This window comes from Lactobacillus helveticus (genome assembly GCF_046109915.1).
GTDB lineage: Bacteria > Bacillota > Bacilli > Lactobacillales > Lactobacillaceae > Lactobacillus > Lactobacillus helveticus.
In genome coordinates this window covers 690,968-748,638 of sequence record NZ_CP151471.1, presented here as the reverse complement: position 1 = coordinate 748,638, position 57,671 = coordinate 690,968, and the positions used below count along the sequence as shown (strand labels likewise).

At 36.3% G+C, this 57,671-nt stretch carries 56 protein-coding genes, 4 pseudogenes and 2 riboswitches (2 of these 62 running past the window's edge); of the genes and pseudogenes, 51 read left to right on the top strand and 9 right to left on the bottom strand.

The annotated features are described in order from the left end of the window. Nucleotides 1-915: the 5' portion of an aminotransferase class I/II-fold pyridoxal phosphate-dependent enzyme gene (locus AADV52_RS03855; protein ID WP_014918919.1), read on the bottom strand. The gene continues 297 nt to the left of window position 1, outside the view; the window shows 915 of its 1,212 coding nt (coding positions 1-915); its start codon is at nucleotides 913-915; its stop codon lies beyond the left edge, outside the window. Nucleotides 916-1,361: 446 nt separating this feature from the next. On the opposite strand from AADV52_RS03855, the gene coaBC reads away from it, so the two are divergent. Beyond that, a complete protein-coding gene (coaBC, locus tag AADV52_RS03850) occupies nucleotides 1,362-2,555 on the top strand; it encodes a bifunctional phosphopantothenoylcysteine decarboxylase/phosphopantothenate--cysteine ligase CoaBC (protein WP_014918917.1) in 1,194 nt (397 codons plus the stop codon). A 140-nt stretch (nucleotides 2,556-2,695) separates the two neighbouring features. Here the strand turns inward: coaBC and AADV52_RS03845 are convergent, their stop codons facing one another. Further along, entirely contained in the window at nucleotides 2,696-3,874 is a 1,179-nt protein-coding gene (locus AADV52_RS03845) for an IS256 family transposase (RefSeq protein ID WP_014919601.1), read from the bottom strand. 526 nt (nucleotides 3,875-4,400) lie between these two features. On the opposite strand from AADV52_RS03845, the gene AADV52_RS03840 reads away from it, so the two are divergent. From AADV52_RS03840 to AADV52_RS03830, 3 genes and pseudogenes are all read left to right on the top strand, one after another. Next, entirely contained in the window at nucleotides 4,401-5,237 is an 837-nt protein-coding gene (locus AADV52_RS03840) for an aldo/keto reductase family protein (protein WP_014918915.1), read from the top strand. Nucleotides 5,238-5,283: 46 nt separating this feature from the next. Further along, entirely contained in the window at nucleotides 5,284-6,096 is an 813-nt protein-coding gene (gene yidA / locus AADV52_RS03835; protein WP_014918914.1) for a sugar-phosphatase, read from the top strand. 63 nt (nucleotides 6,097-6,159) lie between these two features. Beyond that, a pseudogene (locus AADV52_RS03830) lies at nucleotides 6,160-7,112 on the top strand (NAD(P)-dependent oxidoreductase). Between the two features lie 60 nt (nucleotides 7,113-7,172). Here AADV52_RS03830 and AADV52_RS03825 read toward each other — a convergent pair. Next, entirely contained in the window at nucleotides 7,173-8,558 is a 1,386-nt protein-coding gene (locus AADV52_RS03825) for an APC family permease (RefSeq protein WP_014918913.1), read from the bottom strand. Between the two features lie 99 nt (nucleotides 8,559-8,657). Further along, a pseudogene (locus AADV52_RS03820) lies at nucleotides 8,658-9,269 on the bottom strand (DedA family protein). Between the two features lie 145 nt (nucleotides 9,270-9,414). On the opposite strand from AADV52_RS03820, the gene uvrC reads away from it, so the two are divergent. The 8 genes from uvrC (at nucleotide 9,415) to AADV52_RS03780 (ending at nucleotide 18,452) form a co-directional block, all read left to right on the top strand. Further along, nucleotides 9,415-11,217 carry an excinuclease ABC subunit UvrC gene (gene uvrC / locus AADV52_RS03815; protein WP_014918912.1) on the top strand — a complete coding sequence of 601 codons (1,803 nt, stop codon included), beginning with the start codon at nucleotides 9,415-9,417 and terminating at the stop codon, nucleotides 11,215-11,217. A gap of 78 nt (nucleotides 11,218-11,295) precedes the next feature. Continuing rightward, the gene (gene obgE, locus AADV52_RS03810) at nucleotides 11,296-12,600 is read left to right on the top strand and encodes a GTPase ObgE (RefSeq protein ID WP_014918911.1); all 1,305 of its coding nucleotides are present in this window, start codon (nucleotides 11,296-11,298) and stop codon (nucleotides 12,598-12,600) included. A gap of 20 nt (nucleotides 12,601-12,620) precedes the next feature. Continuing rightward, nucleotides 12,621-14,540, top strand: coding sequence for an acyltransferase family protein (locus AADV52_RS03805; RefSeq protein WP_164539732.1), 1,920 nt, complete (start codon nucleotides 12,621-12,623; stop codon nucleotides 14,538-14,540). Between the two features lie 18 nt (nucleotides 14,541-14,558). After that, entirely contained in the window at nucleotides 14,559-15,497 is a 939-nt protein-coding gene (gene rnz, locus AADV52_RS03800; protein ID WP_014918909.1) for a ribonuclease Z, read from the top strand. Then, on the top strand, nucleotides 15,494-16,288 hold the full coding sequence (locus tag AADV52_RS03795) for an SDR family NAD(P)-dependent oxidoreductase (RefSeq protein ID WP_014918908.1): 795 nt from the start codon (nucleotides 15,494-15,496) through the stop codon (nucleotides 16,286-16,288). Before rnz ends, AADV52_RS03795 begins: the two co-directional genes overlap by 4 nt. A gap of 6 nt (nucleotides 16,289-16,294) precedes the next feature. Beyond that, a complete protein-coding gene (locus tag AADV52_RS03790; protein ID WP_014918907.1) occupies nucleotides 16,295-16,546 on the top strand; it encodes a lipopolysaccharide assembly protein LapA domain-containing protein in 252 nt (83 codons plus the stop codon). A gap of 101 nt (nucleotides 16,547-16,647) precedes the next feature. Continuing rightward, complete coding sequence (gene rpmF / locus AADV52_RS03785; protein ID WP_003547064.1) at nucleotides 16,648-16,836, top strand: 50S ribosomal protein L32; 189 nt, start codon at nucleotides 16,648-16,650, stop codon at nucleotides 16,834-16,836. A 59-nt stretch (nucleotides 16,837-16,895) separates the two neighbouring features. After that, entirely contained in the window at nucleotides 16,896-18,452 is a 1,557-nt protein-coding gene (locus AADV52_RS03780; RefSeq protein WP_014918906.1) for a bifunctional metallophosphatase/5'-nucleotidase, read from the top strand. 56 nt (nucleotides 18,453-18,508) lie between these two features. Here AADV52_RS03780 and AADV52_RS03775 read toward each other — a convergent pair whose 3' ends face one another. Beyond that, complete coding sequence (locus AADV52_RS03775; protein ID WP_041808741.1) at nucleotides 18,509-18,727, bottom strand: YjzD family protein; 219 nt, start codon at nucleotides 18,725-18,727, stop codon at nucleotides 18,509-18,511. A 116-nt stretch (nucleotides 18,728-18,843) separates the two neighbouring features. Between AADV52_RS03775 and AADV52_RS03770 the strand changes: the two genes are divergently transcribed. From AADV52_RS03770 to AADV52_RS03695, 16 genes are all read left to right on the top strand, one after another. Next, a complete protein-coding gene (locus AADV52_RS03770) occupies nucleotides 18,844-21,951 on the top strand; it encodes a DNA polymerase III subunit alpha (RefSeq protein ID WP_014918905.1) in 3,108 nt (1,035 codons plus the stop codon). A gap of 165 nt (nucleotides 21,952-22,116) precedes the next feature. Next, entirely contained in the window at nucleotides 22,117-23,079 is a 963-nt protein-coding gene (gene pfkA / locus AADV52_RS03765) for a 6-phosphofructokinase (protein ID WP_012211810.1), read from the top strand. 33 nt (nucleotides 23,080-23,112) lie between these two features. Then, on the top strand, nucleotides 23,113-24,882 hold the full coding sequence (gene pyk / locus AADV52_RS03760) for a pyruvate kinase (protein ID WP_014918904.1): 1,770 nt from the start codon (nucleotides 23,113-23,115) through the stop codon (nucleotides 24,880-24,882). Nucleotides 24,883-25,012: 130 nt separating this feature from the next. Beyond that, complete coding sequence (locus AADV52_RS03755) at nucleotides 25,013-25,906, top strand: CvfB family protein (RefSeq protein WP_014918903.1); 894 nt, start codon at nucleotides 25,013-25,015, stop codon at nucleotides 25,904-25,906. Further along, a complete protein-coding gene (gene xerD, locus AADV52_RS03750) occupies nucleotides 25,893-26,798 on the top strand; it encodes a site-specific tyrosine recombinase XerD (protein WP_003626532.1) in 906 nt (301 codons plus the stop codon). The genes AADV52_RS03755 and xerD overlap by 14 nt, the downstream gene beginning before the upstream one ends. A gap of 10 nt (nucleotides 26,799-26,808) precedes the next feature. Further along, complete coding sequence (locus tag AADV52_RS03745) at nucleotides 26,809-27,165, top strand: hypothetical protein (protein ID WP_014918902.1); 357 nt, start codon at nucleotides 26,809-26,811, stop codon at nucleotides 27,163-27,165. Then, a complete protein-coding gene (locus AADV52_RS03740; protein ID WP_012211813.1) occupies nucleotides 27,158-27,898 on the top strand; it encodes a segregation and condensation protein A in 741 nt (246 codons plus the stop codon). Before AADV52_RS03745 ends, AADV52_RS03740 begins: the two co-directional genes overlap by 8 nt. Continuing rightward, nucleotides 27,888-28,481, top strand: a complete 594-nt coding sequence (scpB, locus tag AADV52_RS03735) for an SMC-Scp complex subunit ScpB (RefSeq protein ID WP_014918901.1) — start codon at nucleotides 27,888-27,890, stop codon at nucleotides 28,479-28,481. Before AADV52_RS03740 ends, scpB begins: the two co-directional genes overlap by 11 nt. Continuing rightward, the gene (locus AADV52_RS03730; protein WP_014918900.1) at nucleotides 28,482-29,198 is read left to right on the top strand and encodes a pseudouridine synthase; all 717 of its coding nucleotides are present in this window, start codon (nucleotides 28,482-28,484) and stop codon (nucleotides 29,196-29,198) included. It abuts the gene before it with no gap. 28 nt (nucleotides 29,199-29,226) lie between these two features. Next, nucleotides 29,227-29,339, top strand: a riboswitch (FMN riboswitch). A gap of 81 nt (nucleotides 29,340-29,420) precedes the next feature. Further along, nucleotides 29,421-30,110, top strand: coding sequence for an ECF transporter S component (locus AADV52_RS03725; protein WP_014918899.1), 690 nt, complete (start codon nucleotides 29,421-29,423; stop codon nucleotides 30,108-30,110). Between the two features lie 105 nt (nucleotides 30,111-30,215). Further along, nucleotides 30,216-30,683 (top strand): SAG1386/EF1546 family surface-associated protein, encoded by a 468-nt coding sequence (locus AADV52_RS03720; protein WP_014918898.1) that lies wholly within the window; start codon nucleotides 30,216-30,218, stop codon nucleotides 30,681-30,683. 52 nt (nucleotides 30,684-30,735) lie between these two features. After that, entirely contained in the window at nucleotides 30,736-31,410 is a 675-nt protein-coding gene (gene cmk, locus AADV52_RS03715) for a (d)CMP kinase (RefSeq protein WP_003626524.1), read from the top strand. 71 nt (nucleotides 31,411-31,481) lie between these two features. Continuing rightward, complete coding sequence (gene rpsA / locus AADV52_RS03710) at nucleotides 31,482-32,693, top strand: 30S ribosomal protein S1 (protein WP_014918897.1); 1,212 nt, start codon at nucleotides 31,482-31,484, stop codon at nucleotides 32,691-32,693. 68 nt (nucleotides 32,694-32,761) lie between these two features. Next, entirely contained in the window at nucleotides 32,762-34,069 is a 1,308-nt protein-coding gene (gene der / locus AADV52_RS03705; RefSeq protein ID WP_014918896.1) for a ribosome biogenesis GTPase Der, read from the top strand. A 169-nt stretch (nucleotides 34,070-34,238) separates the two neighbouring features. Further along, nucleotides 34,239-34,514 (top strand): HU family DNA-binding protein, encoded by a 276-nt coding sequence (locus AADV52_RS03700; protein ID WP_003547110.1) that lies wholly within the window; start codon nucleotides 34,239-34,241, stop codon nucleotides 34,512-34,514. A gap of 83 nt (nucleotides 34,515-34,597) precedes the next feature. Then, the gene (locus AADV52_RS03695) at nucleotides 34,598-35,842 is read left to right on the top strand and encodes a tetratricopeptide repeat protein (protein WP_014918895.1); all 1,245 of its coding nucleotides are present in this window, start codon (nucleotides 34,598-34,600) and stop codon (nucleotides 35,840-35,842) included. A gap of 33 nt (nucleotides 35,843-35,875) precedes the next feature. On the opposite strand, the gene AADV52_RS03690 is transcribed toward AADV52_RS03695, so the two are convergent. After that, on the bottom strand, nucleotides 35,876-36,763 hold the full coding sequence (locus AADV52_RS03690; RefSeq protein WP_014918894.1) for a YitT family protein: 888 nt from the start codon (nucleotides 36,761-36,763) through the stop codon (nucleotides 35,876-35,878). Between the two features lie 91 nt (nucleotides 36,764-36,854). Here AADV52_RS03690 and AADV52_RS03685 point away from each other — a divergent pair, with 91 nt between their 5' ends. Beyond that, nucleotides 36,855-38,054, top strand: coding sequence for a CCA tRNA nucleotidyltransferase (locus tag AADV52_RS03685; RefSeq protein ID WP_014918893.1), 1,200 nt, complete (start codon nucleotides 36,855-36,857; stop codon nucleotides 38,052-38,054). Nucleotides 38,055-38,090: 36 nt separating this feature from the next. Here the strand turns inward: AADV52_RS03685 and trhA are convergent, their stop codons facing one another. Next, on the bottom strand, nucleotides 38,091-38,783 hold the full coding sequence (trhA, locus tag AADV52_RS03680; RefSeq protein WP_014918892.1) for a PAQR family membrane homeostasis protein TrhA: 693 nt from the start codon (nucleotides 38,781-38,783) through the stop codon (nucleotides 38,091-38,093). Nucleotides 38,784-38,899: 116 nt separating this feature from the next. On the opposite strand from trhA, the gene AADV52_RS03675 reads away from it, so the two are divergent. The 19 genes and pseudogenes from AADV52_RS03675 to AADV52_RS03585 all read left to right on the top strand — a co-directional run bounded on the left by AADV52_RS03675 (nucleotide 38,900) and on the right by AADV52_RS03585 (nucleotide 54,569). Beyond that, complete coding sequence (locus AADV52_RS03675) at nucleotides 38,900-39,730, top strand: DegV family protein (RefSeq protein ID WP_041809035.1); 831 nt, start codon at nucleotides 38,900-38,902, stop codon at nucleotides 39,728-39,730. Nucleotides 39,731-39,732: 2 nt separating this feature from the next. Continuing rightward, a complete protein-coding gene (locus tag AADV52_RS03670; RefSeq protein WP_003626511.1) occupies nucleotides 39,733-39,963 on the top strand; it encodes a YozE family protein in 231 nt (76 codons plus the stop codon). A gap of 47 nt (nucleotides 39,964-40,010) precedes the next feature. Further along, the gene (locus tag AADV52_RS03665) at nucleotides 40,011-41,603 is read left to right on the top strand and encodes a cation:proton antiporter (RefSeq protein ID WP_107775325.1); all 1,593 of its coding nucleotides are present in this window, start codon (nucleotides 40,011-40,013) and stop codon (nucleotides 41,601-41,603) included. A gap of 23 nt (nucleotides 41,604-41,626) precedes the next feature. Next, on the top strand, nucleotides 41,627-42,478 hold the full coding sequence (gene ylqF / locus AADV52_RS03660) for a ribosome biogenesis GTPase YlqF (RefSeq protein ID WP_014918890.1): 852 nt from the start codon (nucleotides 41,627-41,629) through the stop codon (nucleotides 42,476-42,478). Next, nucleotides 42,468-43,220, top strand: coding sequence for a ribonuclease HII (locus tag AADV52_RS03655; protein ID WP_014918889.1), 753 nt, complete (start codon nucleotides 42,468-42,470; stop codon nucleotides 43,218-43,220). Before ylqF ends, AADV52_RS03655 begins: the two co-directional genes overlap by 11 nt. 61 nt (nucleotides 43,221-43,281) lie before the next feature. Further along, nucleotides 43,282-44,130 carry a DNA-processing protein DprA gene (gene dprA / locus AADV52_RS03650; protein WP_014918888.1) on the top strand — a complete coding sequence of 283 codons (849 nt, stop codon included), beginning with the start codon at nucleotides 43,282-43,284 and terminating at the stop codon, nucleotides 44,128-44,130. A gap of 71 nt (nucleotides 44,131-44,201) precedes the next feature. After that, nucleotides 44,202-46,316, top strand: a complete 2,115-nt coding sequence (topA, locus tag AADV52_RS03645) for a type I DNA topoisomerase (RefSeq protein ID WP_014918887.1) — start codon at nucleotides 44,202-44,204, stop codon at nucleotides 46,314-46,316. Between the two features lie 22 nt (nucleotides 46,317-46,338). Further along, complete coding sequence (trmFO, locus tag AADV52_RS03640; RefSeq protein WP_014918886.1) at nucleotides 46,339-47,655, top strand: methylenetetrahydrofolate--tRNA-(uracil(54)-C(5))-methyltransferase (FADH(2)-oxidizing) TrmFO; 1,317 nt, start codon at nucleotides 46,339-46,341, stop codon at nucleotides 47,653-47,655. Then, entirely contained in the window at nucleotides 47,655-48,563 is a 909-nt protein-coding gene (xerA, locus tag AADV52_RS03635) for a site-specific tyrosine recombinase/integron integrase (protein WP_014918885.1), read from the top strand. The genes trmFO and xerA overlap by 1 nt, the downstream gene beginning before the upstream one ends. A gap of 8 nt (nucleotides 48,564-48,571) precedes the next feature. After that, nucleotides 48,572-49,096: an HslVU peptidase proteolytic subunit gene (gene hslV, locus AADV52_RS03630; protein ID WP_014918884.1), complete on the top strand. Its 525-nt coding sequence runs from the start codon at nucleotides 48,572-48,574 to the stop codon at nucleotides 49,094-49,096. Between the two features lie 10 nt (nucleotides 49,097-49,106). Then, a complete protein-coding gene (gene hslU, locus AADV52_RS03625) occupies nucleotides 49,107-50,510 on the top strand; it encodes an ATP-dependent protease ATPase subunit HslU (RefSeq protein WP_014918883.1) in 1,404 nt (467 codons plus the stop codon). A 150-nt stretch (nucleotides 50,511-50,660) separates the two neighbouring features. Then, on the top strand, nucleotides 50,661-51,560 hold the full coding sequence (locus AADV52_RS03620; RefSeq protein WP_014918882.1) for an aldose 1-epimerase family protein: 900 nt from the start codon (nucleotides 50,661-50,663) through the stop codon (nucleotides 51,558-51,560). Between the two features lie 237 nt (nucleotides 51,561-51,797). After that, on the top strand, nucleotides 51,798-51,974 hold the full coding sequence (locus tag AADV52_RS03615; protein ID WP_014918881.1) for a hypothetical protein: 177 nt from the start codon (nucleotides 51,798-51,800) through the stop codon (nucleotides 51,972-51,974). After that, nucleotides 51,971-52,165, top strand: a complete 195-nt coding sequence (gene tnpB, locus AADV52_RS03610; RefSeq protein ID WP_041808738.1) for an IS66 family insertion sequence element accessory protein TnpB — start codon at nucleotides 51,971-51,973, stop codon at nucleotides 52,163-52,165. Before AADV52_RS03615 ends, tnpB (AADV52_RS03610) begins: the two co-directional genes overlap by 4 nt. Nucleotides 52,166-52,197: 32 nt before the next feature. Next, nucleotides 52,198-52,368 carry an IS66 family insertion sequence element accessory protein TnpB gene (gene tnpB, locus AADV52_RS03605; RefSeq protein WP_230856768.1) on the top strand — a complete coding sequence of 57 codons (171 nt, stop codon included), beginning with the start codon at nucleotides 52,198-52,200 and terminating at the stop codon, nucleotides 52,366-52,368. 64 nt (nucleotides 52,369-52,432) lie between these two features. Continuing rightward, a pseudogene (locus AADV52_RS03600) lies at nucleotides 52,433-52,656 on the top strand (transposase). A 321-nt stretch (nucleotides 52,657-52,977) separates the two neighbouring features. Next, nucleotides 52,978-53,265 (top strand): IS66 family transposase, encoded by a 288-nt coding sequence (locus tag AADV52_RS03595; RefSeq protein ID WP_274540164.1) that lies wholly within the window; start codon nucleotides 52,978-52,980, stop codon nucleotides 53,263-53,265. Nucleotides 53,266-53,323: 58 nt separating this feature from the next. After that, nucleotides 53,324-53,863, top strand: a complete 540-nt coding sequence (locus AADV52_RS03590) for an SDR family oxidoreductase (RefSeq protein ID WP_274540124.1) — start codon at nucleotides 53,324-53,326, stop codon at nucleotides 53,861-53,863. A 1-nt stretch (nucleotide 53,864) separates the two neighbouring features. Next, complete coding sequence (locus tag AADV52_RS03585; RefSeq protein ID WP_014918880.1) at nucleotides 53,865-54,569, top strand: biotin--[acetyl-CoA-carboxylase] ligase; 705 nt, start codon at nucleotides 53,865-53,867, stop codon at nucleotides 54,567-54,569. Here the strand turns inward: AADV52_RS03585 and AADV52_RS03580 are convergent. Then, nucleotides 54,550-55,365, bottom strand: coding sequence for a site-specific integrase (locus AADV52_RS03580; protein WP_014918879.1), 816 nt, complete (start codon nucleotides 55,363-55,365; stop codon nucleotides 54,550-54,552). The two genes, AADV52_RS03585 and AADV52_RS03580, sit on opposite strands and share 20 nt — an antisense overlap. Nucleotides 55,366-55,547: 182 nt before the next feature. Further along, nucleotides 55,548-55,606, top strand: a riboswitch (Fluoride riboswitch). 40 nt (nucleotides 55,607-55,646) lie between these two features. Here AADV52_RS03580 and AADV52_RS03575 point away from each other — a divergent pair. The 3 genes and pseudogenes from AADV52_RS03575 to AADV52_RS03565 all read left to right on the top strand — a co-directional run bounded on the left by AADV52_RS03575 (nucleotide 55,647) and on the right by AADV52_RS03565 (nucleotide 57,018). Further along, nucleotides 55,647-56,030 (top strand): fluoride efflux transporter FluC, encoded by a 384-nt coding sequence (locus AADV52_RS03575; RefSeq protein WP_014918878.1) that lies wholly within the window; start codon nucleotides 55,647-55,649, stop codon nucleotides 56,028-56,030. 1 nt (nucleotide 56,031) lies between these two features. Further along, nucleotides 56,032-56,409 (top strand): fluoride efflux transporter CrcB, encoded by a 378-nt coding sequence (gene crcB / locus AADV52_RS03570; protein WP_003628346.1) that lies wholly within the window; start codon nucleotides 56,032-56,034, stop codon nucleotides 56,407-56,409. 113 nt (nucleotides 56,410-56,522) lie between these two features. Continuing rightward, nucleotides 56,523-57,018: pseudogene (locus tag AADV52_RS03565) on the top strand (pyridoxamine 5'-phosphate oxidase family protein). Nucleotides 57,019-57,034: 16 nt separating this feature from the next. Here the strand turns inward: AADV52_RS03565 and AADV52_RS03560 are convergent. Then, on the bottom strand, nucleotides 57,035-57,671 hold the end of the coding sequence (locus AADV52_RS03560; RefSeq protein WP_014918877.1) for an APC family permease. It continues 836 nt past the right edge of the window; the window shows 637 of its 1,473 coding nt (coding positions 837-1,473); its start codon lies off the right edge, out of view; the stop codon is at nucleotides 57,035-57,037.

Genomic DNA, 57,671 nt, shown 5'->3' with positions numbered 1-57,671 from the left:
CAAGCGACTTTCATAAATCTTGCGTGATTGAAGTGGATCGTTTTGACCGTTGTTTAATGCTTCTACGGCAGCCATTTGGACATTGTCTGTTACTGAAGTTACCAAGAATGCATTAATCTTGCGGATATTTTGCATAATTTGCTTAGGTCCAGCAATATAGCCTAAACGCCAGCCAGTCATTGCGTATGCTTTAGATAAACCAGAAATAAGGATGTTATGATCCGGAATGTATTCTGATAAGGAATGGTGTTCAGCATTTCCGTAAACAAGTTCAGCGTAAATTTCATCAGTTACTGAAAAGATCTTGTATTCTTTAATAACTTCGGCCAAAGCCTTCAATGTTTCAGCTGGATATACACGACCGGTTGGATTTGATGGATCGGTTAAAATAATAGCTTTTGCACCTTTGCCGCAACCTTCCAAAACGTGACGCAAATGTTCAGGAGTTAAAATAAATCCATCCTTTTTGGTATCGATCTGAACGGGAATTGCACCGGTCATTTTAATTAATTGGAAATATAGTGCCCATACAGGAGTAGGGACTAAGATTTTATCACCAGGATTTAGCAGGGTCATAAACACATCATTTAACGCACCCGTAGCTCCGACAGTGACACAAATTTCACTTTTTGGATCATAGTGGACGCCAATTGAACGATCAAGATAATTGCTGATAGCATCAAGAAGTTCTGGCTTCCCGGCTTGAGGAGCATAGTGTGAATCGTCAGTTTGAATATCGGCAATGGCCGCTTGCTTGACATGTTCAGGCGTAGCAAGGTCAGGCTCACCGATAGTTAATTTAATAATACCAGGGATACCTGAAACCTTTTGATCAAATGCCCGAATTTTTGAAGCAGATAAATTATTAAGTCTTTTGTTAATAATTGAATTTAAATCATTAGATAAATTTGACATATATGAAGTTCCTTTCTGTATTACTTGAATTTTATAGCACCAATTTATATATGACAACCTTTTTATATGAAAATAAAAAAAGAAATGAACCTAATCATTTCTTTGAATGCTCCAAAACCTGGTTTGGATTAATATAGATCGTTTTCTTGGTAGGTAAATCTTTTAATCTTAATTGCGAATAAGGAAGCACTTTATTAATTTGAGGCTTTTTAAGAAAAATCGGTTCGTCAACTACTTTAATTGTTTTAACTTTGGGATATGAAGTTGCTTGTTTATTAAAACTACAGGATGAAAGGGTAATCAATAGTAGACAAGAAACTAACACCTTTATTATAAATCTCACTTTTTTATTTTTTCCTCAAAAATCTAACCCCTATAAACTACTCTACTATTTTCTGGAATGAGATAAAATGAAAACGAATGATTTTAAAAAAGGAACAAGTAAAATGACACGAATAACGGTTTATTTAACAGGTGGAATTGCAGCTTATAAGGCTGTTCAAGTCGTTCGCAATTTAGAAAAACAAGGACATGAAGTTCGAATAATAATGACCAAAAATGCGGAGCATTTTGTAACGACTAATACTTTAGCCGCTTTAACAAAATATCCAGTTTTAGATGATTTATGGGAGAAAGCAAATGAAGCAAGCATCCCTCATGTTCATTTAGCACGCTGGAGTCAATTGGCTTTAATTGTACCTGCTACTGCAAACTTTATTAGCAAAATGGCTAATGGAATTGCAGATGATACAGCCAGTACGACTATTTTGGCAACAAAAGCGCCCAAATTAGTCGTGCCAGCTATGAATGATCAAATGTGGAATAATCCTGCAACCCAGCGTAATATAGCGCTTTTAAAAGGTGATGGTGTTCATGTGATGGAGCCCGTAACTGGAATGCTCGCTGAAGGCTATGCTGCAAAGGGCAGAATGCCTGAACCTGAAGATATTACGGCTTGGGTGCAAGATATTTTGGATGAAAACAGGATCTTGAAAAATAAAACGATGGTAGTGACGGCTGGCGGTACACAAGAAGCAATTGATCCAGTTCGTTTTATTGGTAATCGTTCAAGTGGAAAAATGGGAATTGCTATTGCACAAAAGGCCGCAGAAGCTGGAGCACAGGTAAAACTGATTTATGGTAATGTTACAATTCCTCTTCCTAAGGCAAACAATATTGAATTAATTCATGCATCAAGCAGTGAGGCAATGCTCAAGGCTGTTGAAGATAAATTTCAGCACGCAGATGTTTTAATCATGGCTGCTGCTGTGGCAGATTGGCGAATGGAAAAAGTTGCCGATCACAAGTTAAAGAAGAATTCTGAGCAAGATACGTTATCTTTAACTTTAGTAAAAACTAAAGATATTTTGCATGAAGTTGCTAGTCATAAGAAGGCTAACCAAGTAGTAGTTGGCTTTGCAGCTGAAACAAATGATTTGCTTAAAAATGCAGAAAAGAAGCTAAAAAACAAAGGAGCAGACATGATTGTGGCCAATGACGTTTCAAATAATGTTTTTGGCAATGATCAAGATCAAGTCGTTATTTTGCAAAACAATACAAAGATAGAAAAATGGCCATTGATGACTAAACAGGAAATTGCAGGAGCTTTAATAAAAAAGATAGCTAATAAATTAAAATGATGTTCACATATATATTAATATAAGCAATATAATGTAACATTTTTGTAATATAGCATATCGTATCGTATTTTGATAATTGGAAACTGTCAAATAGTTTGTGTAAATAGATCTTTCTCGTAAATTGATTTTTTAATTTTTTCTTAGTCAAAGTAGGATTCCAATGTATCCTGCACTTGGCCGAAGCCTTTATGGATTCGGTTGAAGTAGCGATCATTGTAGCTTATTGCCTGAATGCCAATGAAAGTATCAAGCGACTGCTCGCTTGGAAACTCTGCTTTGGGCTTTGCCTTGCGTTTAACGACATTGTTAAAGGATTCAATCATGTTGGTGGAATAGATTGAGGGTCTGATCTGTTTGGGATAGTTGTAAAAGACCAATAGATCAGGCTCAATGTCTTTTAGATTCCTAATGACATGATTGTATGCCTTGTTCCATTTGTCATAGAATGCATGAAGAGTTTGTACAGCGGCTGTCTTGTTAGGCTGCCTATGAATCTGCTTGAAATCGTTCATGATTGTCTCACGATCGTCAACACGCACTTTATTGCAAATATTGCGCATGACATGAACCAGGCAGCGCTGAAAATGTGCTTTGGGATAAGTCTTTGCCAGAGCTGTTTTCATGCCGACAACACCGTCAGACAAGAAAAGCTCGACTTGCTTCAAACCCCGCGATCTCATGTTTTGAAGCATTTCAGTCCAAACTTCGACGTTTTCGCTGGGTGCTATGCAGTAGTCGATTACTTCTTTATGGCCATTGGGCCTGATGCCGATGGCAATATAGACGGCTTCACGCTCAAACATTTCTCGGCACAGCGGAAGATACGTTGCGTCAAGATAAACGCAAAAGAACCTGTCGCTAAGCTTGCGTTTGTGATAGGCTTCAACCTTTGGAATCATTTGCTTGGAAATATTTGATACCTGAGCCGGACTGTAATGGCTGCCGTACATCTTTTCAATCAGATCGGCTATTTCTCTGGTAGTGACGCCTTTGGCATAAAGCTTGATAATCATGCTTTCCAGGACGTCCGAGTGCTGCTTGTAGTCAGGCAGAGTGTGCTGATGAAATTCGCCGTTTCTGTCTCTGGGAACCTGAATTTCGATCTGGCCAAACTGCGTATCAACCTTGCGATAATAGATGCCGTTTCTGGAATTGCCAGAGTTCCATCCGCTTTTTGCATAAGGATCATAGCCTAAAAAGGCAGTCAATTCAGCTTCAAGCAATTGATTAACTGCAGTTTGAATTTCCTTGCGCAAAAAATCATTAACTTTGTCTTGATTGAATAGTGCTTGAGCCATATTTTTGGTAAAATCATTCATGAAGGAGTTCTTCTTTCTGTATGTTGTTTTTTTGTTCAATCCAATCATACGAGAAAGGAACTCCTTTTTCTAATGTTTTCAGAAATTAATTTAAGGAATCATTCATCCTTACACAAACTATTTTACGGTCTCGATAATTGATTCTAACATTAAGCCTTTTGCCAATAAAAATAACAACTTAATTTACTTATTTGTTTTAATGTGAATAAATAGTATCATAAGTTGTGGGAATTAAGAGACTGAAGAGAAAGAGTTGATGAAACGTAAATCGACCCTTTCTTTTTTATAACTATATTTGTATATATTATATACTTAAGCTTAACTGCAATTAAAGCTGAAATAGTGGCTTTATATCAGGACTTAAGCTGCAGAAAAGATGTCGAAAGCAATACAAAATTTAAAATATATGTATAGGATTTAAATGAACTTTGATGTATGCTAATCATAGCATGCGGCTAATAATGCTATTCATGTATTGATTTTTTAAGTAGAGATATCTTAAATTAAGGTATAGAGGTGTGAAAGTGTGAAATTCGCAAAAACTTTGACGCTTAATAACGGAGTAGAAATTCCCCGGATTCAATTAGGAACTTGGCTAAGCAATAATGATGATGTTAGAAAAGTAGTCTGCCAAGCAATTGGCGTTGGCTACCGTTCCTTTGATACTGCCAAAGACTACGGCAATGAAAAGGGAGTCGGTAAAGGTATTTGGAACTCCGATATTGAACGTAGTGATATATTTTTAACAACCAAATTGCCAACCGCAGTTAAAGACTATGAAGGTACTAAAGAGGCAATTGATGATGCCTTAGACCGTTTTAGTCTAGAGTATATTGATTTATTGTTGATTCATTCACCGCAACCTTGGATTGAAGTGAACCGGACTGATGATCGCCATTTTGAAGGAAATCTGGAGAATTGGCGTGCAATGGAAGAAGCTGTAAAGTCAGGTAAGGTTAGGGCAATTGGTGTATCTAATTTCTTGCAAGAAGATGTGGCAAATATTGTCGATAATGGGACGATAAAGCCTGCAGTTAATCAGATTGAAGTACACATTGATAAAGTACCAATGGATCTAATGAACTATTGCAAGAGTTTAGGTATTCAGATTGAAGCTTATTCGCCATTAGCTCATGGCCGATTGCTTAAAGATCCAAAGATAAATGAATACGCCAATAAATATAATGTAAGTCCAGCTCAATTAATGTTAACCTTTGATTTGCAACTGAGATGCATTGTATTGCCTAAGAGTGATAATATTGCGGAAATGAAAGAAAATTTACACATTGATTTTAGAATCAATGATGAAGATATGAAGAAGTTGATCAAGCTTAAAGAGCGTGATCAAAATGTAGCTGTTTAATAAGTATCGCGTTTAAGCGATACTTATTTATTTTTGAGAAAGAAAAATGAGCAAAATAAAATTAATAGCAATTGATATTGATGGCACCTTAGTAAATTCTAAAAAAGAAATAACACCAGCAGTAAAAGAGGCAGTTTTGGCTGCAAGAGAGCGCGGAATACAGATAGTTATTTGTACAGGGCGTCCTCTGTCTGGTGCGCAGCGTTATCTTGATGAGTTAGGCTTAAATTGTCAGGATAATGAGTACGTAGTAAGCTTCAATGGAGCGGTAGTTGAATCGACAAATGGTCAAGTTATTTTCAAGCAAGGTTTGAAATATGAAGACTATATTGATCTTGAAGCGATCGCTCGCAAATTGAATTTGCATTTTCATAGCGTGAGTCTAGATCGAATTTATACAGCTAATCGCAATCTAGGACACTATACGATCTATAATTCACGGGTGGTAAAATTAGAAGTCTCTTATCGAACTCAAGAAGAGATGCGACATATTCCGATTATTAAGTGTATGTATATTGATGATCCAGATTATTTAAATAGCAAAATTACTAGTCCGTTATTTCAACAGATGAAAGACAGAGTAGTTTTTTTTAAAACTGAACCTTTTTATTATGAAGCTACTGCAGCTGGAGTTGATAAAGGAACTGGATTAGAAAGACTGTGCAATTATTTGAAAATCGCTCCAGAAAATGTTATGGGTTTAGGTGATCAAGAAAATGATGCACCGATGCTGGAATATGCTGGAATAGGTGTGGCAATGGGGAATGCTGTAGATTACACTAAGAAGCATGCCGATGCAGTAACAGCAGATTGTGATCATGATGGCGTCGCTGTAGCTATTAATAAATTTGCAAAATAGATGTTAATTTAAAGCAATTAGTGGTATCTTGACTTAAGAAATATTAAATAGAGGTTAATAAAGATGAGTAAAGCAAAAGTTTTAGTTTTAGGCGGTTTGAGAGACGACGCCTTAACAGAATTAAAAGAAGTATGTGATATAACTGTTGGACCTGTTGGACATCGCCCAGATGATGATCGTCAATGGGTTTAGATCATATTGCTGCATATGATGGCGTAATTGTGGCTAAGATGATCTTTGATAAGCAAATGATTGATGCTGCCAAGAATTTGAAAATTATTTCTACTTATGGTGTTGGCTTTGATCATGTTGATACAGAATATGCTAAGGAAAAGGGAATTGTAGTTTCAAATTGTCCTGAAAGCGTTTTGCGTCCAACAGCCGAATTGGCTTTAACAATGATCTTAGCTTCGGCACATCGTCTTCGTTATTATGACCATACTTTGCGTGAAGGCGTATTTTTGAATGCTGATGAATATGATAATCAAGGCTATTCAATTGAAGGCAAAACTTTAGGTATTTTAGGCATGGGCAGAATTGGTCAACAAGTTGCACGTTTTGCTAAAGCTTTAGGAATGAAGATTATCTATCATAATCGCCATCAACTTGATGAAAAACTTGAAGCTAAGTATGTTGATTTTGCTGATTTGATCAAGAATGCAGATTTCTTAAGTTTGCATGCTCCTTTAACCGATGAAACTTACCACATTATTAATGCTGATGCGTTTAAACAAATGAAGGATACTGCATTTTTAATTAATGTAGCTCGTGGTTCTTTAGTTGATAGCGATGCATTGATTTCAGCTTTAAAGAATGATGAGATTGCTGGTGCAGCGTTAGACGTGTTTGAAAATGAACCACATCCTAGACAAGAATTAGTGGAGATGGATAATGTGATTATGACTCCACATGTAGGCTCAGCTACACATGTTGCTAGATATAATTTATCTAAAGAAGCAGCTAACAATGTTTTGTCCTTCTTCAAGGATGGTAAGGCTATTAATCAAATTAATTAGAGGCAAAAATAAAAAAGCAATTGCAAAATTGCTTTTTTATTTTACATAATTTTTGGTATGTTAGTCATGGTCAAGCTGACTGTGATGGTAGCCATAAACGAAGTAAATCACACTACCGATTACGAGCCAAATGATTGCCATTAGATAAACTTCGGAACTTAGGTGACAAAGCATAAAGATACAGATTAAACCAGAAATAATTGGCAAATATGGATACCCTGGAACCTTAAAGCCATCGTTGGTAATGTCTGTTCTTTTTCTTAGTTTTAAAATACCAAATGATACTAAGGTAAAGGCAAAAAGTGTGCCGAAATTTACTAAGTTGGCTAATTGATCAACTGAGAAAAATGCGGCTCCTGAAGCAATAATAATGGTTACAACTATTAAGGCATTTTGAGGAGAATTATGCTTTTTATCTAACTTACTAAAAGCTGTAGGAAGCAAGCCGTCTCTTGCCATGGCATAAATTAAACGAGAACTTGAATAAATCATCGTCAGCATCATTGTAGCCATTCCTAGCATTGCCCCAAATGAGAGCAGTTCTGCTACCCAATTTTGGTGAACGTATTGCAAGGCGAATGCAACTGGATTAGATACATTAAGCTTGGTATAGTTGACCATCCCTGTTAAAACTATTGAAACACCAAAGTAAAGCAGAGCTGCAATTGCTAAAGTACCGATAATTCCTAATGGCATATTTTTCTTAGGATTTTTAACTTCGGCAGCAGAAGATGAAACTACATCGAATCCAAGGAAAGCAAAGAAGACTGTAGTAGCACCCTTGATTACGCCTGAGAAATGATATGGCAAAAATGGATGATAATTGGCTGGTTTAATGAAGTATAAACCGGCAAAGATGAAAATTAAAATGATAGCTATTTTAATAAAAACGGCTACGATGTTGATTTTGATAGAATTTTTCATCCCGCGAGAAAGCAGGATGCTAATTAGTAAAATTATTAAGACTGAAACTAAGTCAAAGTAAACCCCATGAGAAAGATTCATTGGCCCAGAAACAGCATGTGGAATTTTCAACCCGAATGGACTTATGAAGGAGCTGAAATAAGAGGACCAGCCAGCAGCTACCGTTGCTACCGAAAGCATGTATTCTAGAATTAAGGCCCAGCCGATAATCCAGCCAGTGAATTCGCCGTACACAATATTACCGTATGAATAAGCACTCCCGGCTACTGGAATGGCTGAAGCAAATTCGGCATAGCACATTCCAGCCAGCGCACAAACTATGGCGGCTACTACAAATGATAGACTTACCCCGGGTCCTGCAAGAGTAGCAGCTACTGTCCCTGGTAAAATGAAGATCCCAGTACCAATTACAGCACCAACACCGAGGGACATTAAATCTACCGCATTAATTGTCTTAGCAAATTTGATATCTTTGCCAAGATAATTTTGAATGCTTTGTTTCCTAAAAATGTTAAATCCCATTACATCATCCCTTAAAATAGAGTTAGATTAATTTTACATTATCTTTTTAATTTTTTGAAGAAGAAAAAGCCCTATTCATGTGAAATAGGACTTTTTATGTTAGTTTTTAATTTTTTGTTTGTACCATCTGAAGGAGAAGAAGATCATTGTAATTAGAATTAGGCCAGCAATAATCAAAGAGTATTCTTCAAAAATAGTAACTATTACATGCCATTTTTCTCCCATGTAAGAACCCAACGCTACTAGAATTGTGTTCCAAACTAAGCTCCCTAAAGTAGTGTAAATTAAGAACTTAGACATTTTTACTTTTGCAGTTCCAGCAGGAATTGAAATTAAGCTTCATACGACAGGGATGCAGCGCCCATAGAAAATAGCGCCTGTGCCGTACTTATCAAACCAATTGATTGCCTTTTGTACATCGCCTCTTTTAAAGCTAAGCATTTTAAAAGCTTTATGATCTAAGATGCGTTCTAAGCGTTCTTCATTTAAGAACCAGCCGATACCGTATAAAATTAAAGCTCCAAGGACTGCGCCAATAGTAGAAGCAATAACCGTTCCTACAACCGTCATTTGGGAGTGGTGTGTGGCAAACCCTGCAAAAGATAAAATGACTTCTGAAGGGATAGGTGGAAAGACATTTTCGATGGCAATTAAAAAACTGATGGCCATGTAGCTAAATTGGTTAATTAAGTCAAAAACAAAATTAGTCATCTTGTATCCTCTATGTTTCTATATCAATGTAAACTCAATTTAGCAAATTTTTATTTAAATAGCTATAACTTATAAGCAAAGTTAATATCTTCTTAAAAAAGCTGTGGTAAACTATTACATACGAATTTTGTTAGGATGAGAATAAATGGCAACACAATTAATTGAAAATAAATTAAAACTTTTGCCAGGAAAACCGGGTTGTTATTTGATGAAAGATATTAATGGTACGGTTATTTATGTGGGCAAATCCAAGAATTTAAAAAATAGAGTACGTTCTTATTTTAAGAGTAAGCAAGTAGGACGCAGAGCAGAACTTGTTCGTGAAATCAGAGATTACGATATCATTACTGTTTCTACAGACAAGGAAGCCTTTCTATTAGAAATCACTTTAATCAAGAAATATCAACCATATTATAATGTACAATTAAAGCAGGGAACTGGTTATCCATATATTGAAATTACGCGTGAACATGATCCACAGACACGATTAACTAGTATTGTGCGCAAAGACGGAGGCTATTATTTTGGCCCTTATCCCAATGTCTATGCGGCACAAGCTACCTTAAAGTTTATTCAAAAAGTTTTTCCGTTGAGACGCTGTCACGGTTATCAAGGACGACCATGTCTTTATTATCATATGGGGCAATGCCTTGGTGCATGTTTTAAAAAGGTGCCTCAAAAGGAATATGACGAACAGATTAAAAAGATTAAACGCTTTTTGAATGGGGATATTGGTGCAGTCAAGCAAGATTTAACTCAAAAAATGGAGCAAGCTTCTGAGCAGCTTGAGTTTGAACGAGCAGCTGAAATACGCGATCAATTGAAGTACATTGAAGAAACCGTTGAAAAGCAAAAAATCATTTCTAATGACAATACGCAGCGTGACATCTTTAACTATTACGTTGATAAATCTTGGATCTCTATTCAGATCTTCTTCTTGCGTCAGGCTAAATTGTTGCGGCGTGAGACACGGATGTTTCCGTTGACCGATACCACTGACCCAGAAGATGCATTTACTTCTTTCATTGTGCAATTCTATGGTCAAAAAAACCGTGTTCTTCCAAAAGAAGTATTGATTCCAGCTGGATTTGATAATGATACGTTAGCTGAGGTTTTAACAGTCCCAGTTAGAACGCCTCAACGCGGTCAAAAGAAATCACTGCTTGATATGGCTAAAGACAATGCCAAGTTAAAATTAGATAATAAATTTAGATTATTAGAAGTAGGCAATCGAAAAACCAAGGGTGCACAAAAAGAAATTTTTGATGCGTTGGGCTTGCCATATGGTCACATTATTGAAAGTTTTGACCACTCCCATATTCAAGGTGCGGATCCTGTCTCTGCTTTAGTAGTGTTCAAAGATGGAGAACCTGATAAAACAGCTTATCGTAAATATAAGTTAAAAGGCGAAGTAGAGCATCAAAACGGTGGCGATGAAGTCCGCAATACTCGTGAAGTAGTTCGCCGCCGCTATGGACGTTTGCTGCGAGAACATAAGAAAATGCCAGATTTGATTTTAATGGATGGTGGTCAAATTCAGGTGGATGCCTGTGAAGATGTTTTGCGAAACGAGCTTAATTTGAATATTCCAGTAGCCGGAATGGTTAAGGATGATAAACACCGGACTAATCACTTATTATTTGGTGATCCTATTAATGGCGTGCCATTGAAATTGATCCCATTAAATCCTAAGTCTGAAGGCTTTTATTTAATGACAAGAATTCAGGATGAAGTTCACCGGTTTGCAATTACTTTTCACCGCAGAAGACATGCTAAAAATGCTTTAGCTAGTCGGTTAGATTCAATTAAAGGCATTGGTCCTAAGAGTCGGAATAAGTTATTGCGCAAGTTTGGCTCATTGAAGAAGATTAAAGAAGCTTCAGTAGATGATTTACGTGCGGCAGGGTTGACATTGCCCCAAGCACAAACTGTAAAATTAATGTTGTAAAACCTAGAATTCGCGCTGTAGAGCGTGTTTGTGTGGTATAGTATAAAAGTTAGATTGAGACGGAAGGAAGAGATATACATGCCTACATTTGTTGATCAGACTAAAATTGAAGTCCAAGCCGGAAAAGGCGGCGATGGCATGGTGGCTTTCCGCCATGAAAAATATGTTCCAAATGGCGGACCAGCAGGCGGTGATGGTGGCCGCGGCGGCAGCATTATTTTTGTCGCAGATAGTGGTTTGCGTACTTTAATGGATTTTCGTTATCGGCGCAAGTTTAAAGCTGATAGTGGTGAAAACGGCCGAATAAAGTCCCAATATGGTCGTGCAGCTAAGGATTTATATTTAAAGGTACCAGTAGGTACAACAGTATATGATTTTAATACTGGTGAATTGATTGGCGACCTAGTTGAAAAAGGCCAAGAATTAGTAGTTGCTAAAGGTGGTCGCGGGGGCCGTGGCAATATCCACTTTGCTACCAGTGTAAATACCGCTCCTGAAATTGCTGAAAATGGTGAACCTGGCGAAGACAGAGTTTTACGTCTTGAGTTAAAACTTTTGGCTGATGTCGGTTTAGTAGGATTTCCATCAGTAGGGAAGTCTACTTTGCTATCAGTAACTACTAAAGCTAAACCAAAGATCGCAGCTTATGAATTTACTACTTTAACCCCTAACTTGGGCATGGTGATTTTGCCAGACGGTCGTGATTTCTCAATGGCTGATTTACCAGGTTTAATTGAAGGAGCTAGCCAAGGGGTAGGTCTTGGTATTCAATTTTTGCGTCACGTTGAAAGAACTAAGGTAATTTTACACTTGGTTTCAATGGATCCTAATAATGGTCGTGAAGCAATCGAAGACTATCACACTATTAAAAATGAACTTAAAAATTACGAAACAGACTTATCTAAAAAGCGGGAATTAATTGTTGCTTCTCAAATGGATATTTCAGGAGCAGAAGAAAAATTGGCTGCATTTAAGAAAGCCTTAAAAGAAGAAGGCAACAATGAGCCTGTTTATGAGATCTCCAGCGTAACTCATAAAGGTGTAAGCAAACTTATGAATGATACTGCAACTCTTGTAGAAGAAGTAGAAAAAGAGCGTGCAGAAGAAGAACCTAAGATTGTTCAAAAGACCAAGGAATACAAGTACAAAGCACCACAAAAGAATGAGTTTACTGTTGAAAAGGTTGGAGAACACGAATTTGTCGTTAAGGGCGAACAGTTGGAAAGATTAGTTCAAATGACAAACTTAGATCACCAAGATGGAATTATGCGTTTGGCAAGACGTCTTAAGAGATTGGGCGTTGATGATGCATTGCGTGAAAAGGGAGCAGTCAATGGTGATGATGTTGCAATCGGCAAATTTGTCTTTGAATTCGTGCAATAGCAATAAGGGTAGAGATGAATATGAGAAGAAATCGGTTTATTACAGGATATTCTGGACTTAGAGCATTAGCAGTTATAGGAGTAATACTTTATCACTTCGATCCTAATTCTTTTATCGGCGGGTATCTGGGAGTGCCGATTTTTTTCGTTCTATCAGGCTATTTGGTAATGGATCATATGCTGAATTCATATGATCAGACGGGTACTTATAACAATCGCCGATTTTATTTAAACAGAATTAAGAGACTTTATCCGCAATTGATTGCAGTTTTATGGATAAGTGCGACTTATATTTTCCTTTTTCAAAGGAATTTGCTTGCCAAATTAAATCAGATTGTTTTTGCTAATTTGCTCAATGTATTTAATTTTTGGCAGATTAATAATGGTCAAAGCTATTTCGAACGTTTTGCCAATAATGAATCTCCATTTACAAACTTATGGACGATGTCTATTGAAGGGCAGTTTTACATAGTATGGCCCTTAGTTATCTTTTTATTGGTTAAATTAGTCAAAAAGAAGAAAAGAATTTTTTACTTTTTGATAGCTGTCTCTCTTCTGTCAGCAATCGAAATGGCAATTTTGTATTTGACGAAGGCTGACATTAACAGAATTTACTATGGAACTGACACTCGCTTTTTCTCATTAGGTTTAGGTGCCGCTCTGGCTGTTATCTGGCCGATAGAAGAGCTAAATCCGGAAGTGCCTAAGCAAGATCGAATCCTGTTAGATGTGATTGGTCTGGTTTCATTTATTTTGCTGCTAGTAATGTATTTTGCTAAGGCAATGAATCCGCAACAAGCATTTGCGTACTGTGGAGGGATGTTGCTGTTTTCATTAATTGTCTGCATCTTTACCGGTGTAATTGCCCATCCAGGCAGTCATTGGAATCAAATCATGACTAACAAACTTTTTGATTGGATTGGTTCAAGAAGTTATGGTATTTATCTTTACCAATTCCCAATAATGATTTTCTTTGAATCTAAAATTAACAATTTAGGCGATCATCCTATTTTATATCGAGTAATTGAATTGGTTTTGATTTTAGTCATTAGCGAAGTTACTTATCGTTTGATTGAAAGACCAATGAGCAAGATTACTTGGAAGAAAACTAAGCAATACTTTGGTCATGTTTTTGATATGCAAGCTAAAAACTACGTAAAGAAAATTCAAGCAGTTTTAGCAGCATTTGTATTGATATTTGGCAGTGTGGCAATTGCCATTTCTCCACATGTTAAGGCAGAAGATTTTAACAAGAGTCAATTAGCTCAAAGAATAAATCGTAACGCTAAAAAACAAAAATCGGATAACGCCAAGTTAATTGAAAAGCTGAAAAAACAGAAAAAGCAAAAAGAAAACGACTCGAAGATTATCAAAGAAGCGGCTAAGAAGGCGAAAAGCAATCCGGTTAACCAATCATATGTTAAGTATGGTATTTCTCAACTCGATTTGGAATTAGCACAAAAAGTGCAAGTAACTGCGATTGGAGATTCTGTCATGGCTGGCTCAAGCAATGATCTTAAGCAGCTGATGCCTAAAGCCTTGATTGATGCAGCGGTATCTCGTCAATTAAATGTTGCCTTTGGCTTGCTAGATAATTATAAGAGACAAGGTGTTTTGGCGGATAATGTATTGATTGGCTTAGGTACTAATGGACCATTTTCAATGGACGATTTGAATAGAATTATGCAAGAGGTTGGTCCTAAGAGAAAGGTGTTTTGGATCAATGTGCATGTTCCAACACGTGATTGGCAAAGACCTGTAAATGATTTGCTAAAACAAGGTGCAAAACGCTATCATAATTTTATAATTATTGACTGGTATTCATATTCAAAGGATCATCCTAAGTGGTTTTATGATGACCACACTCATCCTAATATTACGGGTTCTAAATATTACAGTGCTTTTATTACTAAGACAATCATTAAACATTCAAAATTTTAAGTTTAGAATAGGATTTTCATGGAATTACAATTTTTAGGCACGGGAGCAGGACAGCCTTCCAAACAGCGTAATGTTTCAAGTGTCGCGCTTAAGTTACTAGATGAACTAAATGAAATTTGGCTATTTGATGTCGGAGAAGCTACACAGCACCAAATTCTGAGAACAAATATTAGATTGCGAAAAGTTACTAAAATTTTTATTTCACACAATCATGGCGATCATATTTTTGGCTTGCCGGGACTTCTTTCAACTAGATCTTTTCAAGGGGATGTAGGTCCATTAACAATTTATGGCCCTCCTGGTATTGAACAATTTGTCAAAGTTTCATTAAAAGTATCCAGAACTAAAGTGTCATATCCAATTAAATTTGTGGAATTGACTAAGCCAGGTTTGATTTGTGAAGACAAGGGCTTTCGCGTTTATACTGATCGATTAGACCATAGAATACCTAGCTTTGGATTTAGAGTAGTTGAAGATTCTCATCCCGGCGAACTTTTAATTGATAAGTTAGCAAAGTATAATATTCCTAACGGCCCACTTCTTGGTCAATTAAAACGAGGTGAGCAGGTTACTTTAGCTGATGGAACAGTTTTAAACGGTAAAGACTTTTTAGGTGCTGAAAAGCCTGGCAGAATCGTGACTATTATTTATGATACTCGCTCAACACCAAGCATTGCTCGCTTAGCCAAAGATGCAGATGTTTTGGTTCATGAATCAACTTTTGCTGGAGATGAAGCTAAGATGGCACATAATTATTACCATTCAACTTCTGTTCAAGCAGCTAAAATTGCTAAGCAGGAAAATGTTAAAAAATTATGTTTAAGTCATATTTCTGCTCGTTATATGGGAAATAAAGCTAAGAAACTCGAAAGTCAAGCTAAAAAAGTTTTCCCTAATACAATATTAGTTAATGATTTTGATCAAATTAATATTCCAATGAAAGGTTCAGAAAAATGAAAGATTCATTAAGAAATAAAGTTGTTATTGTTACTGGTGCTTCTAGTGGTATTGGTCGCTCAATTGTACTTGAAAGTGCGGGCCGTGGTGCTACTGTGATTTTAATAGCAAGAAGAAAAGATCGACTAGATGAAATTGCTGCTGAAGCCAGAGAATTATCTGGAGCTGAAGCATATGTATTCCCAACTGATATGGGCAAGCCAGAAGAAATTGAAATTACTTTTGATGAAATTACTAAACAAGTAAAGCATATTGACTTCTTGGTTAACTGTGCCGGTTTTGGTAAATTTGAGGAATTCATGCATCAAAAGATGCAAGACGTTACTAACATGTTCCAAGTTAATGTTTTAGGTTTGATGTATTTCACTAGACTAGTTGGCCGCGTAATGATGGAACAAAAGAACGGTCAAATTATTAACTTTGGTTCAATTGCAGGCAAGGTCCCAACCACTAAATCAGCTGCTTACAGCGCCTCAAAAGCTGCAGTTATTCAATTCTCAAATGTATTGCGTCTAGAATTGATGCCATTTGGCGTTAAGGTGATGACTGTTAACCCTGGTCCTGTTTATACTAATTTCTTTAATGTGGCTGATAAGACAGAAAATTATGTAGAAAACGTGCAAGAATTTATGCTTGATCCAGATGATGTAGCTTGGCAAGTTGTTCATTTCTTCGGCAGTGATAAACGTGAGCTTAATTTGCCATTGAGCTTAGCTGTATTAGCAAAACTTTATAACTTGTTCCCATCAATTGGAGATATGCTTTCTTTAAAATTTGCTTCTAGAAAGTAATTGGAAATGGAAAAAGAAAAAAATCTAATTATAGGTTCAATTATCACTTTAATTGCGGTGATTTTTGTTGTTTTAAATACTTCACCGGTAGCAATTAATTTCGGCTTTTTTAAGGTTAAATTACCGTTAATTGTTATTTTGGCAGTAATGGTAATTATCGGTATGATTATTGCTTGGTTTTTCGGCCGTGATAAAAAAGAAAAAGATGAGCAACATTTTGGTTTAATTTTGAATAAAAACAAGAAGAACCAAGAATAGATCTTGATTTATTCTTAATTGAATAGTATTATTGAATCACGTGAGTAATTCAGGGTTAAATAATCCTGAAGCTTAAGACTACAATAAAGGAGATCAATTAAATGGCAGTTCCTGCAAGACATACTTCTAAACAAAAGAAACGTTCACGTCGTGGTCATATTAAGTTGAGTGTTCCAGCAATGCACTATGATGCAACTACTGGTGAATACCGCTTAAGCCACCGTGTTTCACCAAAGGGTTATTACAAGGGTCGTCAAGTTGTAAACAACAACGATAACGGCAATAACTAATTAAAAGGCACCTGGAATGATGGTGTCTTTTTTTATGCCTAAGAAAAGGAAAATGAAAGATGAAATTAGTATTTTTGCATTCAAGTGATACTCATGGCTTTTTATTGCCAACTGATTATCAAAACAAAACTGATTATAATGCACCTTTTAGTTTAAGTAGAGTTAGCTCAGTAATTAAGGCTGAGAAGAAGAAATACGGTGATAATAATGTCGTCGTCACTGATGCGGGAGACTGCCTTCAAGGTTCTCCACTAGCTTCATATGCCCATTCTACGGGTGATTATAGTGACTTGTGCAAGTTCACCGAAGCATATAATGCAGTAGGTTATGATGCACGTTGCTTGGGTAATCATGACTTTAATTTTGGATTAGACTACTTAAGCTATTACGTTGATAATAACAAGGCTCCAATTATTAATGACAATGTTTTGGATGCTGAAACTGAAGTGCCATTTTTTGGTCGTGAATATGTCATCATTAAAAGAAACGGCTTAAAAATTGGTATTTTGGGTATTACTACACAATACATTCCGCATTGGGAGCCTAAAGAAAATGTTGCAGGTCTAAAATTTGCTTCGGCATATGAGAAGATTAAGCATTATGCTAAAATTTTGCGCCCTCAAGTAGATATTCTAGCCGTAATGTATCATGGCGGCTTTGAAAGTGATCCAGAAACAGGAAAGGCTACTGAACCACATCGTGGTGAAAATGAAGGATACAAGATTTTAACTGAAATTCCTGAAGTTGATGTTTTCTTAACTGGCCATCAGCACCGTCGCTTGAATTTGGTTACTAAAAATACTGCAATTGTTCAACCTGGTTATCGTGGTGAAGCTGTTGCAGAAGTCATTGTTGAAGTTGATGATAATACTAAAAAGATCACCAATATGACGACTAAGCTGATTGATACTAAGGATTGTGCTCCAGATCCTGCTGTAGTCGAAAAAATCGCTGATTTAGACAAGAGAACTCAAGAATGGTTGGATAAGCCTATAGCTCATTTAAATAAGCCTGCACGGATTGAAAATGCCATGAAGGGCCGAATTGAAGGTGCACCTTTCATTAACCTGATTCAACAAATGCAATTATGGTTTACTAAGGCAGATGTTTCTGCTACGGCTGTCATGAGTGAAACTGCTAATGGCTTTAATGAAACAGTTACTATGTGTGATGTTTTGTTAAATTATCCATATGCTAACCAGCTTTGCCGAGTTAAGCTGACTGGTAAAGAGTTGCGTCATATTATTGAACACAGCGTCGGCTTTTTGAAGAAAGATAAAGATGGCAAGATTGGCTTCATCGATCGCTGGATTAAGCCTAAGCCAATGCTTTATCATTTTGATGTCTTTTATCCAGTTGAATATGAAGCTGATTTATCTAAGCCAGAGGGTGAACGTTTAACTAAGCTTACTTTGCATGGCAAGCCAATTGAAGATGACAAGGTTTATCATTTGGCTGTTAACAATTATCGTGCAATGGGTGGCGGATTCTATCCAGAATATAGCATGGATAAAATCGAAACAACGCTAGATAAGGATTATGTTCAGATGTTCAGCGAATATTTGACTCATGGCGATGTTCAAGTAGATACTAATAAAAACTACAAATTCTATTAATTAAGAAAAAAACACGTGAGAACTATGAATTCTCACGTGTTTTTTTCTTAAAATAATTATTTTAACTTACTGTATTTACTGTTGTCCTTATGTGAATGAGCAGTAATAGTTGCAATGATTGCTGAGAAAAGAATGCCGAAGATAAGGCCAACGATTAAGCAAGTCTTAACATCGTTAGCGTTGAATGAGGCACTTTGAGTTAAAGGTCCAGCAATAAAGCCTACAACAAACATGTAGATTATGCTCCATAAAATTGTGACTAGATATCGACCCATATTGATTCCTTCTTTCGGATAGAATTTTATCAAAAATAAGGTTTAATTTCAAACGAGATTAGTGCAATTTGTTATACTTAATTTAATAAATTTCTGCAGTGAAAGGTGGTTATTTTATGCAAGTAGCAACACTTCAAAACCTAAGTTCATTTACTTTGCTAGATAGTCCTACAAAAGTTTCAGATTTAATTGAAACAGCCAAGAAAAGGGGCTATCAAGCTGTAGGACTAGCTGATGTAAATGTGACATATGGTTTGGTCAATTTTTATGAATTGGCTAAAAAAGCGGGAATTAAGCCACTTTTAGGGATGCAGTTGCGATTAAATGGTTTGGTTGATAGCACGCAAAAATACGACTTAATTGCTTTTGCCAAAACAAATGCAGGTTATCATAATTTGTTGCGCTTATCGAGTGCGATTAATCTTCTAACTGATAATGGACAAAATAATAATGTTTTAACGTTAAAAGATCTAAGTAAATACCTGGCGGATTTATTACTGATTGTTCCTGCCAATACCAAAAGTGAATTATTATCTTTATTTGAAACAAATAAGCAGCTAGGTAGTGACCTAATTCGAGATTTGAAAGAATTAACTTCAGATCTTTATTTGGGTGTATACGCCAAGCCAAGTATGCAAAATTATATTGATTATGTACGCAGTTTAAGCAAACAATTTGATTTACCACTGCTTGCAACTGAAGATAGCGAGTATTTGAATCCGCATGATCAATTTTTGCAAAAAACGTTGCGTGCGATTGCTACAGGAGACAAGATTCAGGATGCCTTGCCGTTAGCTAAACAAGAAGGATCACATTATTTGGTCGAAGCAGAGCAATTGCTTCAGCGATATCATGAATTTGATCTAGACGATGCAGTAAATAACACATGGCAAGTTGCCGAAAAATGCAATGCGGAAGTTGTTTTTCAAAAGCCTGTTTTGCCTAAATATCATCAAAAAAAGTTTGTCACTTCGGAAGAATATCTGCACTATTTAGCTCAAACTGGATTGCAGCAGCGTTTTGGTCAAAATAAGATTCCAGCAGAATATCAAAAACGATTAAATTACGAATTGCGCGTCATTAATCAAATGGGATTTGATGATTACTTTTTGATTGTATGGGACGTGATTAATTATTGCCACCGCGTTCAGATTACTACTGGGCCAGGGCGTGGCTCTGCGTGTGGATCACTAGTTTCTTATTCCTTGCGAATTACTGAAGTTGATCCAATTGAATATAATTTGCTTTTTGAACGGTTTTTAAATCCATCTCGTCATGAAATGCCCGATATTGACTTGGATATTCCCGATGTTCAAAGAGATACTGTAATTAAATATATGTATCAAAAATATGGAATGGATCATGCAGCACAAATTTTGACGTTTGGAACATTGGCTGCAAAGCAGGCATTGCGGGATGTCGGTCGAGTATTTGGCTTAACGATGGTTGAGATCAAAAAATGGGCAGATGCAATCCCTTATTCCAAAGGCAAGATCACATTAAAAGAGGCATATCAACAGTCACGAGAATTGCGTTTATTAGTCGATGCTACGCCTGAAAATAAATTGCTGTTTAAAACGGCTTTAGGTTTGGAAGGCTTACCGCGCCACTATTCTATTCACGCTGCTGGACTCGTAATCAGTGACAATTCAATTGCGGGAATTTCAGGCCTGCAGGCAGGCCCATTGGGGATCCCTGTTACTCAACAAACTAAAAAGTATGTTGAATCTTTGGGTTTGCTTAAGATCGACTTTTTGGGATTGCGTAATTTAACCGTATTGGGCAATATTTTAAATTTAATTCGTCAGCAAGGCATAAAGATTGATCCTAATCAAATTCCTTTAAATGATGCACAAACTCTGCAACTTTTCCAACAAGGAAAAACAGATGCTGTCTTCCAATTTGAATCAGGTGGTATTCGCCAAGTTTTACGTAAGCTTCATCCTGATAATTTTGAAGATTTAGTAGCGGTGAATGCCTTATACCGTCCGGGTCCAATGCAAAATATCGATGCCTTTGTCAGAAGAAAGAATGGGCAAGAGGCAGTCAGATATCCTGATCCTAGTTTGAAGAAAATATTGCAGCCAACTTATGGCATCTTGGTTTATCAGGAACAAGTAATGCAAACGGCACAAATTTTGGCTGGCTTTTCTTTAGGTGAGGCTGATATTTTGCGGCGTGCCATGTCTAAGAAAAAGCAAGACGTAATTGAGCAGGAAAAAGGCAAGTTCATTGCTGGCACCATCAAACAAGGCCATACCAAGGCTGTAGCGGAGCGGGTATATCAATATATTGAGCAGTTTGCTAATTATGGATTTAACCGTTCCCACGCCGTTGCTTATACAAAAATTGCCTACTGGCTAGCCTATTTAAAAGTTCATTATCCTGCAGCTTTTTATACGGCGATGTTAAATTCGGCTGCTGGAGCTAAGGCACAAGATTATATTATGCAGGCGCAGGAAGCTAATATTAAGATTTTGCCTCCTGATATTAATCACAGTAGTTTGGAATATACTTTGAAAAATAAACAGATTTTGGTTGGATTGAAGGCTATTAAAGGTTTAAGAGTAGATTTTGCTAAAGAAATTGCAGATAATACTAAGCCTTATAAATCATTAAATGATTTTCTGCGTAGAATCGATCCTAAGTTTTTGCAAGCTGATGCTATCAAGGCTTTAATTATGGCTGGTGCTTTTGATGGGCTTGAAAAAAATCGCAATGAATTATTGGTTAATTGCGATGAAATAATTGCTAATGTGCAATTGACAGGTCAAAATATTTCTTTATCTGAAATATTGGGGAATGCACCGCTTAAGCCAGCAGATGAACCAACGGGTGCAGAAAAAGTTGCAATGGAAGAAAAAGTTTTAGGCTTTTCGACAACTACTTCGCCTTTAATTGCTGTTCAAAAATTTGCTCAAAAATTTAATAGCAGACCGTTAAATCAATTCCAATTGAATGAATCAGGAGTTGGAGTGGGCAAATTAATCAGGTTCAAGCAAATTAGAACCAAAAATGGCAAAAATATGGCGTTTGCCAGCTTTGCTGATACTTCTGGTGAGCAGGAGGTTGTGATTTTTCCTCGAATTTATGAAAAATTTGGTACAGAATTAAAAGTCGGTGACATTTATTTATTAGGTTTACGCGTGCAAGGAGATCGTTTTGACCAAAATAAAAAGCAATATCTGCTTACCAATTTGCGAAAAGTAAATTTTAAAGAATAATTTTTAAAAGAATAAATTATTCTTGCTTTGCATGTAAGTGCTAACATTTTATAAATGAAAATAAACCGTAATTTAGCCCAATTTTTGTGAGATTTTTGGGTGAAAAAATGTTAATATTTATTTGATGTGAGAAATTACACAAAATAATCATGATGAGGTGAATTCATGAAACGGATTGGTATTTTAACTAGTGGCGGAGACGCCCCTGGTATGAATGCAGCAATTAGAGCTGTCACCAAGACTGCTATCCATCATGGACTTGAAGTCTTTGGAATTCGTTATGGTTTCGCTGGTTTGGTTGCAGGTGACTTTGTTCCGCTTACTACGGAAAATGTTGACCACAAGATAAGTGAAGGCGGTACATTTTTGTACAGTGCCCGCTTCCCTGAATTTGCACAAGAAGAAGTGCAACAAAAGGGTGTTGAGCAATTGAAGAAACATGGTATTGATGCTGTTATCGTTATTGGCGGTGACGGATCTTACCACGGTGCTTTAGCCTTGACTCGCCACGGCGTAAACTCAGTTGGTTTACCAGGGACTATCGATAATGATATTCCTTATACCGACTACACGATTGGCTTTGATTCTGCTTGTCGTACTGCTATGGACGCAATTGATAAGATTCGCGACACAGCAAGTAGTCACCACCGCGTTTTCGTTGTTAACGTAATGGGACGTGAATGTGGTGATATCGCTATGCGTGTTGGTGTAGCTAGTGGTGCAGATGCAATTGTTATTCCTGAACGTCCATACGACGTTAAAGAAATTGCAGAAACTATCACTCGTGGTTTTGCAGATGGCAAAGATCATGGTATCATTGTTTTAGCAGAAGGTGTCATGACCGCTGATAAGTTTAAGGATGAATTACTTAAATACGGCGATTTTGATGCTCGTGCTAATGTCCTTGCGCATATGCAACGTGGTGGCTCACCAACAGTCACAGATAGAGTTAATGCTACTAAGATGGGTAACTATGCTGTTAAGTTGCTTCTCGATGGGAAGGGCGGTTTAGCTGTCGGCATGGAGAATGGTCAACTTAGTACCCACGACATTCTTGATCTGTTTGACGGAAAACACCATGGCGATTATGCGTTATTGGATGTAAATGAAGAAATGACTAAATATTAATTTAGTTGATTTTTGGAGAGGATTTTTTTAATAATGAAGAAAACTAAGATTGTTAGTACTTTAGGACCAGCTTCAAACGATATTGAAACTATTACTGCTTTAGCTAAAGCTGGTGCAAACGTATTCCGTTTCAACTTCTCACACGGTGATCACCCAGAACACCTTGCTCGTATGAAGATGGTTCGTCAAGTGGAAAAGGATACTGGTATGCTTCTTGGCATCGACCTTGACACTAAGGGTGCTGAAATCAGAACCACTGAACAAGAAGGTGGTAAGTTTACTATTAATACCGGTGATATGATCCGTGTATCAATGGACGACACCAAGAAGGGTAACAAGGACATGATCCACGTTACCTACGAAGGTTTGTACGATGATACTCACGTTGGTGGTCACGTATTAATCGACGATGGTTTGGTTGACCTTTTGATTAAGGAAAAGGATGACGCTAAGAGAGAATTAGTTTGTGAAGCTCAAAACACTGGTGTTATTGGCTCAAAGAAGGGTGTTAACGCTCCTGGTGTTGAAATCCGCCTTCCAGGTATCACTGAAAAGGATACTGACGACATTAAGTTCGGTTTACAATACGGTATTAACTTCATTACTGCTTCATTTGCACGTAAGGCTCAAGACATCTTAGACATTCGTAAGCTTTGTGAAGAAGCTGGCGCAGATTACGTTAAGATCTTCCCTAAGATTGAATCACAAGAAGGTATTGACAACGCTGACGAAATCTTACAAGTTTCAGATGGTGTGATGGTAGCTCGTGGTGACATGGGTGTTGAAATTCCATTTATGGAAGTTCCATTTGTACAAAAGAGCTTAATCCGCAAGGCTAACGCACTTGGTAAGCCAGTTATTACTGCTACTCAAATGCTTGACTCAATGCAAGAAAACCCACGTCCAACTCGTGCCGAAGTTTCTGACGTTGCTAACGCTGTTCTTGATGGTACTGACGCAACTATGCTTTCAGGTGAATCAGCAAACGGTCTTTACCCAGTTAAGGCTGTTAAGGCAATGGCTGAAATTGACGAACGTACTGAAAAAGAAATGCTTAAGCGTAACACTTTAGCACTTCAAAGATTCGAAGCTTACAAGGGTTCAAACGTAACTGAAGCTATCGGTGAATCAGTTGTACGTACTGCTCAAGAATTAGGTGTTAAGACTATCATTACTGCTACTAACTCAGGTTACACTGCACGTATGATTTCTAAGTACCGTCCAAACGCAGACATCATTGCTTTGACTTTCGATGAAAAGATCCAACACTCATTGGGTATCGTTTGGGGTGTACAACCATTATTGACTGAAAAGCCTAAGTCAACTGATGACATGTTTGAAGTAGCTGCTAAGGTAGCTAAGGAAAAGGGCTTTGTTAAGGATGGCGACCTTGTAATCATCGTTGCTGGTGTTCCAGTTGGTGACTCAGGTACAACTAACTTGATGAGGTTACAAATTATCGGTAACAAGCTTGTTCAAGGTTTAGGTGTTGGTAACGGTTCAGTTATCGGCAAGGCTGTTGTAGCAAACTCAGCTGAAGAAGCTAACAGCAAGGTTAAGGAAGGCGACATCTTAGTTGCTAAGTCTACTGACCCAGACTACAACCCAGCTATCAAGAAGGCTTCAGGCTTAGTTGTTGAAGCTTCAGGTTTGACTTCACACGCTGCAGTTATCGGTTTATCATTAGGTATCCCAGTTGTTGTTGGTACTACTAACGCTACTGAAAAGATTTCTGATGGTTTAACTATTACTGTTGACGCTCGTCGTGGTGCTATCTACCAAGGCGAAATCTCAAACCTTTAATTAAAAGATAAAAACAAAATATAGATTAGCTAATCAAAAAAATAGTCAGCTTTCGAGCTGGCTATTTTATTTTGTCTAAATATCTTTTATACTTGTATATGAAAGAATATGTAAAGTAGGAGAAAAAGAAATGCTTGGAACTATTGCAAAAGGAAAAATAATTGATGAAAATGACAACGCCTATTATGTACAAATTGATGGCGTTACTTATGAACTAAAAAAGCAAGAGCTTACCCAAGACGAAATTCCTAAAGTTGGCGATGAAATCGAGGGCTTTATTTATGATAATAAGTCACATGATCGAGAAATGACGCAGTTCTTACCTTTTGCTCAACCTGATCAATATGGTTGGGGTAAGGTAACAGAAGTTCGACCAGGTTTAGGTGTGTTTGTTGATGTCGGATTACCTGATAAAGATGTGGTAGTATCAATGGATGATTTGCCACGAGAAAAGGAAAGATGGCCTCGTCGCGATGATCGTCTTTTGGTAAGACTAGAAACCGACTATAAGGATCGAATTTGGGCTAAATTGGCTGACGAAAATATTTTTGACCAATTGGCAGCAAACTTTCCTAATGGTATGAATAATGAGAATGTTGTTGGAACTGTTTATGCCACTCGTGAAATTGGGGCTTTTGTTTTAACTAATGATTATTACTTGGGCTTTGTCCACGAGTCACAAATGCCTCGTCCAATGCGTTTAGGTGAGCAATTTAAGGGTAGAGTTATTGGTATAAGTCAATATGGTCGTTTAAACTTGAGTGCTTTGCCACGTGCTTTTGAAGAAATCGACGATGATGCACAAATGATTTTGATGAGTTTACGCAGAAGAGAAACTAAGACTTTACCATTTTACGATAAATCTGATGCACAAGAAATAAAGCGTTACTTCGGCATTTCTAAATCTGCATTTAAGCGTGCATTAGGGCATTTGCTTAAGGCAGGTTTGATTGAGGAAGATAAAACTGCCGGAACAATTACTTTAATTAAAGATCCAGAAGAGAATACTGATGGAGAAGAATAAGTTACAAGATCAAATTGATGATTATTTACGATATAGCCAAATTGAACGTGGTTTAAGCAGCAATACGATTACTGCCTATCGTCAAGATTTGGAAGAATACTTAGCTTTTGTAAAAAAAGAAGGCATGGATTCGTGGCCCACTGAAGCTAGTGATGTAGATGCTTTTTTGGCAAGACAGTACGATTTAAATAAAGCCACAAGTTCAATCAGTCGTCTTATTTCTAGCATGCGTAAATTTTATCAATGGCTTGCGCGTCAAAATATTCAAAAATTAAATCCAATGCTTGAGATTGATTTGCCTAAAAAAGAACGCCGTCTTCCTGTAGCTTTGAATCAAAAAGAAATTAATGATTTGCTTGCTCAACCTGATATTAAACGGAAATTAGGCTTAAGAGATCGAGCAATTTTAGAGACTTTATATGCTACAGGTATGCGTGTAAGTGAATTGATTAATTTAGAATTACAAGACCTGCATGAAGATTTGGGTTTAGTTAGAGTACTGGGAAAGGGTTCTAAGGAGCGCTTAATACCAATTAGCTCAGTAGCTTTGCATTGGATAAAACAATATCAAAAAGAAGTGCGTGATCCGCTAATTTTGAAAGCTGGACAAAATGATGAACATATTTTCTTGAATAGCAGGGCCAAGCAGCTTACGCGTCAAGCAATTTGGCAAATGATAAAAAAGTATTGTCAATCTGCCGGTATTACCAAAGATGTTACACCTCATACATTACGTCACACCTTTGCTACACATCTGCTTGAAAATGGTGCGGACTTACGAGTCGTTCAAGAAATTTTAGGACACTCAGATATAAGCACTACTCAAATTTATACTAATTTGTCTCAAAAACATATTTTACAGGTATATCAAAAGACGCATCCTCGTCTTTAGGTGATTAACAATGCTAATACAGTATAAAAAAGACTATGAAAAAATGGCTATGGGATTGCTCTCATACTTGCCGGATTTTAAAAATATTGAAAATCTAAAAGAAGAAATAGGGCTTAATCAAGAAGATAATGATTTTATGCTTTATTTGTATCGTAATAAACAGAACAATATTGTAGGGGTGTTGGGTACACAAGTGACTGATCAATTTATCGTGATCAGATATCTTTCTTTAGCTACCGGTTTTCGTGAAATTAGCTACGAAAAAGAAATCGTAGATGAGCTAAAAAATGAATATCCTGATAAAAGAGTTACTGCTGTGCCTGAGTATACGAATTTATTAAAAACCGTCGAAGAAGATAATGAATAAAAGTAATTTAACGTTAGAATTGCCTAATTTTGAGGGGCCATTAGATTTATTATTGCATCTAATTCAATCACAAAAAATAGATATATATGATATTCCGATTGCTCAGATTACTAGCCAATATTTGGAGTATTTAAGACAAATGCAAAGCCTGAATTTGCAAATTGCAGGTGAGTATTTTATGATGTCTTCAACTTTATTAAGAATAAAATCACAATATTTGTTGCCACAAAACGATTTTGTAGATGAAATTGAACCTGAAGATGATCCTCGTGATGAATTAGTGCAGCAATTAGTACAATATTCAATTTTTAAAAAGATTTCTGCATATTTCAAAGAACGAAATGAAGAAGTGCCGATTGTTGTTTCTAAGGAAGCCAGTGTTTCAACGTCTGTTAAAGTTCAACCGTTGCCAAAGGGACAAATTACCTCAAATGAATTGGCAACAACTTTTTCAATGGTTTTGCGTCGATTAAAAATGCGGCAGCCAGATACTGCTTCAATTAAAGTAGCTGAAACACCGATTAATGAGATGATTGATTATTTACATCGCCGTCTAGCAAGTAAGCGACAAGTAAGCTTTTTTAGTTGTGCAGACAAGATGCATAGCATTTCTGATGTAATTGGTTTATTTTTAGCAATGCTTGAATTGAGCAAAAAACACGAGATTCGAGTCTTACAAGCAAGAGAATTTGGTGATTTAAATTTAGAAAGAAATGATGTAAATGGCAAGTAAAGAGGCAAATTTAGAAGCACTTTTATATGTAGCAGGTGATAATGGACTAGAAGAACAAAATTTAATTGAAATGCTGGAAATTGACGGAGAATCTTTAGATAAAGTAGCTCAAAACTTGCAGCGAAAATTAACGCAAGATGCAGATTCTGGCTTGCAATTGATTCATATTGCTCATACATATAAGCTAACCACTAGTCCACAAACAGCTAAAATAATTGAAAAATATTTTCAAAAGGATTTAACTAAAAATTTAAGTCAGTCAGCCTTAGAGATTTTGGCAATTGTTGCTTATCGTCAACCTATTACAAGAGTGGAAATTGATGACATTCGCGGGGTTAATTCATCCGGCGCCTTGCAGACCTTGGTTTGGCGTGGGCTGATTAAAGCTGATGGAAAAAAAGATGCTCCAGGACATCCTAAATTATACGTGACTACTGATTATTTCTTGCAGTATTTCAATTATCATAGTTTAGCAGATTTGCCTTTAATAGAAGATTTCGCTGATAATGATAGCAATGGCGAGATAGACTTGTTTGAAGCTAAAGGAACTGCAGATAAGCAGATGCAGAAAGAGGAAGAATAAATGGAAGAAAGACTACAAAAAGTAATTGCAGAAGCTGGAATCGCTTCAAGAAGAAAAGCAGAAAAAATGATTGTAGCTGGCCGTGTGAAGGTAGACGGCAAGGTAGTTACTAAGTTAGGGACTAAAGTTGAAACCTTTAGTAATATTACAGTTGATGATGAACCGATTGAAAGAGAAAGTTTACACACATATCTTTTTTATAAGCCACGTGGTGTTGTCTCTACCGCAGATGATGATAAGGGGAGAAAAACAGTCGTAGATTATTTTGAAGATGTGCCATATCGCTTATATCCAGTAGGTCGTCTTGATTATGATACTTCAGGCCTGCTTTTAATGACCAATGATGGCAAATTGGCTAATTTATTGATGCACCCAAGAAATGAAGTTTCTAAAGTTTATGTTGCTAAAATCAAGGGAATTTTAACTCCTGACGAGATTAAAACATTAACTACTGGGGTTAAACTAGATCGATTTAAAGCTGCTCCAGCAAAAGTGAAGATTCTTAAAACAGATAAACGCAAGGATACTCAAATTGTTCAATTGACCATTCACGAAGGACATTATCACCAGGTTAAGCGCATGTTTAAGGCAGTAGGTCACTTAGTTGAAAAATTATCACGTGAAAAGTATGCGTTTTTGACTTTGGATTCTCTTACTTCTGGACAATATCGTGAATTATCAAAGCACGAAGTTGACAAATTAATGAGATTAGATTAATTTATACTTAGAAATTAGATATATAGGTTGTTGTCTTCAAGGCAGGGTGAAAATCCCGACCGGCGGTTAGAGTCCGCGACCCACGCAAGTGGCTGAATCTTTTGATACCGATAGTTAAAGTCTAGATGGAAGAAGACAGATCGATAAAATAAATTTTACTTTACTTTATAAAGGTCTGTTGCTGGAGCAATGGACCTTTTTTGTAGGAAAGAAAGTAAGTTTATGAATAAATCGAAAGCAAATGCTACAGGATTAGCAAATATTATTGCATATGCATTAATTGGGTGTATTGCCTTTGTGGTAATGAAATTTGAATTTTCAATTATTCCTGGCGTAGGTTTTTTAAAGTTTGATTTTTCAGATGTAATTATTACAATTGGAATGTTCATTTTTGGAGCTGTTCCAGGTATAATCATTGCATTGATTAGAATGATTTTGAGTTTGATTTTTGCTGGTTTTGCTCTGTCAAGTGTAGTAGGTGAGGTTGCGGCCTTTCTTGCTTCAATATCGTTTGCTTTGCCATTTTATTTCTTCAGTAAAAATATAACTGTTGAGAATAGAAAGACAAAAATGGGGATAATTAAACCAATATTCGGTTTAATTATTGGCATTATTGCAATGACTTGCGTAATGTCGTTAACTAATGCATTTATTTTAACTCCGTTATATGCAATAACCTCAGTTCCTAATTTACCTGCGATCAATAGTTATGGCGCTTTGTATAACTTTACTGAAAAGGTTTATTTAGGACAATTATTGCATTTGCCATCCATGCAAGCTTATATTTTTACGATTATAGTGCCATTCAATTTACTAAAGGGCGTAATTAATAGTGTAGTTGTATATTTGCTTTTTGAAGCAACAATTAAAACGATTAAGCCTTTTGTACGAAAGAGATTTAATTTGAAATAGAATTATAGAATCCCATTAACTTTTAAAGTTGATGGGATTTTTCATATTCAAAGACCAGTAAAGTATGCTAGAATTAATCCGTTAAGTGAATGGAGGAATTTACAGATGGATAAAAAATCAACAGGGCCATATCAACACTATGAACGGCCGACTGAGAAGCGAAGTTCACAGGATAAGCAGCCCGGTGGATCTGCTAGATGGATTGCAGTTATTGTAATTTTGGTAGTTATCTTAATTGCATTGATTCCAGTTGTTCATCGTTTATCATCAGGCCATTCTGAAAAAGCTGAAGAAGTTCAAACAGTTAAGAAAGTTTCTTCTAAAAAGTCATCTAAGGCAATTAAATCATCTAATAAAGCTAAAAAGACTTCATCTTCAGCTAAGAAGAATTCTGTTAAGACTAGTTCAAGTTCATCTCAAGAAAGTAAGCCTAAGACTTATTTAGTTAAAGATGGTGATACTTTAACTAATATTGCAGAAAAAAATGGTATGACTGTTGATCAATTATCCAGATTAAATGATCTTGAAGATACTTCAAACGTCAATGTTGGCCAAACACTTAAATTGAGATAATCTTTCAGAAAGGATAAAAGAGGTCGAGCAGTAAGATCTCTTTTTTATTAAAATGCAAGTAGCAGTAGATGGACCTGCATCAGCAGGTAAAAGCACGGTTGCTAAGATCATTGCTAAAAAGCTGTCTTACGTTTATATAGACACTGGTGCAATGTACCGTGCATGTACGGTTATTGCTCGTAATCATCAGTTAGATTACGGGGATGAAGCAGGAATTTTGCAAGCTATTGATGAAGATGGAATTGAATTGAAGTCTGAACATGGTGAGCAAAAGGTTTATGTAGCAGGAAAAGATGTATCTAAAGAAATTAGAACACCAGAAATTTCTGCTAACGTGTCACAAGTTTCTGCATTGCCTAAAGTACGAGAAAAAATGGTTAGTTTGCAACGCCAAATGGCTGGCAAAACTAATGTAATTATGGATGGTCGCGACATCGGTACGACTGTTTTACCAAATGCAGAAGTAAAGATCTTTTTAGTAGCTTCTGCTAGATCTCGTGCTGAACGTAGACTCTTGGATTTCAAAGAACGTGGCATTGAGTCTAAACAAACAGTAGATGAAATCGAACAAGATATTGCAGCAAGAGACTATAAAGACTCACACCGTAAGATTTCACCACTAAAAAAGGCAGATGATGCAATTGAAATTGACACTACAAATATGTCAATTGAGCAAGTTGTAGATGCAATTTTAGCGGAAATCAAAAAAACTCAAAAAATTTTTTAAAAAAACAGCACAAAATAGTAGAAAAATATCAAACTTTCCTTTAAAATGGGACATGATATTGGGAGGTACATATGTCAGAAAACAGTAATCAATTTTTAGACGCATTAAAGCAAATGCAAGGAGTTGAGGTCGGAGATATTGTCGATGTCGAAGTATTAGACGTTGAAGACGGCCAAATCAATGTTGGTGTTGTAAACGCTGGTGTTGAAGGTGTTATTACTCGTCGTGAATACACTTCAGATCGTAACGCAGACTTACGCGATTTAGTTAAGCCCGGCGACAAGTTCAAGGCCTTAGTATTAAGAAGAGCCGGTGGCGATAAGGAAAATGGTGAATTTTTCTTCTCAGTTACCCGCTTGAAGGAAAGAGAAGCTTACGACAAGTTACAAAAGGACTTCGAAGAAGGTAATGCTATCGAAGGTACTGTAACTTCATCAGTTCGTGGTGGTTTACTTGTAGATGTTGGTACACGTGGTTTCTTACCAGCTTCATTAATTTCAAACCGTTACGTTTCAGATCTTAAGCCTTACATTGGTAAGACTATGAAGCTTAAGATTACTGAAATCGATCCTAACAAGAACCGTTTGATTCTTTCACACAAGGATTTAGTTGAAGAAGAACGTGAAGAAGCATTTGATAAGGTTGCATCACAATTAGTTGTTGGTGACGTTATCGAAGGTAAGGTTTCACGCTTAACTAACTTTGGTGCATTTATCGATGTTGGTGGTGTTGACGGTTTAGTTCACATTTCAGAAATTTCTTACAAGCATGTTGATAAGCCAAGCGATGTTTTGAAGGCTGGTCAAGATGTTAAGGTTAAGGTTATTGGTATTGACAATGACAGACATCGTATTTCCCTGTCTATTAAGCAAACTGAACCTTCTCCATTTGAACAAGCTACAGCTGACTTACACGAAGGCGATGTTTTTGAAGGTGAGGTTAAGTCATTAACTAACTTTGGTGCATTTGTTGAGGTTGCTGACGGTATTCAAGGTTTAGTACACGTTTCAGAAATTTCAAACAAGCACGTTGACAAGCCAAGCGATGTTTTGAAGGTTGGTCAAACTGTTAAGGTTAAGGTTTTGAACATTGACCCAAGTGACAGAAGAATTTCACTTTCAATCAAGGCTGCTGACTCAAACGCTTCTTCATCAGATAACCACAGTTTTCGTCCACGTCGTTCACGTAACGAAAACTCAGTTAACAAGAAGTACATGGGTGACAACGATAACGGCTTTGCATTAGGTGACATCATTGGTGACCAATTAAAGGACCGTAAGTAGTCATTTCTGTTAAAAAAGCCGACACAGAGTCGGCTTTTTTATTTTTATATTTTAAAAGGAGGGCACATATGGCTTTACCAGTTGTTGCAATCGTTGGACAACCAAATGTAGGAAAATCTACACTTTTTAATAGAATTATTAATCAACGCTTAGCAATCGTAGAAGATAAACCCGGTGTTACTCGTGATCGTAATTATGCTCAAGCTGAATGGATGGGTCATAAATTCGATTTAATCGATACAGGTGGTATTACCTGGGAAGGTGGAAAAATCGAAGAAGAGATCCGTGCACAGGCTGAAATTGCGATTGAAGAAGCAGATGTCATTGTGATGCTTACAAATGTAGTAAATCATGTGACAGATCTTGATGAAAGAATTGCACATCTTCTTTATCGCACCAAAAAACCAGTTATTTTAGCGGTTAATAAAGCAGATAATCCTGAACAGAGAAATGATATTTATGATTTCTATAGTTTAGGATTAGGCGATCCTATTCCTGTATCTAGCAGTCACGGGACTGGTATTGGTGATTTGCTAGATGAAATTGTTAGTGATTTCCCAGCTGAAAAGGATAGCCAAGCCAATGATGTTATTTCATTCAGCGTAATTGGACGTCCAAATGTAGGTAAATCTTCAATTGTTAACAAATTATTGGGTGAAGACCGAGTAATTGTGGCAAACGAAGAAGGCACTACTCGTGATGCAGTTGATACACCGTTCACTAAAGATGGTGTTAAATTTAAGGTAGTTGATACTGCTGGTATCAGAAGACGCGGAAAGGTTTATGAAAAGACCGAGAAGTATTCTGTCTTACGTGCTATGGCTGCTATTGAACGCTCAGACGTGGTTTTGCTTGTTCTTGATGCAAGTACGGGCATTAGAGAACAAGACAAGCACGTAGCCGGATATGCACACGAAACAGGACGTGGAATTATCATTGTTGTAAACAAATGGGACTTACCAAAGAAGAACAGTACTAGTGCTAAGGAATTTGAACGGGAAATTAGAGCTGAATTCCAATATTTGGATTATGCACCTATTTTGTTTGTGTCAGCTAAAACTGGCCAACGCCTTGATCAAATTCCATCAATGGTTAAAGAAGTTTACGATAATCAGAATCAACGTATTCAATCAAGCGTGCTGAATGATTTATTGCTTGAAGCAAGTAAATTAGTTCCAACACCAATGATTAAAGGAAAGAGATTGCGTGTTTACTACATGACACAAGTAAGCACCAATCCGCCAACTTTTGTTGTGTTCGTTAATGATCCGGAATTAATGCACTTTTCTTATGAGCGATTTTTAATTAATCAATTGCGACAAAACTTTGATTTTGCGGGAACTCCGATTAAAATTCTGCCGCGTAAGAGAAAATAATGAAAAAAACACCAATATTTTGCAAAAATCCTTGTTGTAATAAGGGTTTTGTGATATTTTGGTTTCTAGGAAACAATGATTAGTCTAGATCTAGATCATTATTCCTTGTTTTTTCAAAACAAAGAAAAAACTTTGAACTTCGGGTTCAAATTCAGGAGGTGAATTATTTATGGCAAATAAAGCTGAATTAGTTTCTGAAGTTGCTTCAAAGACTAAGTTGACCAAGAAGGAAGTTGCTGCTGCTGTTGATGCTATCTTTGGCTCAATTCAAGACAACCTTGCTAAGGGTGAAAAGGTACAATTAATCGGTTTTGGTACTTTTGAAGTACGTCACCGTGCAGCACGTAAGGGTCGTAACCCACAAACTGGTGATGAAATCGAAATCCCAGCTAGTGAAGTACCTGCATTTAAGCCAGGTAAGGCTCTTAAAGAAGCTGTTAAGTAAGATGCTTAACGCTATTAAAAGACGTTGGACTTTGTTCCAGCGTCTTTTTTTAGTACAATTAAAGTCTGACTGGAGGCAAAATAATGAGTTATTCAGAACAATTACTTGATTCAATTCAAAACCATGATTTTTCACAAAGCAAACATCTTTTAAAAGAAGCTTTAGATAAAGATGACCCTGAAATTTTATCTTCTTTAGCGGAAAATCTGACCGATTTAGGGTTTACTAATTTAGCTAAAGAAGTTTATCGCGCTTTAATTGCTAAATTCCCCCAAGAAGACTTATTTAAAGTATATTTGGCAGAAATTATGCTCAATGATGGAGATGAAGATGATGGCTTATCGCTTCTTTACGGCGTCTCTAAGGAGTCTTCAGCCTATCTAGATGGTTTGCTTGTACAAGCAGATTACTATCAAACTAACGGCCTAATTGAGACAGCTAAGGATAAATTATTGCAAGCTCTTAAACTTGCTCCGGAAGAAGATGCAATTAAATTTGGCTTAGCCGAGCTTGACTATTTAAGCGGAATTTATGAACAAGCGCTGGCCTTATATGATGATTTGATTCAACGCCAAAAGACTTTTGGCGAAGTTAATTTAAATCAAAGATTGATTGCAACTAATGCAAAATTAGGTAACTACGAAGCAGCTGCTAAAATTATTAGAGAGCATAGCAGTAGTCTGTTGGATATTGACAGTAAATATGAGGCTGGGTTAGTAATGCTTGCTGTTGGAGATGATGATCAAGCTATCAAGCTATTAGACGAAGTGATTGATCAAAGTCATGATTATGTTAATGCCTATCCTTTGCTAGCTCAAGCTTATGAGCATAAGCATGATAATGAGCAAGTATTGCGGACTGTGCAGGCAGGTTTAGCATATAACGAATTAGATGAAACTCTTTATTCAATGGGGGCACGTGCCGCTGCTAATTTAAATCAATTGGATACCGCTGCAGATTTGCTCGAGAAGGGCCTTAAAAAGGCTCCTGACAATAGTGAATTACGAATGCAACTATCTAACCTATATCTGCATCGTCATCAGGATAAGCAAAATATTGTCTTATTTAAGGACTTTGATAATGAGAACATTGATGCACAGGCTCACTGGAATATGGCCTTATCGTATGAAAGACTTGATGACACAGAAAAAGCACAGAGCGAATTTTTGTTAGCTTATCCCGATTTTAAAGAAAATCCTGATTTTCTGCATCAAATGATTATGTTCTTTAGCGTCCAAAACAATCCTGATATTACTAAGCAGTTATTGCAGAAATATCTTGAATTAGTACCAGAAGATATGGAAATGCAAGACTTATATAATAAATAAACGTCTGAGAAATTATTCTTCTCAGACGCTTTTTCATTTACGAATTAATAAATGGTGCCGCTTTTGCTTATACGTAAATCCTTCACCTAATGCTTCGTGAACTTCAATAATTGATACAAAAGCATTAGGATCTTCTTGTCTAATTAATTGCTTAATTGTGGCTATTTCTCTAGGAGAGACCACTACGTAGATTACGCGCTTGTTATCTTGCTTGTAGCCACCTAATGCTTTAAAGTAGGTAAAACCGCGATCAAGTTTTAGATCAATCATTTTACCAATTTGTTCATACTTATCAGAGATAATTAGTAACCCACGTGCACTATATGCACCTTGTTGAATCGTATCCATGACACGTGACAAGACAAAAGAAGCAAGTAAAGTGTACATCATGTGTTTAAGATCTAGGTAAGATAGGGATGCAAATAAAACCACGGCGTCACAGAATAGCAGCATTTTACCAGATGAAATTCCAAACTTGATCTGACATATTCTGGCAATAATATCTGTTCCGCCTGAAGTGCCGTTATATCTAAAAACTAGTCCTAATCCTATACCTGAGAGGACCCCTGCCGAAATTGCGGAAAGGAAGAGATCGTGTTCTAAATCTAATTGTTTTATAATAGGTACTGAACGCCAAAACCAAAGAAAGAAGGAAAGGCAGAGCGTTCCCCAGATTGTATAGGTTAATAAGCGTTTGCCCATAAAACGATAACCTAATATAATTAATGGTATATTAAGTACTAGGGTAGAAAGACCCATGTTAATATTCCAAAAATGGCGCAAGATAAGTGAAATACCGCTTATTCCGCCATCGGCTAATTTATTTGGAACTGAAATGATTTCCAAACTTAAACCGTAGATGGCACATCCCAATGCAATCATAAAGATATCGATAACGGTAGATTTGTTGAGTTTAAGCATGATGATTGCCTCCTTTATGTCTTTTCCTTCATTTTAACAAACTAAAAGTAAAAAGTTATAAATAAAGAAATTAAGAGTTGAGATTTTACCAATGATCAAAGTAGATAAATTACCAGATGTATTTATTAAAGCAATGCCAGTCTTGCAAACTTTAGAAGATGCTGGCTTTGAAGCATATTTTGTCGGTGGTTCTGTAAGAGACCTTTTATTAGATAGACACGTACATGATGTTGATATCACTACTAGTGCTTATCCTGAAGAGGTTAAGGAGCTTTTTGCAAAGTCGATTGATACAGGAATTAAACACGGGACGGTAACTGTACTATATGGTGGCGAAAGTTATGAAATCACCACTTTTAGAACAGAGTCTGGTTATCAAGATTATAGAAGGCCAGATCACGTTACTTTCGTGCAGAATCTTGATGAAGATTTAAAACGTAGAGACTTCACAATCAATGCTTTGGCAATGGATCTTCATGGTCAAATTGTTGATTTATTTAATGGAGTAGAAGATTTAAAGAACCATATTATTCGTGCCGTGGGCGATCCTGAAAAAAGATTTCATGAAGATGCCTTAAGAATGATGCGAGCTGTTCGTTTTACTAGTCAATTAAAATTCAATTTAGAAGAAAAAACAGAACAAGCGATTAAGGATAATCATGAACTTTTGAAGAAGATTTCAGTAGAACGTATTCGTGAGGAGTTTGTTAAGATGGGGATTGGGCCTCATTCAAGACAAGCGTTTCAAATTTTCCTTGATACGCAATTAAGTGAAGACGTTCCTGATTTTGCGGGAAAAAAGGAATTGTTGCAGATTTATCCACAATTGCAATTTAGTCCAACCCTTGAAACTAGCTTGTGGTCATTAATCATTATTTTGTTAAAGCTTCCAGATGAAGATATCAGCAAATTTATGCGTGATTGGAAAAATTCCAATGCCATGACTGAACAAGTAGAACGGATTATTAAGTTCTTCGACTTGATTTCTGATCATACTCCAAATGATTACGAATTATTCCAAGCAGGTGAAAGAACAATAATTAATACCATAGATGTGGCACACATTTTGGGCCAACCAGTGGCTTCAGAAGCCCTAGTTGATCGTTATCTAGCCTTACCAATTAAAAAGCCAGCTGAATTGGCAATAGATGGACGCTTTTTGATTAAGCACGGGATGCGTCCAGGTGCTGAATTGGGTCATACCCTTAATAAAATTAGAGAGTTAGTAGTTTCAAGCAGATTAGAAAATAGTCCAGATGCAATTGAAAAGTATTTAGAAGACTTAGATTAATAAAAAAGGATGTATCAAAAATCGATACATCCTTTTTTAAACATAAAGCAAAACGGAGAAATACATTAAAATTGAGCCTAGCATAACGAATAAATGCCATACTGTGTGAATAAATGGCACATTACGCATGCTAAACAAAATTGCTCCAACCGTGTAAGCAATGCCTCCGCTGACTAAAAGCCAAAAACCAGTTGGACTCAAGCGAACATATAAATATGAGCCGGATAGAATTACCAGCCAGCCCATTGCTACATAAAATACGGTGTCAAGAATTACATGTTTTCCGCGATTGAAAATATAGTAAATAATTCCGAAAATCGTTAAGCCCCAGATCAATCCAAATAATGTCCAGCCCCATGCGCCGCCAATTGCGACTAATGAATATGGCGTATACGAACCTGCAATCAGCAGAAAAATTGAGGAATGGTCAAAGATCTGGAAAACTTTTTTAGCACGAGTAAAAACTAAACTATGATATAAAGTAGAAAACAAATATAACAGGACAAGGCATGAACCATAAATAGTAAAAGTTACTATGCGCATGGGACTGCCTGTATGAGCAGCTCTAACAATTAAAACTACTAATCCTGCAACTGCTAAGCCAAAGCCAATTCCGTGTGTAATCGCGCTAAAGATATTATCAAGTAAATAGTATCTTTCTGATCTTACATTTGGTTCTTGCCAAAGTTTTTTAATTTTTGTAATGCACCAATCTACCAATCTAATCATTCCTTTTTTCTTCTTGAAAATTTTTGATATACTAACTATATGTTACTTGCTCATATTTTATCATAAAAATTAAAGTGAGCATCTTAGAATAGGGGTTGAATACATTGTTAAAAATTATGACAGATTCTTCAGTTCAATTGACTGAAGAAGAAATTAAAAAATATGATATTACTGTTGTACCTTTGTCAGTAACTATTGATGGTAAGACATATGTTGACGGTGTAGATATTACTAGACGCGACTTTATTGAAAGAATGGATGAAGACAGTGATGTGCCTAAAACCAGTCAACCTCCAATTGGTCGCTTTGTAGAAACAATTAAAAAGTTGACTGCTGATGGTAGTGAAGTATTGGGCATCTTTTTGGCTAAATCACTTAGTGGAACAATTGATGCCGCTAAACAAGCAGCACAGATGGTTCCTGACGCCAAGGTGGTATGTCATGATTCAGGCTATACGGATCGAAGCGAAGGCTATGAAGTAATTGCTGCAGCTCAAGATGCTCAAGCAGGAAAATCTATTGATGAAATTTTGGATCATTTGAAGAAAATGGAAGACAATATGTATTTGGAAATGATGATCCCTGATTTAACCAATATTGTAAAGGGCGGTCGACTTGGAAAATTGGCTAGTCGCGTAGTCAGCATGTTAAATATTAGAATTTTCTTGCAGATGAAGAACGGCAAAGTTTTAGTATCTAAAAAAGGTCGCGGTAAAAAATTCACCGAAAAGTTCAATGATATGTTGGTTGAACAATTGAAAGAATTAGGCGATCAAGTCAAGCAAGTAGGTATTTCATATGTTGATACGCTGGATGACATGGAAAAATTAGCTGCTCGTTTTAAAGAAGTAAATCCTAATGTAGATATTTTGATTCGAAAAACTAGTCCAATTATTATTACTCATGCAGGTCACGGTGCCTACGCAGTTATGTTTTATACGGAGTAAAAATGGCTTATCGAGAAAGTTTTTATCGTTATTTGATGACGCAGCGTGATGCAGATTCTTCAGATGAAATAGCACAATTTGCGAATAACGCACAGCATGATCTGACTTTTCCTAAACAAGAACAAGATTATGAAAAATTGTCAGATTATTTAGAATTAAATGCTAGTTATTTACCAAGTATGTATATTTTTGATCGTGCTTATAGAATGTACGAAGACAAAATGATGTATTAAGCCCAAGCCCCTGTTGCCTGGGCTTTTTTATTAAATGAGAAATTAAAATGAAGGTAATGATTTTTATTGGACTTATCGTTTTTGCCGTTGCTTTGGCAACGATAATCCAGCAACGATTTTTACAAAAAATATCAGTTAATTATATAGCTCTGGTGATCGGGATAGCGATTGCCTTGGTCCCGCAGACAAATATTTTAATTGAAAATTTTAATTCAGAAGTCTTTTTAGGCTTAATTGTGGCACCACTCTTATTTTTTGAGGGTCAAAGAACCAGATTATATAGCATTTTACGTAGCTGGCGTGCAATTGTAGGCTTAACGGTAGTAATGATCGTAATAGCGACAATTGTAGCAGGATTAGGAGTTCATGCTTTTGGACTATCATTGCCGTTATCTTTTATTTTGGCAGCTGTTTCTACGCCAACCGATGCTACGGCAACTGAGTCTGTTATCCATGGTTTAAAATTACCTAAAAAAATAAGTTTTTATCTCAAAGATGAATCTTTATTTAATGATGCATCTGGCATTATATTGCTTAATATGGCAGTAGAATGGTATATTCATAAGCAACTTCATGTTGGTGAAGCAATCGTCGATTTTCTTTACTCTGCTGGTGGAGGCATTTTGCTAGGCATTTTGATTGCTGCTATTTTAGTCTTTTTGCGGCAAGCGAGTTTTAGATCAAAATATCATTTAGCATCTGATGTAAGAATGCCGATAGAAGTGCTGTTCTTTTTAACGCCTTTTATCATTTACTTTATAGCAGAAGAAATTCATGTTTCAGGAATAATAGCTGTAGTAGCTGCAGGGTTGCTTCATAATGTGGAATCAGAGCGTAGTCGCTTAACTAACGCTTCAATCTTTTATAGCAGTCATCAATTTTCGCAGTTAATAATTGATATTTTAAATGGCGTCGTCTTTTTGCTTTTAGGGATTATTATTGTTCGTTCAATGCGAGAAGATGTTTTTAATCAACAAACGATTGAAGTGATTTTAATTGGTATAATCTTATATGTCGCAAATTTAGCAGTGCGCCTTCTCTATTGTCGTTTTTCACCATCGATTAAAGGAAAAGTCAGTTCAAAAGGTGCATTGATTTTCAGTTTAGGCGGGATTCATGGTGCGGTAACTTTTGCCTTAGCTTATACTTTAAGTGAAATGAGCGTCAATATTGCTGATTTTCATTTGATCTTGGTTAGTGAAATTGTATTAATTTTGCTCAGTTTGATAGTTCCTACTATTGCATTTAGATTTATTTTAGAAAAAGATAAACCTGATTTAGATCAAAGAAAAGAAGTAAATCGTGTACGTAAGGCAATGGTTCATTACGCATTAAAGCAAATGAATCAGATTTATTTGCCTAAAAAAATAAGAAAGCAATTAGAGTTTGATTTGCGAACACAAATGAATAAGACTTCGATTAAGGACTTTATTAAAGAAGTCAAATATACTGTTAAACAAAAAGAATTAACAGATGATCAAAAAGAGTTTAGAGCAAAAGTCTATCGTTATGCTTTTAGACAAGAACGAAATTATTTAGGTAAAATTGCTCAGCAGGAACAAGAGTATCAACACGGCTTTCTGGTTTTATATCGAGAAATTTTGATTGCGGAAGTAATTTTCTTAGGTGATGAAGAATAATATAAAAAGAAAGAAGAGATAATATGGCAACAATTCAATGGTATCCGGGTCACATGAATAGGGCTCGAAATCAGCTCGAAGACAAATTAGGCTTGATCGATGTTTGGGTTGAAGTACTTGATGCTAGAATCCCCGAATCTTCTAGAAATCCAATGATAGAAGATTTGGTTGGCAACAAGCCTCACATTATTATTTTGAATAAAGCCGATTTAGCTGATCCTGTTTTAACTAAAAATTGGTCAGCTAAATTAAGTGGACCAGGCAAATATGTTTTGTCGATTGATTCACTGCATAATACCAATATGCAGAAATTAATTTCAATGGTTAAAAAAGCCGCTGCAGAAAAAACTAAGAAGTTAGAGGCAAGAGGTGCTTCAAATCCTACGATTAGAATAGCTCTTGCAGGTATCCCTAACTGCGGAAAATCCACTATTATTAACCGTTTGGTCGGCCGTAATGTGGCTGAAGTCGGTAATAAGCCAGGCGTAACTAAGGGTCAAAGATGGCTTAGAACTAGCAGCAATATCCAAGTTTTGGATACACCAGGTATTTTATGGCCTAAGTTTTCAGATCAAGAAGTAGGCTATAAATTAGCTGCTTTTGGTGCGATTAAAGATAGTGTATTTCATGCTGATGATGTAGCTTTATACGTACTAGAAAATTTGCGCCAGCATTATTTGAAAGATTTGACTAAATTCTCTAAATTAAATAGCGCAGATATTGAAAATCTGTCAGATCCGGATATTCTTTTAGCAATGACTGAAAAATATGGTATGCGCGATGACTACGATAGATTTTCATTGTTTATGCTGCAGCGATTACGTAAGGGAGCAATTGGAAGAATTACGTTAGATAGGCCAAGCAATGACGATTAAAGAAGTAAAAGAATTATTATCGACTGATGTAACTGAGGATCAATTAGCAGAATTAGAAAAAGATCCTCGCGTTGGCGTACAGAAATTGATCATTAGCTATCGGAAAAAGCAATCTAAGCTACTAGCGAAGAAACAAGCTTTTTTAGAGCGCTTTTCATACGAAAAGCAATTTTGGCAAAAAGGCGAACTGGTTGCCGGTGTTGATGAAGTTGGTCGTGGACCCTTAGCAGGACCAGTGGTCACAGCTGCCGTAATTATTGATCACAATTTTGATTTATTAGAAGTCAATGATTCTAAAAAATTGAGTCCAGAAAAAAGATTGCAGCTTTATCCCAAGATTTTATCGGAAGCTGTTAGCGTTGGAATTGGCGTTAAAAGTGCAGCAGTAATCGACCAAATCAATATTTATGAGGCAGACCGTCAGGCAATGGCACAAGCGGTTAAAGCTCTTGATGTTAAGCCGAATGCACTTTTAGTTGATGCCATGAATGTTCCAGTAGATTTGCCGCAGATTGAGTTGATCAAGGGGGATGCTAAATCAAATTCTATTGCGGCTGCTTCTATTGTTGCTAAGGTATTTCGGGATAAATTGATGGATGATTATGATAAAATTTATCCACAATACGGTTTTCCTAGAAATGCGGGTTATGGTACCAAGGAGCATATTGATGCATTGAAGAAGTATGGTCCAACACCAATTCACCGTAAAACTTTTGCTCCAGTAAGCGATTTTTTTAAATAAAATTCAATTTTAAAAGAAAAAAAGTCTCTTTTTTTGCGTATTAAGTAATGGAGGCTTTTTTATGAAAAAGAAAGAATTTTTATTAAGATTAAAATTGCAAAAGGGTGTTGGCTACGTAAAATTATTAACAATTGCTAATCAAATAAAGCCGGGGTTAGAAATAGAATTAGATGATTTAAAAGAAATGGATTTATCAGAGAAGTTGGTAGATGCATGTCATTTAGCCTTTAATGATGATAAGCTAGCTAAGCTGACTAGACAAATTAGGCGACAATGTATTGTGATTAGCTTTTTTGATGAAGAATATCCTGAAAAACTACGGCAGATTTATCGGCCGCCTTTGATTTTATTTGCCCAAGGAAATTTATCTTTATTGAAAAAAGATATTGTGACGATTGTGGGTTCACGTTATCCTACGCATTATAGTAGGGATGTGATTAATCGGCTGGTCCCCAATTTACTTGATCAAAATAAAGTCATTGCTAGTGGATTAGCTAGGGGAGTAGATGCTTTAGCTCATGAAGCTACTCTAAAAAATAATGGCCGTACTGTTGCTGTAGTTGGCAATGGTTTAAATCATTCTTATCCCCAAGAAAATTATTCTTTGCAAGAGCAAATTAAAAACGATGGTTTGATTATCAGTGAATATTTACCAGACACCCCACCAAGGCCCTATAGGTTTCCTGAAAGGAATCGTATTTTAGCGGGTTTAAGTGAAAGTATTATTGTAACCGAGGCCAAAGAAAAGTCTGGTTCGTTAATTACTGCAAGTTTAGGATTACAAGAAAATAGAAACATTTATGCAGTCCCTGGGCCAATTACTAGTAAATTATCAGCCGGCCCAAATCAATTAATTGAGGCTGGAGCTACACCAATTGTTGATTTTAAATTTAAAAACGAAAAGATTTGACAATTACCAAAGTATTATTTATCTTTGGACTGTATAAAGTAAAAAATAATATTTAAATAAGGAGGCATTTAATGCCTACTAAAGCAAAAAGTAAATCAAAAACTAAAAAACATAAAAAAACTTTAGTCATTGTGGAATCTCCTGCAAAGGCTAAAACTATTGAAAAATATTTAGGTAGAAACTATCACGTTATTGCCTCTAAAGGTCATATTCGTGATTTACCTAAGTCTCAAATGGGAATTGACTTTGAGGATAATTACAAGCCCAAGTATATTTCTATTCGCGGCAAGGGTGACACAATTAAAGAGCTTAAGAGTGAAGCTAAAAAAGCTAAGGAAGTATATTTGGCATCTGACCCCGATCGTGAAGGGGAAGCTATTGCTTGGCACGTTGCCCATGCTCTTAATTTAGATGAGAATGCTAAAAACCGAGTAACTTTTAACGAAGTTACCAAGGATGCAGTTAAAGAGAGTTTTAAGCATCCTAGAACAATCGATATGGATACTGTTGATGCTCAACAGGCACGTCGCGTTCTTGACCGAATCGTAGGTTACTCACTTTCCCCAATTTTATGGGCAAAAGTGAAAAAAGGTTTGAGTGCTGGTCGTGTTCAATCTGTTGCCTTGAAGCTGGTTATTGATCGTGAAAAAGAGATCAAGAACTTCAAGCCTAAAGAATATTGGACAATTGATGCCGAGTTTGCAAAAGACAAAGAAAAATTTAAGTCTGCTTTTTATGGTGTTGATGGCAAAAAGAAAGAATTGCCAAACATTGATGCAGTTAAAGATGTTTTAGCAAAAATCGATAAAAAGAAGAACTTTACTGTTGAAAAAGTTGTTTCTCGTCAACGTCGCAGACAACCTGCTGCACCATTTACCACTTCAACTATGCAACAAGAGGCTAATAAGCGTTTAGGCTATAGAACTCGTAGAACTATGAGTATCGCACAGCAATTATATGAAGGAATTAGTTTAGGTAAACAAGGTACTGTTGGACTAATTACCTACATGAGAACTGACTCTAAGCGAACTTCTCCGGTTGCTCAACAAGAAGCTTCAAAATTCTTGCATGAAAATTACGGGGCAGAATTTGCTGCTAAAAATCAAAGACATTTTAAGAATCAAGAAGATGCTCAAGATGCCCACGAAGCAATTCGCCCAACTAACGTATATAGAACACCAGAATCATTGAAAGATGTTTTAACTAAAGAACAATATCGTTTGTACAAGTTGATCTGGTCACGTTTCTTGGCTAGTGAAATGACACCAGCTGTTTATGACACTGTCAGAGCAGATATTGTACAAAATGGCGTAATTTTTAGAACTACCGGTTCAAAAATGAAATTTGCTGGTTTCACAAAGGTTTATGATAACCAACAAGAAAAGAACGTTGAATTGCCAGACTTGCAAGAAGGCGACCAGGTAAAAATGACCAAGTCAGATAATAAGCAGCACTTTACTTTGCCACCTGCTCGTTATACTGAAGCTAGCTTGGTTCATGCTCTAGAAGAAAACGGTGTTGGTCGTCCGTCAACTTATGCACCTACAATCGATACAATTCAACGCCGCTATTATGTTAAGTTAGATGGTCGTTCAATTGTTCCAACTGAATTAGGAGAAATTGTTGATACATTAGTTGAAAAATTTTTCCCAGATATTGCTAACGTAGACTATACAGCTCATCTTGAAAATGAATTAGATGAAGTTGAAGATGGTAAAAAGCAATGGGTAAACGTAGTTGACGAATATTACCAACCATTTAAGAAAGAATTGAATAAAGCAGATAGCGAAATTCAAAAGGTGCAAATTAAAGATGAACCGGCTGGATTTAACTGTGATATCTGTGGTGCGCCAATGGTAATTAAAATGGGACGTTACGGCAAGTTCTATGCATGTTCTCGTTTCCCAGATTGTCGTAATACAAAGCCAATTGTGAAAAAGATTGGCGTAGTTTGTCCTAAATGTGGTAAAGGCGAAGTAGTAGAAAAGAAATCACGTAGAAATCGTAAATTCTACGGCTGTTCACGCTACCCAGAATGTGATTTTGTATCATGGGACAAACCAATTGGCAGAAACTGCCCTAATGATGGTCACTTCTTAGTAGAAAAACATTCTAAGAAAGGTCCAGTAACCTTGTGTCCAAATGGCGATTACCGGGAGGAACCACAAGAAAATGAAGATAAATAAGATTGAGAATAAAGGTGATTTAATGCCAAAAAATGTAACTGTAATCGGAGCAGGTCTTGCTGGAAGTGAAGCAACCTGGCAATTAGCTAAGCGTGGAATTCACGTGGACCTATATGAGATGCGTCCTCAAAAAGAAACTCCTGCACATGAAACTGGTGAGTTTGCGGAATTAGTTTGTACGAATTCTATGCGTTCTAATCAGTTGTCTAATGCAGTTGGACTTTTAAAAGAAGAAATGCGTCATCTTGATTCATTAATTATGAAAGCCGCTGATAAGACACAAGTTCCTGCTGGTGGTGCATTAGCAGTGGATCGTGATAGTTTCAGTAAATACGTAACTGATACTTTGCGTGGCTTAGATAATGTCACAGTTCATGAAGAAGAAATTACTGAAATTCCAGAAGATGGTATCACTATCATTGCAACTGGTCCTTTAACCAGTGATGCTTTAGCTGAACAAATTCAAAAATTTTCTGGTACAGATAGTCTGCATTTCTTTGATGCCGCTGCTCCAATTGTGGCTGCTGATTCAATTGACATGAATATTGTTTATAAAAAGTCACGCTATGATCGCGGTGAGGCTGCCTATTTAAATTGTCCTATGAATAAGGAACAATATGAGAACTTTACTCGTGAATTAATTAAGGCAGAAACCGCGCAATTGCATGGCTTTGAGAAAAACGATGTGTTTGAAGGCTGTATGCCAATCGAAGTTATGGCTGCTAGGGGTGCTAAGACAATGCTGTTTGGTCCTCTTAAACCAGTAGGTTTAGAAGATCCTCATACGGGTGAAACACCATATGCAGTTGTACAGCTTCGTCAAGATAATGCCGCCGCTTCAATGTACAACATCGTAGGTTTCCAAACTCACTTGAAATATGGTGAACAAAAGAGAGTCTTCTCTATGATTCCAGGGCTTGAAAATGCTCGTTTTGTTCGTTATGGCAAAATGCATAGAAATACTTATATGGCTTCTCCTGATGTATTGACTGCCAGCTATGAAGCTAAAAAACGTCCTGGATTGTTCTTTGCTGGACAAATGACAGGTGTTGAAGGCTATGTTGAAAGTGCCGGAAGTGGGTTAGTAGCTGGAGTTAATGCTGCTCGTGAAGCGTTAAGTGAAGAGCCAATTGCTTTTCCTAAGGATACTGCATTAGGTTCAATGGCAAATTACGTTACCACTACTAGTGCTAAGCATTTTCAACCAATGAATGCTAGTTTTGCACTTTTACCTGCTTGGGAAGGTAAGAAGATCCGTAAGAAGCGCGAACGTCACGAAAAGATTAGTAAACGTGGCATTGAAAGCATCGATAAATTTAAAGCGGAAGTTTTAGATTAATGACAGAAAAACAGGATGAATTAACTCATTTTATTTCTTATTTGCAAAATGAGCGACATTACAGTGAATTGACAATTTTCTCTTATCAAACCGATTTATTAGAAGCTAAAAAGTTTTGGCAAGAAAATGGTGGCTTTGATGGGTGGAAAAATGTGCAAGAGCGAGATATTCAGATTTATTTGCAGAATTTAGCTGATCGTAAATTAGTACGTAGCAGTCAAGCGCGACAAATGTCGAGTCTGCATTCGTTTTTCCGCTTTTTAACGCGCAGAAAATTTATTAAAATTGACCCTACACAGGGAATTACTCTTAGACGTGGGGAGAAAAAGCTGCCAGAGTTTTTTTATGGAAATGAGCTTAAGCAGGTATTTGACTCATTGAAAGGTAACAAGCCTTTGACGGTGCGTAATCTGGCTTTGTTTGAATTGTTTTATGCTACAGGGATGCGTGTAAGCGAGGTTAGCAATTTGACCTTGCGTCAAATTGATTTAAACTTACAAACGATTTTAGTCCATGGTAAAGGCAATAAAGATCGTTATGTTGCTTTTGATGATCATACTAAAAAATCTCTGGTTAGATATCTTGAAGATGCTCGGCCCAATTTATTAAAAGATGAGACTGAGCAACATGTTTTTTTGAGCAATTTAGGCAACCCCTTAAGCAAGCGTGGAATTGAATATGTGATGCAGAAGACTTTTAATCAGGCGGGAATAAGTGGAAAAGTTCACCCTCATGAGTTGCGTCATACTTTTGCAACCGCTATGCTTAATAATGGAGCAGATTTACGTAGTGTCCAAGAATTGTTAGGACACAGCAGTTTATCTGCTACTCAGATTTATACGCATGTTACAATGGCGCATTTAAAATCAGATTATGAAAAATACTTCCCTCGTAATAAAGAAAGTTGAGGTTTAATATGACAACAATTTGTTCAGTAAGATTTAATGGAAAGACTGCAATTGCAGGTGATGGTCAAGTTACTTTAGGTGAAAAAGTAATTGCAAAGGCAACTGCACGTAAGATTCGTCGTATTTACCATGATCGTGTAATTATCGGCTTTGCTGGCGGTGTTGCAGATGCTGTTAGCTTGCAAGACATGCTTGAAGGCAAGCTTGAAGCATATAGTGGTGATCTCCGTCGTGCAGCCGTTGAAATGGCTCAAGCATGGCGTAAAGACCCAACTTTGCAAAAATTAAATGCAATGTTAATTGCATTTAATGACAAAGATTTATTGTTAATTTCAGGTAATGGTGAAGTGCTTGAACCAGATGAAAATGTTGTAGCAATTGGTTCAGGAGGTAATTTTGCTCAAGCTGCAGCCATCGCAATGACACGTCATGCAAATGATATGCAAGCAGATGAAATTGCACATGAAGCTGTAAAAATTGCTTCAGGTATTGACGTCTTTACTGATGATCATATTGTTACTGATGAAATTTAAGGAGTAAGAAATGGCTATTAAAACACCAAAAGAAATAGTTAAGATCTTAAACGAATACATTATTGGTCAAGATGAAGCTAAAAAGTCAGTGGCAATTGCTCTTTACAACCGTTACCGTAGAATGCAATTGTCTAAGCAAATGCAACACGAAATTACCCCTAAGAACTTGCTGATGGCAGGTCCTACAGGTGTAGGTAAAACTGAAATTGCACGTCGTTTAGCTTCAATTGTTGAAGCTCCATTTGTAAAAGTAGAAGCTACTAAGTTTACTGAAGTAGGTTACGTTGGTCGTGATGTTGAATCAATGGTTCGTGACTTAGTAGGCGAAGCTGTGCGCATGGAAGAAAAGGATCAATTTGCACGTGTGAAGCCACAAGCTACTAAAGAAGCTAATAAGCAGTTAGTTCGTTTGCTCGCTCCAGGCGTTAAACGCGAAAAGCATGAAAACCAGATGCAACAAATGCAAGACATGATGTCAATGTTAATGGGCGGTGCAAATCCAAATAATCAAAATAACGATCAAGAAGAAGTAACTGATGCAGTTAGAAATGAGCGTATGGATATAGCTGAAAAGCTAAACAAAGGCTTGCTTGAAGATCGTGAAGTAACCATTGAAGTTGAACAAGCTCCTAAGGCCAACCCAATGAGTGACATGATGGGACAAATGGGAATGGACATGGGTTCAATGCTTAATGACATTATGCCAAAGAAGAAGGTTAAGCGTACTTTGTCTGTTCGCGATGCACGTGAAGTCTTGATTCAGGAAGAATCACGCAAGATGGTAGATTATGATACTATTTATCAACGTGCTATTGAGAGAAGTCAAAACAACGGTATTATTTTTATCGATGAAATTGATAAAATTATTGCTGGTAATAAGCGTAATTCTGGTGAAGTTTCTCGTGAAGGTGTACAAAGAGACATTTTGCCAATTGTTGAAGGTTCAACTGTAAATACTAAGTATGGTCCTGCTTCTACTGATCATATTTTGTTTATTGCTGCTGGTGCCTTTGCTGAAAGCAAGCCAAGCGATTTGATCCCAGAACTTCAAGGTCGTTTTCCAATTAGAGTAGAGCTCAATGCTTTAACTAAGGACGACTTTGTCAAAATCTTGAAAGACCCTCAAAATTCATTGCTCAAGCAATATATTGCTTTAATGAAAGCTGATGGTATTAAATTGATCTTCACTCAAGAAGCAGTTGATAGGATTGCTCAAATTGCCTTTGACGTTAACCAAGGTACAGATAATATCGGTGCAAGACGTCTTTCAACTATTCTTGAAAAATTGCTTGAAGATGTTTTATATGAAGGTCCTGATATGGAAATGGGCGAGATTACCATTACCGAAGCATACGTTGAAGAAAAATTACATGATATTATCATGAATAAGGACTTAACTAAGTTTATTTTATAATTCATAAATTGAGAAACAGCTGGATTTTCCAGCTTTTTTTGTTAAAAGCATCTGTTTTGTTTAGCGATTAATGTTAAAATATAAGTAATCGAAGCGATTACATTATATTTTTAATATTATTAAATAAGCTAAGTAAGGACAAATTAAGTTATGGATTATACTATTGAAAATAATATGATTAAAGTTGTAATCTCAGATATCGGTGCTGAGATTCAAAGTGTTAAAAGTGTTCATACTGGTGAAGAGTTTATGTGGCAAGCCGATCCAAAAATTTGGGGAAGACATGCACCAATTCTTTTCCCAATCGTAGGTAGACTTAAGAACGATAAATATACTTATAAGGGTAAGACTTATCATTTAGGACAACATGGTTTCGCTAGAAATTCAAAATTTGAAGTTGAAAACCATACTCAAGAAAGTATCACTTTTTTATTAAAGGATAATGAAGAGACTCGTAAAGTTTATCCATTTAAATTTGAATTTAGAGTAAATTATAATTTGATGAATAATTTGCTGGAAGAAAACTTTAGCGTTGTGAATAAATCTGATGATACTATGATCTTTGGCGTAGGTGGTCACCCAGGATTTAACTTGCCAATTAAAGAGGATGAAAAAAAGGAAGACTACTTCTTTGATATGCATCCATCTGTAGCTCGTGTGCAAATACCTTTAAAGAATGCATCTCTTGATTGGGATAGCCGTTCATTAGCATCAACGGATAGCTTTATTTCCTTAAGTGATGAATTGTTTAAGAATGATGCCTTAATTTATGAATTACATGGACATGACAATAAGGTTTCACTTAGAACTGACAAGAGTAAGTTCCATATCAATGTTTGGACTAGAAATGCTCCATTTGTAGGTATTTGGTCACAATATCCTAAGACAGCTGATTACGTATGTATTGAGCCATGGTGGGGAATTGCTGACAGAGATGATGCAGATGGTCAATTAGAACATAAATATGGTATGAATCATTTGAAACCTAATAAGGAATTTCAAGCTGGTTTTAGTATGACTTTCCATTCAGATGCAGATCCTGAAGAATAAAAATTATAGATAAATTAAAAGACCTATTTTCAATTTTATTGAAGATAAGTCTTTTTTCGATACAAAAATCTTATTAGTATACAAAAAATATTTTTAAATTTAACGGCTTTCATTCCTAATTTGACAATATTTTTATTTTGAATGTCAAAAAATACGTAAGCGTCAGATAACCGGGTATCTTTTTTAGTCCTTATTTTTCAGGTATTCTAATCTTATCAAATTAATGGAGGTTAAAATATGATCGAAAAACAACAACCCATTGTGGCACTTGGACATTCAACTAAATCTAAAAAGGTTCGTCCACCACGCAATAATCTTTTGCTTAGCTTAAAGAAGAATGATTTAGAACTAAACTTTTACAGCAGCTTAGACCCTGAAATTATGAATAAGCTGCTTGAAAAAGTCTTATCATGATTAAACTCAGTGATTTAGGCCAGGTCTACATTGTTTGCGGCAAGACGGATCTGCGTAAAGGCATTGATGGACTAGCAACTTTAGTCAAAGAACAGTTTGAACTTGATTCTTTTAGCGGCAAAGTCTTCCTCTTTTGCGGTGGAAGCAAGGACCGCTTCAAAGCCCTTTATTGGGACGGACAAGGTTTTTGACCTGGCTCACTTTGGGCTTTAGCGCATTAGTGATGCAGGACAACGAAGTGCTGCTCTACAAAAGATTTGAAAATGGAAAATTGAACTTGCCCAGGAATCAAAATGAAGTTATAGCTTTATCTTCTGAGCAGGTCGACTGGCTAATGAAGGGCTTCGCAATCAATCCAAAAATAAAGAACACGAAAGCGTGCGAATTCTACTAACACTTGACATCGCACGCTTTTTTGATATTCTTTTAACTAATAAATTTAGGAGGAAGTTTAAATTATGTCACAAGAAAATTTGGAAAAGATTATTGCACAACAAGCAACTACTATTCAAAACTTAACTGATGAAATCAAGCTCCTCCGTGAACAAGTAGCTTACTTAACGCAAAAAACGTTATGGCAAGTCTTCAGAACAAATACCTTTAAATGGGTCTCTTTGATGAACCTGATGCTCAAGATGACGGAGAACGTCCCCGACGCCACCGTTCAGACTATTACTTATAAACGTAAAGCTCATAAAAGAAAACGCGCTGATTTATTGGAAAGCATTCCAGCTGAAGAAGTTCACCATGAATTAGGCGACAAGCATTGCCCTGATTGTCATCATGAACTGATCGAGATAGGCAGGCAGTTCAACAAGAATTATTGTTTATCCCAGCTCAACTCAAAAGGTTGGATCATATCCAACATGCTTACAAATGTAAATATTGCAGTCAAAGAAATCTTAGTGACAAGATCATTAAAGCTGCAGTACCTAAGACTCCCTTGAATCATGGTCTAGGTTCAGCTTCACTCATCGCTCATTAACTTTATCAAAAATATGAAATGAAGGTGCCGGACTATCGCCAAGAAAGCGACTGGAAGAATATGGGACTAGAAGTTTCAAGACAGATGTTAAATTATTGGGATTTGAAAAGCAGTGAATACTACTTTAAACCAGTGTATGATCTGCTTAAGCAAAAGCTGTTAATGCGGCCAATTTTACATGCCGATAAAACTTACTATACTGTCCTGGAAAGTGAAACGATCAAGACTTCCTTTCAGGCAAACATGATCAATATGGGATTACGCTGTATCATCATAATCCTTCCCGTAGTGGAAAAGTTGCTTTAAACTTCTTAGGCAACTATCCCGGTTATTTGCACTGCGATATGTGGCAGGATTATGAGCAATTGCCGGAAGCAACTTTAGTTGGCGTTGGGCTCATGTTAGAAGAAAGTTTCATGAAGCTGTACCACAAGAGGCTTCTGAAAAGTCTCTTGCCCAAAAAGGACTTAACTACTGCAATCGCATGTTTTACTTAGAACAAATTTGGGAGAATTTGAGCAAACAAGAACGTTACCAGCTAAGACAAGAAAAACTCAGGCCACTAATGCAAGAGTTTTTCGACTGGTGTGAGAATAATAAGACAACCATTTTACCAGGTTCTAAATTGGGAAGAGCTATTAATTATACACTCAAGCATCAAGATACTTTTGAGCATGTCTTGCTTGATGGCAATTTAGAATTGTCCAATAATAAGGTTGAACGTGCTGTTAAATCACTCGTCATGGGTCGAAAGAATTCGCTATTCTCTCAAAGTGAAACTGTTGATGGTGTGAACGTTACTAAAGAGGAAGTAGGTAATACCTGTGCCTTTTTGATGAGTGATTTAGCAACCGGTTTAACTGGAGATGTGATTTTTGTGGATAAGGGTGTTCACTTAAGATAAAATGCTAGTTTATCGATATGATCAGGTTGAATCTACGCAAGATTTGGCCAAGGACTATTTGAAAAACAAAAATAAAAAAATAGCGGCTTTTGTTGCCCAAAGCCAGACCAATGGTTATGGCAAACAAGGCCACTTTTTCTATTCACCGGCTCAAACAGGAATTTATTTTAGTATAGCTTTTCCAAATTTCGAGATTGTGCAAGATAAAATCAATTTATTGACGCCATGTATAGCAACATACGTAGTTGATGTACTCAGAAAGTTTTATCCGCAAAAAGATTTTCTTTTGAAATGGGTTAATGATATTTTTTTAGAAAACAAAAAGGTTGCAGGTATTTTAACGGAATATGAAAATAATAGCTTAATAATTGGTGTCGGTATTAATGTAACAACGCACAACTTCCCAGAAGGAATCAAATTTAAGGCGGGATATATTTCAGATACCTTTTTTGAGCATAAAAAAATGACCAATGAACTTTTACAAGCGGTTGAATTGGCAAGTAAAAATTATGGTCAAGTACAGTTTATGGAACAATACCGTCAACTGTCCTGGTTAATTGGTAAAAAGGTGAATCTTAAGCTAGGCCAAAAAGAAGTGATGGGCGTAGTAAAGACTATTGATGATGCAGGTAAATTGGTCATTTTTACAGATAATCAAATTAAGAGATTCTCTAGTGGAGAAGTGACTAAGGTTGAGCTACCTTGAACTCAGTAGTTTCAACATAGAGCATCATATTTTTGCGGTAATAATTAAGTGATTTAAGAGGGATGCGCAATGTTTTGAGAATTTCTTCATCTGAAAGTTTAGGATTAGATAAAATTGAGTAGACAAAACTCATGCGGAGCTTATGACTAGTCAATTGCATCCCAATTAAATCGCGATCCGGTGCTATTTTTTGATTGATATTAAAATCTGAAGCATAGTGATCGCCACTCTTAGTGGCAAAAAGATATGGATTGGCATCTTGTGAATAATCCGTATGAACTTGTAAATATTTCTTTAATTGTGAATCAGTGATTTGATCAAGCAAGGTATTGATTCGCATGGTTAATATTTCATCTGGCTTGTAGCCAAGAGAAATTGCAGCCATCATCTTAATAGTTTCGGAATGTAATTTAGTGATTTGGGTTAATTCTGATAAATGACTCATCCAATTGATAACGTATTTTTGCTTACGGTCAAATTTATTTCCACGTAATGTGAAAAGAGGGTAGGAGTTAATAAAGCCATATTCAGCTAAGAAGACAAAATACATTTTTAAGTGGCTGAGATACTTGTTAACAGTATTACTCTTGAAGTGCATTTTTTGTTCAAGAGAATCTAAAAAGTTACGAATATCGCTAGTAGTTACTTCATTGATAGAGGCGTTAGGACCGATATTAGTGGCATAATAATTCCAAAAGGTAGTGATTGATTTAGCAGCAAGTGCAATTGTAGAAGGCGCTAACTGCTTTTTTTGTTTGCAATATGTTTGAAATTTTTGCTCATAAGGAAATGTCATGAAAAATTTTTCCTCCTTAGAAATTATTTTTTATTTTATTATATCATTTTTAAGTAGGTTGTTACTAAATTTAAATTTAAAAATAAAAAAAGCTAGGTTTCACTTCGTTCAACCTAGCAATCCAAACAAACAGAAACAGCAACTTGCTAAAGTAAAAAATTAATTGTATGATCATATTTGTTAACTAAATAGGTGATAACGTTCACCATTAACCGAGAGATCTAATGACATCTACTTTATCCCAGGGGTAGAGTGGACGTTTTTTGTTTGGGGGATTTTTAATGAAAATTAGTAATTATATTAGTATTGCCTGTTTTGCCTTTTTAGGCGGAATGGCTCGATATAATTTAAATGCTCAATGGAGTTTCTATGGGACGTTCTGGGGAAATATCATAGGATGCTTCTTGTTGGCTTTCTTTACATACTTTTTTATTGAATTTAAAGACTTTCATCAATGGTTAACTGTCGGAATTGGGACAGGCTTTGTCGGAGCTTTTACAACTTTTTCTACTTTTAATTTGGATATTTTGAAAAATGTTCAGGTTGGATTACCAATTACTGCTTTAATTTATTTTGTGAGTTCAATTATTTTTGGTTTTCTTTTTGCTTTTTTAGGTATGAGAATAGGCAAAAACGTAGGACTATTGCTTAGAAAGGAAGATTAAAGTGAATATTTTGTTAGCAGGTCTTGGTGCATCAATCGGGGCAATGATCAGATATGCGATAACTAATTATGGTAAAAAGCATTGGGAACGAATAGGTAAACAGTTTTCTAATCTGCCGACTCCGACATTATTTATTAATCTAACAGGAGCTCTTATTTTAGGCTTTATATTTGGATTTGGAAGCAATGTCTTTTTCTATTCATTAATAGGAACCGGCGTGTTAGGCGGTTATACGACTTTTTCAACAATGAATACTGAATTAGTTGAATTATACAAAAGCAAAAATTACCGTGGCTTAATCCTGTATGCGTTAACTTCATATCTGGGAGGAGTAATTTTAGTTTTCTTGGGTTTCTGGTTAGGACAACTGTTTAAATAGAATTAAAGATTAAGTTATTCTAAATTCATAATATATTAATTAACATAGTGTCACCAAATATATAAACTATTTATCAAAAGATGTAATAGAGTGATATAGAAATGAGTAGCATTATGAAACAGCATGTTCCTAAATTAACATACGATATTAGTAACAATGAATTTTTAGACTTAATCGTAGATTGCTTTCATTCAGCAATTTTTGGTACCGTAGACGAAAATGGGGAGCCCCATACCAATGTTATTGACATTGATTTTAACGAAAATGAACGTTTAATTTTTGCGACTACAAATCAGAAAAGTTTTTATCGCAAATTTGAAGAGGCACAATCATGTATCAATTACAGCATTGCGTGGTAGAGAGACTTTAACTAGCGTGGGCTTTACTTTACAAGGATATGTTGACGAAATTAGTCCGTCTTATTTAAATAAAATTTTTGAGATTAAACCAGAAATGCATCATATTTATGCAAATAAGACAGAAGATTTTGATACTTTACGAGCTTTTGCTTTAACACCTGTCATTGGCTCTGTTTATGATTTGCGTGACGAAAATGTCTTTCAAAAGCAATTCGATTTTATTAACCAAAATAAAGAGGAGATGGCTTAGAGCCTCTCCTCTTTTGTTACATATTCATTTCACGTTTTTCTTCGCGTTTACGGAGCCATGGAAGCAAGAATCCTAAGCCGAAAAGAACAATTACAGTGATAATATTCATAATTAATTGGTGGTTAAATGCTGCACTACCAAATGTTGCCTCAGCTTCTTGAGGAATGAATCCTAAAGTTGCACAGATGAAAGTGAAGATCAAGCACCACCAGCCCATGATCAAGGCACCGGTCTTATTTTTAATAAAGACATAGTCTGAATGGAACTTACCCTGGTGCATTCTCAACATTACAAATGCAAAGAATACCCAACAAGTCTTGTATGGTGAAATAATACCATTAATATTTAAGAGCCAATTATAAATTGAGTTAATGTTTGGCAAAGTACCTGTGAGCAGAAGCAAGAATAATGCTAATCCACAAGTTAAGGTGTATGAGTGAACTGGACGACCAGTTTTATCTTTTTTACCAGTTAACCATTTAGGCATGTACTTATCAGCCACATCACCAGCAAATACACGACTTGATGCATCAAGCAATACGGCTAATTGTGCCATCATGAAGATAGCTTGTACTACTGCAAAAATATACATTAATACTTTACCCCAACCTAAACTTTCACCAAGTAATTGGAAAGCATAGTAAGGGCCGTTC

Excerpts from the sequence above, each read along its gene's own strand:
- AADV52_RS03595 (WP_274540164.1), top strand. The coding sequence starts at position 52,978 with ATGAAGGTGCCGGACTATCGCCAAGAAAGCGACTGGAAGAATATGGGA.
- AADV52_RS03620 (WP_014918882.1), top strand. The coding sequence starts at position 50,661 with ATGGATTATACTATTGAAAATAATATGATTAAAGTTGTAATCTCAGAT.
- rnz (WP_014918909.1), top strand. The coding sequence starts at position 14,559 with ATGGAATTACAATTTTTAGGCACGGGAGCAGGACAGCCTTCCAAACAG.
- AADV52_RS03805 (WP_164539732.1), top strand. The coding sequence starts at position 12,621 with ATGAGAAGAAATCGGTTTATTACAGGATATTCTGGACTTAGAGCATTA.
- hslV (WP_014918884.1), top strand. The coding sequence starts at position 48,572 with ATGACAACAATTTGTTCAGTAAGATTTAATGGAAAGACTGCAATTGCA.
- AADV52_RS03580 (WP_014918879.1), bottom strand. The coding sequence starts at position 55,365 with ATGACATTTCCTTATGAGCAAAAATTTCAAACATATTGCAAACAAAAA.
- pfkA (WP_012211810.1), top strand. The coding sequence starts at position 22,117 with ATGAAACGGATTGGTATTTTAACTAGTGGCGGAGACGCCCCTGGTATG.
- ylqF (WP_014918890.1), top strand. The coding sequence starts at position 41,627 with ATGGCAACAATTCAATGGTATCCGGGTCACATGAATAGGGCTCGAAAT.
- AADV52_RS03695 (WP_014918895.1), top strand. The coding sequence starts at position 34,598 with ATGAGTTATTCAGAACAATTACTTGATTCAATTCAAAACCATGATTTT.
- AADV52_RS03700 (WP_003547110.1), top strand. The coding sequence starts at position 34,239 with ATGGCAAATAAAGCTGAATTAGTTTCTGAAGTTGCTTCAAAGACTAAG.
- AADV52_RS03670 (WP_003626511.1), top strand. The coding sequence starts at position 39,733 with ATGGCTTATCGAGAAAGTTTTTATCGTTATTTGATGACGCAGCGTGAT.
- AADV52_RS03675 (WP_041809035.1), top strand. The coding sequence starts at position 38,900 with ATGACAGATTCTTCAGTTCAATTGACTGAAGAAGAAATTAAAAAATAT.
- rpmF (WP_003547064.1), top strand. The coding sequence starts at position 16,648 with ATGGCAGTTCCTGCAAGACATACTTCTAAACAAAAGAAACGTTCACGT.
- AADV52_RS03740 (WP_012211813.1), top strand. The coding sequence starts at position 27,158 with ATGAATAAAAGTAATTTAACGTTAGAATTGCCTAATTTTGAGGGGCCA.
- AADV52_RS03825 (WP_014918913.1), bottom strand. The coding sequence starts at position 8,558 with ATGGGATTTAACATTTTTAGGAAACAAAGCATTCAAAATTATCTTGGC.
- AADV52_RS03795 (WP_014918908.1), top strand. The coding sequence starts at position 15,494 with ATGAAAGATTCATTAAGAAATAAAGTTGTTATTGTTACTGGTGCTTCT.
- AADV52_RS03615 (WP_014918881.1), top strand. The coding sequence starts at position 51,798 with ATGATCGAAAAACAACAACCCATTGTGGCACTTGGACATTCAACTAAA.
- der (WP_014918896.1), top strand. The coding sequence starts at position 32,762 with ATGGCTTTACCAGTTGTTGCAATCGTTGGACAACCAAATGTAGGAAAA.
- AADV52_RS03685 (WP_014918893.1), top strand. The coding sequence starts at position 36,855 with ATGATCAAAGTAGATAAATTACCAGATGTATTTATTAAAGCAATGCCA.
- AADV52_RS03755 (WP_014918903.1), top strand. The coding sequence starts at position 25,013 with ATGCTTGGAACTATTGCAAAAGGAAAAATAATTGATGAAAATGACAAC.
- AADV52_RS03845 (WP_014919601.1), bottom strand. The coding sequence starts at position 3,874 with ATGAATGATTTTACCAAAAATATGGCTCAAGCACTATTCAATCAAGAC.
- obgE (WP_014918911.1), top strand. The coding sequence starts at position 11,296 with ATGCCTACATTTGTTGATCAGACTAAAATTGAAGTCCAAGCCGGAAAA.
- scpB (WP_014918901.1), top strand. The coding sequence starts at position 27,888 with ATGGCAAGTAAAGAGGCAAATTTAGAAGCACTTTTATATGTAGCAGGT.
- AADV52_RS03665 (WP_107775325.1), top strand. The coding sequence starts at position 40,011 with ATGAAGGTAATGATTTTTATTGGACTTATCGTTTTTGCCGTTGCTTTG.
- AADV52_RS03770 (WP_014918905.1), top strand. The coding sequence starts at position 18,844 with ATGCAAGTAGCAACACTTCAAAACCTAAGTTCATTTACTTTGCTAGAT.
- rpsA (WP_014918897.1), top strand. The coding sequence starts at position 31,482 with ATGTCAGAAAACAGTAATCAATTTTTAGACGCATTAAAGCAAATGCAA.
- trhA (WP_014918892.1), bottom strand. The coding sequence starts at position 38,783 with ATGATTAGATTGGTAGATTGGTGCATTACAAAAATTAAAAAACTTTGG.
- AADV52_RS03780 (WP_014918906.1), top strand. The coding sequence starts at position 16,896 with ATGAAATTAGTATTTTTGCATTCAAGTGATACTCATGGCTTTTTATTG.
- AADV52_RS03775 (WP_041808741.1), bottom strand. The coding sequence starts at position 18,727 with ATGGGTCGATATCTAGTCACAATTTTATGGAGCATAATCTACATGTTT.
- AADV52_RS03745 (WP_014918902.1), top strand. The coding sequence starts at position 26,809 with ATGCTAATACAGTATAAAAAAGACTATGAAAAAATGGCTATGGGATTG.
- trmFO (WP_014918886.1), top strand. The coding sequence starts at position 46,339 with ATGCCAAAAAATGTAACTGTAATCGGAGCAGGTCTTGCTGGAAGTGAA.
- tnpB (WP_230856768.1), top strand. The coding sequence starts at position 52,198 with ATGCAGGACAACGAAGTGCTGCTCTACAAAAGATTTGAAAATGGAAAA.
- topA (WP_014918887.1), top strand. The coding sequence starts at position 44,202 with ATGCCTACTAAAGCAAAAAGTAAATCAAAAACTAAAAAACATAAAAAA.
- AADV52_RS03575 (WP_014918878.1), top strand. The coding sequence starts at position 55,647 with ATGAAAATTAGTAATTATATTAGTATTGCCTGTTTTGCCTTTTTAGGC.
- AADV52_RS03790 (WP_014918907.1), top strand. The coding sequence starts at position 16,295 with ATGGAAAAAGAAAAAAATCTAATTATAGGTTCAATTATCACTTTAATT.
- tnpB (WP_041808738.1), top strand. The coding sequence starts at position 51,971 with ATGATTAAACTCAGTGATTTAGGCCAGGTCTACATTGTTTGCGGCAAG.
- AADV52_RS03690 (WP_014918894.1), bottom strand. The coding sequence starts at position 36,763 with ATGCTTAAACTCAACAAATCTACCGTTATCGATATCTTTATGATTGCA.
- AADV52_RS03720 (WP_014918898.1), top strand. The coding sequence starts at position 30,216 with ATGGATAAAAAATCAACAGGGCCATATCAACACTATGAACGGCCGACT.
- cmk (WP_003626524.1), top strand. The coding sequence starts at position 30,736 with ATGCAAGTAGCAGTAGATGGACCTGCATCAGCAGGTAAAAGCACGGTT.
- yidA (WP_014918914.1), top strand. The coding sequence starts at position 5,284 with ATGAGCAAAATAAAATTAATAGCAATTGATATTGATGGCACCTTAGTA.
- AADV52_RS03655 (WP_014918889.1), top strand. The coding sequence starts at position 42,468 with ATGACGATTAAAGAAGTAAAAGAATTATTATCGACTGATGTAACTGAG.
- pyk (WP_014918904.1), top strand. The coding sequence starts at position 23,113 with ATGAAGAAAACTAAGATTGTTAGTACTTTAGGACCAGCTTCAAACGAT.
- AADV52_RS03730 (WP_014918900.1), top strand. The coding sequence starts at position 28,482 with ATGGAAGAAAGACTACAAAAAGTAATTGCAGAAGCTGGAATCGCTTCA.
- xerD (WP_003626532.1), top strand. The coding sequence starts at position 25,893 with ATGGAGAAGAATAAGTTACAAGATCAAATTGATGATTATTTACGATAT.
- hslU (WP_014918883.1), top strand. The coding sequence starts at position 49,107 with ATGGCTATTAAAACACCAAAAGAAATAGTTAAGATCTTAAACGAATAC.
- xerA (WP_014918885.1), top strand. The coding sequence starts at position 47,655 with ATGACAGAAAAACAGGATGAATTAACTCATTTTATTTCTTATTTGCAA.
- AADV52_RS03725 (WP_014918899.1), top strand. The coding sequence starts at position 29,421 with ATGAATAAATCGAAAGCAAATGCTACAGGATTAGCAAATATTATTGCA.
- AADV52_RS03585 (WP_014918880.1), top strand. The coding sequence starts at position 53,865 with ATGCTAGTTTATCGATATGATCAGGTTGAATCTACGCAAGATTTGGCC.
- coaBC (WP_014918917.1), top strand. The coding sequence starts at position 1,362 with ATGACACGAATAACGGTTTATTTAACAGGTGGAATTGCAGCTTATAAG.
- uvrC (WP_014918912.1), top strand. The coding sequence starts at position 9,415 with ATGGCAACACAATTAATTGAAAATAAATTAAAACTTTTGCCAGGAAAA.
- dprA (WP_014918888.1), top strand. The coding sequence starts at position 43,282 with ATGAAAAAGAAAGAATTTTTATTAAGATTAAAATTGCAAAAGGGTGTT.